71 protein-coding genes (2 of these 71 running past the window's edge) are annotated in these 55,800 nt (G+C 38.8%); 43 read left to right on the top strand and 28 right to left on the bottom strand.

What is annotated here, in order from left to right; genetic code table 11:
- The 5 genes from AC1M89_RS03215 to AC1M89_RS03235 form a co-directional block, all read left to right on the top strand.
- Positions 1–378: the 3' portion of a glutathione S-transferase N-terminal domain-containing protein gene (locus AC1M89_RS03215; protein WP_481613896.1), read on the top strand. Its footprint begins 408 nt before the window's first position; only the last 378 of its 786 coding nucleotides appear in the window; its start codon lies beyond the left edge, outside the window; it ends in the stop codon at positions 376–378.
- 99 nt (positions 379–477) lie between these two features.
- Complete coding sequence (locus AC1M89_RS03220; protein WP_180027816.1) at positions 478–828, top strand: hypothetical protein; 351 nt, start codon at positions 478–480, stop codon at positions 826–828.
- An 87-nt stretch (positions 829–915) separates the two neighbouring features.
- A complete protein-coding gene (mfd, locus tag AC1M89_RS03225) occupies positions 916–4,374 on the top strand; it encodes a transcription-repair coupling factor (RefSeq protein ID WP_481613937.1) in 3,459 nt (1,152 codons plus the stop codon).
- A 224-nt stretch (positions 4,375–4,598) separates the two neighbouring features.
- Positions 4,599–5,036, top strand: a complete 438-nt coding sequence (locus AC1M89_RS03230) for an HIT domain-containing protein (protein ID WP_035263634.1) — start codon at positions 4,599–4,601, stop codon at positions 5,034–5,036.
- 52 nt (positions 5,037–5,088) lie between these two features.
- The gene (locus tag AC1M89_RS03235) at positions 5,089–6,531 is read left to right on the top strand and encodes an adenylate/guanylate cyclase domain-containing protein (RefSeq protein ID WP_035263632.1); all 1,443 of its coding nucleotides are present in this window, start codon (positions 5,089–5,091) and stop codon (positions 6,529–6,531) included.
- Between the two features lie 65 nt (positions 6,532–6,596).
- Here the strand turns inward: AC1M89_RS03235 and fdx are convergent, their stop codons facing one another.
- The 8 genes from fdx to AC1M89_RS03275 all read right to left on the bottom strand — a co-directional run bounded on the left by fdx (position 6,597) and on the right by AC1M89_RS03275 (position 12,789).
- Positions 6,597–6,935: an ISC system 2Fe-2S type ferredoxin gene (fdx, locus tag AC1M89_RS03240; RefSeq protein WP_035263630.1), complete on the bottom strand. Its 339-nt coding sequence runs from the start codon at positions 6,933–6,935 to the stop codon at positions 6,597–6,599.
- A 16-nt stretch (positions 6,936–6,951) separates the two neighbouring features.
- Positions 6,952–8,811 (bottom strand): Fe-S protein assembly chaperone HscA, encoded by a 1,860-nt coding sequence (hscA, locus tag AC1M89_RS03245; protein ID WP_481613897.1) that lies wholly within the window; start codon positions 8,809–8,811, stop codon positions 6,952–6,954.
- Positions 8,812–8,848: 37 nt separating this feature from the next.
- A complete protein-coding gene (gene hscB / locus AC1M89_RS03250; RefSeq protein ID WP_092766335.1) occupies positions 8,849–9,364 on the bottom strand; it encodes a Fe-S protein assembly co-chaperone HscB in 516 nt (171 codons plus the stop codon).
- Between the two features lie 101 nt (positions 9,365–9,465).
- Complete coding sequence (gene iscA / locus AC1M89_RS03255) at positions 9,466–9,786, bottom strand: iron-sulfur cluster assembly protein IscA (protein ID WP_035263624.1); 321 nt, start codon at positions 9,784–9,786, stop codon at positions 9,466–9,468.
- A 30-nt stretch (positions 9,787–9,816) separates the two neighbouring features.
- Positions 9,817–10,203 (bottom strand): Fe-S cluster assembly scaffold IscU, encoded by a 387-nt coding sequence (gene iscU / locus AC1M89_RS03260; protein WP_035263622.1) that lies wholly within the window; start codon positions 10,201–10,203, stop codon positions 9,817–9,819.
- A 103-nt stretch (positions 10,204–10,306) separates the two neighbouring features.
- Positions 10,307–11,524, bottom strand: coding sequence for an IscS subfamily cysteine desulfurase (locus AC1M89_RS03265; protein ID WP_035263620.1), 1,218 nt, complete (start codon positions 11,522–11,524; stop codon positions 10,307–10,309).
- A gap of 1 nt (position 11,525) precedes the next feature.
- Entirely contained in the window at positions 11,526–11,999 is a 474-nt protein-coding gene (locus tag AC1M89_RS03270) for an Rrf2 family transcriptional regulator (protein WP_035263618.1), read from the bottom strand.
- 139 nt (positions 12,000–12,138) lie between these two features.
- Complete coding sequence (locus tag AC1M89_RS03275) at positions 12,139–12,789, bottom strand: hypothetical protein (RefSeq protein ID WP_481613898.1); 651 nt, start codon at positions 12,787–12,789, stop codon at positions 12,139–12,141.
- Positions 12,790–13,022: 233 nt separating this feature from the next.
- Between AC1M89_RS03275 and AC1M89_RS03280 the strand changes: the two genes are divergently transcribed.
- From AC1M89_RS03280 to AC1M89_RS03290, 3 genes are all read left to right on the top strand, one after another.
- On the top strand, positions 13,023–13,451 hold the full coding sequence (locus tag AC1M89_RS03280) for a phasin family protein (RefSeq protein WP_092766445.1): 429 nt from the start codon (positions 13,023–13,025) through the stop codon (positions 13,449–13,451).
- Between the two features lie 168 nt (positions 13,452–13,619).
- Positions 13,620–13,892 carry an HU family DNA-binding protein gene (locus AC1M89_RS03285; protein ID WP_035263613.1) on the top strand — a complete coding sequence of 91 codons (273 nt, stop codon included), beginning with the start codon at positions 13,620–13,622 and terminating at the stop codon, positions 13,890–13,892.
- 128 nt (positions 13,893–14,020) lie between these two features.
- Positions 14,021–15,886, top strand: coding sequence for a SurA N-terminal domain-containing protein (locus tag AC1M89_RS03290; RefSeq protein ID WP_481613899.1), 1,866 nt, complete (start codon positions 14,021–14,023; stop codon positions 15,884–15,886).
- A gap of 75 nt (positions 15,887–15,961) precedes the next feature.
- Here the strand turns inward: AC1M89_RS03290 and AC1M89_RS03295 are convergent, their stop codons facing one another.
- Complete coding sequence (locus tag AC1M89_RS03295) at positions 15,962–16,894, bottom strand: AraC family transcriptional regulator (protein ID WP_179998072.1); 933 nt, start codon at positions 16,892–16,894, stop codon at positions 15,962–15,964.
- A gap of 188 nt (positions 16,895–17,082) precedes the next feature.
- Here AC1M89_RS03295 and AC1M89_RS03300 point away from each other — a divergent pair, with 188 nt between their 5' ends.
- A complete protein-coding gene (locus tag AC1M89_RS03300; protein WP_035263607.1) occupies positions 17,083–18,294 on the top strand; it encodes an alkane 1-monooxygenase in 1,212 nt (403 codons plus the stop codon).
- A gap of 38 nt (positions 18,295–18,332) precedes the next feature.
- On the opposite strand, the gene AC1M89_RS03305 is transcribed toward AC1M89_RS03300, so the two are convergent.
- The 6 genes from AC1M89_RS03305 to AC1M89_RS03330 all read right to left on the bottom strand — a co-directional run bounded on the left by AC1M89_RS03305 (position 18,333) and on the right by AC1M89_RS03330 (position 23,800).
- The gene (locus AC1M89_RS03305) at positions 18,333–18,818 is read right to left on the bottom strand and encodes a GNAT family N-acetyltransferase (protein WP_180027823.1); all 486 of its coding nucleotides are present in this window, start codon (positions 18,816–18,818) and stop codon (positions 18,333–18,335) included.
- A gap of 73 nt (positions 18,819–18,891) precedes the next feature.
- Positions 18,892–20,091, bottom strand: coding sequence for an acyl-CoA dehydrogenase family protein (locus AC1M89_RS03310; RefSeq protein WP_035263603.1), 1,200 nt, complete (start codon positions 20,089–20,091; stop codon positions 18,892–18,894).
- A gap of 30 nt (positions 20,092–20,121) precedes the next feature.
- Positions 20,122–21,417 (bottom strand): acyl-CoA dehydrogenase family protein, encoded by a 1,296-nt coding sequence (locus AC1M89_RS03315; RefSeq protein WP_092766330.1) that lies wholly within the window; start codon positions 21,415–21,417, stop codon positions 20,122–20,124.
- 227 nt (positions 21,418–21,644) lie between these two features.
- The gene (locus AC1M89_RS03320) at positions 21,645–23,018 is read right to left on the bottom strand and encodes an ABC1 kinase family protein (protein ID WP_481608536.1); all 1,374 of its coding nucleotides are present in this window, start codon (positions 23,016–23,018) and stop codon (positions 21,645–21,647) included.
- A 143-nt stretch (positions 23,019–23,161) separates the two neighbouring features.
- Positions 23,162–23,467 carry a hypothetical protein gene (locus AC1M89_RS03325; RefSeq protein ID WP_481594617.1) on the bottom strand — a complete coding sequence of 102 codons (306 nt, stop codon included), beginning with the start codon at positions 23,465–23,467 and terminating at the stop codon, positions 23,162–23,164.
- Between the two features lie 123 nt (positions 23,468–23,590).
- Positions 23,591–23,800 carry a cold-shock protein gene (locus tag AC1M89_RS03330; protein WP_035263597.1) on the bottom strand — a complete coding sequence of 70 codons (210 nt, stop codon included), beginning with the start codon at positions 23,798–23,800 and terminating at the stop codon, positions 23,591–23,593.
- Between the two features lie 371 nt (positions 23,801–24,171).
- Between AC1M89_RS03330 and prmB the strand changes: the two genes are divergently transcribed.
- The 3 genes from prmB to AC1M89_RS03345 all read left to right on the top strand — a co-directional run bounded on the left by prmB (position 24,172) and on the right by AC1M89_RS03345 (position 26,734).
- Positions 24,172–25,182, top strand: a complete 1,011-nt coding sequence (prmB, locus tag AC1M89_RS03335; protein ID WP_481608537.1) for a 50S ribosomal protein L3 N(5)-glutamine methyltransferase — start codon at positions 24,172–24,174, stop codon at positions 25,180–25,182.
- A 14-nt stretch (positions 25,183–25,196) separates the two neighbouring features.
- Positions 25,197–26,282, top strand: a complete 1,086-nt coding sequence (gene aroC / locus AC1M89_RS03340) for a chorismate synthase (protein WP_092766326.1) — start codon at positions 25,197–25,199, stop codon at positions 26,280–26,282.
- A 98-nt stretch (positions 26,283–26,380) separates the two neighbouring features.
- Entirely contained in the window at positions 26,381–26,734 is a 354-nt protein-coding gene (locus AC1M89_RS03345; RefSeq protein WP_481608539.1) for a hypothetical protein, read from the top strand.
- A 44-nt stretch (positions 26,735–26,778) separates the two neighbouring features.
- Here the strand turns inward: AC1M89_RS03345 and AC1M89_RS03350 are convergent, their stop codons facing one another.
- Entirely contained in the window at positions 26,779–27,255 is a 477-nt protein-coding gene (locus AC1M89_RS03350; RefSeq protein ID WP_481608540.1) for a hypothetical protein, read from the bottom strand.
- Between the two features lie 148 nt (positions 27,256–27,403).
- Positions 27,404–27,952: a hypothetical protein gene (locus AC1M89_RS03355; protein ID WP_179998064.1), complete on the bottom strand. Its 549-nt coding sequence runs from the start codon at positions 27,950–27,952 to the stop codon at positions 27,404–27,406.
- 272 nt (positions 27,953–28,224) lie between these two features.
- On the opposite strand from AC1M89_RS03355, the gene AC1M89_RS03360 reads away from it, so the two are divergent.
- A complete protein-coding gene (locus AC1M89_RS03360; protein WP_035270711.1) occupies positions 28,225–28,458 on the top strand; it encodes a hypothetical protein in 234 nt (77 codons plus the stop codon).
- A 309-nt stretch (positions 28,459–28,767) separates the two neighbouring features.
- Positions 28,768–30,030 (top strand): tyrosine-type recombinase/integrase, encoded by a 1,263-nt coding sequence (locus AC1M89_RS03365; RefSeq protein ID WP_481610548.1) that lies wholly within the window; start codon positions 28,768–28,770, stop codon positions 30,028–30,030.
- 15 nt (positions 30,031–30,045) lie between these two features.
- Here the strand turns inward: AC1M89_RS03365 and AC1M89_RS03370 are convergent, their stop codons facing one another.
- From AC1M89_RS03370 to AC1M89_RS03420, 11 genes are all read right to left on the bottom strand, one after another.
- Positions 30,046–30,315, bottom strand: a complete 270-nt coding sequence (locus AC1M89_RS03370; RefSeq protein WP_481587482.1) for a helix-turn-helix domain-containing protein — start codon at positions 30,313–30,315, stop codon at positions 30,046–30,048.
- Positions 30,312–31,757: a DNA cytosine methyltransferase gene (locus tag AC1M89_RS03375; protein WP_481613900.1), complete on the bottom strand. Its 1,446-nt coding sequence runs from the start codon at positions 31,755–31,757 to the stop codon at positions 30,312–30,314. The genes AC1M89_RS03370 and AC1M89_RS03375 overlap by 4 nt, the downstream gene beginning before the upstream one ends.
- Entirely contained in the window at positions 31,757–32,014 is a 258-nt protein-coding gene (locus AC1M89_RS03380) for a response regulator (protein WP_481613901.1), read from the bottom strand. The genes AC1M89_RS03375 and AC1M89_RS03380 overlap by 1 nt, the downstream gene beginning before the upstream one ends.
- Positions 32,011–32,691 carry a putative quorum-sensing-regulated virulence factor gene (locus tag AC1M89_RS03385; protein ID WP_481613902.1) on the bottom strand — a complete coding sequence of 227 codons (681 nt, stop codon included), beginning with the start codon at positions 32,689–32,691 and terminating at the stop codon, positions 32,011–32,013. Before AC1M89_RS03385 ends, AC1M89_RS03380 begins: the two co-directional genes overlap by 4 nt.
- Positions 32,688–33,809, bottom strand: a complete 1,122-nt coding sequence (locus AC1M89_RS03390) for an ATP-binding protein (RefSeq protein WP_481613903.1) — start codon at positions 33,807–33,809, stop codon at positions 32,688–32,690. Before AC1M89_RS03390 ends, AC1M89_RS03385 begins: the two co-directional genes overlap by 4 nt.
- Positions 33,809–34,237, bottom strand: a complete 429-nt coding sequence (locus AC1M89_RS03395; protein ID WP_481613904.1) for a hypothetical protein — start codon at positions 34,235–34,237, stop codon at positions 33,809–33,811. Before AC1M89_RS03395 ends, AC1M89_RS03390 begins: the two co-directional genes overlap by 1 nt.
- A gap of 184 nt (positions 34,238–34,421) precedes the next feature.
- Positions 34,422–35,000, bottom strand: a complete 579-nt coding sequence (locus tag AC1M89_RS03400; RefSeq protein WP_481613905.1) for a hypothetical protein — start codon at positions 34,998–35,000, stop codon at positions 34,422–34,424.
- Between the two features lie 178 nt (positions 35,001–35,178).
- Complete coding sequence (locus AC1M89_RS03405) at positions 35,179–35,523, bottom strand: hypothetical protein (protein ID WP_481613906.1); 345 nt, start codon at positions 35,521–35,523, stop codon at positions 35,179–35,181.
- Positions 35,524–35,691: 168 nt separating this feature from the next.
- Positions 35,692–37,476 carry a hypothetical protein gene (locus tag AC1M89_RS03410; protein ID WP_481613907.1) on the bottom strand — a complete coding sequence of 595 codons (1,785 nt, stop codon included), beginning with the start codon at positions 37,474–37,476 and terminating at the stop codon, positions 35,692–35,694.
- A gap of 41 nt (positions 37,477–37,517) precedes the next feature.
- Positions 37,518–38,588: a dsDNA nuclease domain-containing protein gene (locus AC1M89_RS03415; protein WP_481613908.1), complete on the bottom strand. Its 1,071-nt coding sequence runs from the start codon at positions 38,586–38,588 to the stop codon at positions 37,518–37,520.
- A 17-nt stretch (positions 38,589–38,605) separates the two neighbouring features.
- A complete protein-coding gene (locus AC1M89_RS03420; protein ID WP_481613909.1) occupies positions 38,606–39,385 on the bottom strand; it encodes a LexA family protein in 780 nt (259 codons plus the stop codon).
- 1 nt (position 39,386) lies between these two features.
- Between AC1M89_RS03420 and AC1M89_RS03425 the strand changes: the two genes are divergently transcribed.
- The 29 genes from AC1M89_RS03425 to AC1M89_RS03565 form a co-directional block, all read left to right on the top strand.
- Positions 39,387–39,632 (top strand): transcriptional regulator, encoded by a 246-nt coding sequence (locus tag AC1M89_RS03425; protein ID WP_004973626.1) that lies wholly within the window; start codon positions 39,387–39,389, stop codon positions 39,630–39,632.
- Between the two features lie 23 nt (positions 39,633–39,655).
- Complete coding sequence (locus AC1M89_RS03430) at positions 39,656–40,105, top strand: phage regulatory CII family protein (RefSeq protein ID WP_481613910.1); 450 nt, start codon at positions 39,656–39,658, stop codon at positions 40,103–40,105.
- 11 nt (positions 40,106–40,116) lie between these two features.
- Positions 40,117–41,040, top strand: coding sequence for a helix-turn-helix domain-containing protein (locus AC1M89_RS03435; protein WP_481613911.1), 924 nt, complete (start codon positions 40,117–40,119; stop codon positions 41,038–41,040).
- Positions 41,037–41,297: a helix-turn-helix domain-containing protein gene (locus tag AC1M89_RS03440; RefSeq protein ID WP_179998045.1), complete on the top strand. Its 261-nt coding sequence runs from the start codon at positions 41,037–41,039 to the stop codon at positions 41,295–41,297. Before AC1M89_RS03435 ends, AC1M89_RS03440 begins: the two co-directional genes overlap by 4 nt.
- Positions 41,294–41,698: a DUF559 domain-containing protein gene (locus AC1M89_RS03445; RefSeq protein WP_481613912.1), complete on the top strand. Its 405-nt coding sequence runs from the start codon at positions 41,294–41,296 to the stop codon at positions 41,696–41,698. The genes AC1M89_RS03440 and AC1M89_RS03445 overlap by 4 nt, the downstream gene beginning before the upstream one ends.
- Positions 41,699–41,700: 2 nt before the next feature.
- Positions 41,701–42,204, top strand: a complete 504-nt coding sequence (locus AC1M89_RS03450) for a hypothetical protein (protein WP_481613913.1) — start codon at positions 41,701–41,703, stop codon at positions 42,202–42,204.
- 169 nt (positions 42,205–42,373) lie between these two features.
- Positions 42,374–42,610, top strand: coding sequence for a hypothetical protein (locus AC1M89_RS03455; protein WP_004646432.1), 237 nt, complete (start codon positions 42,374–42,376; stop codon positions 42,608–42,610).
- A 196-nt stretch (positions 42,611–42,806) separates the two neighbouring features.
- On the top strand, positions 42,807–43,037 hold the full coding sequence (locus tag AC1M89_RS03460) for a hypothetical protein (protein ID WP_179998039.1): 231 nt from the start codon (positions 42,807–42,809) through the stop codon (positions 43,035–43,037).
- A 506-nt stretch (positions 43,038–43,543) separates the two neighbouring features.
- Complete coding sequence (locus AC1M89_RS03465) at positions 43,544–43,714, top strand: hypothetical protein (RefSeq protein ID WP_171319224.1); 171 nt, start codon at positions 43,544–43,546, stop codon at positions 43,712–43,714.
- Positions 43,711–44,358, top strand: coding sequence for a putative metallopeptidase (locus AC1M89_RS03470; RefSeq protein WP_481613914.1), 648 nt, complete (start codon positions 43,711–43,713; stop codon positions 44,356–44,358). Before AC1M89_RS03465 ends, AC1M89_RS03470 begins: the two co-directional genes overlap by 4 nt.
- Before the next feature lie 46 nt (positions 44,359–44,404).
- Positions 44,405–44,887, top strand: a complete 483-nt coding sequence (locus tag AC1M89_RS03475; protein ID WP_168396906.1) for a DUF2280 domain-containing protein — start codon at positions 44,405–44,407, stop codon at positions 44,885–44,887.
- Positions 44,865–46,391: a phage terminase large subunit gene (gene terL / locus AC1M89_RS03480; RefSeq protein WP_481595312.1), complete on the top strand. Its 1,527-nt coding sequence runs from the start codon at positions 44,865–44,867 to the stop codon at positions 46,389–46,391. Before AC1M89_RS03475 ends, terL begins: the two co-directional genes overlap by 23 nt.
- Positions 46,392–46,399: 8 nt before the next feature.
- Positions 46,400–47,758, top strand: coding sequence for a DUF1073 domain-containing protein (locus AC1M89_RS03485; protein WP_481613915.1), 1,359 nt, complete (start codon positions 46,400–46,402; stop codon positions 47,756–47,758).
- Positions 47,733–48,542 carry a phage head morphogenesis protein gene (locus AC1M89_RS03490; protein ID WP_481613916.1) on the top strand — a complete coding sequence of 270 codons (810 nt, stop codon included), beginning with the start codon at positions 47,733–47,735 and terminating at the stop codon, positions 48,540–48,542. The genes AC1M89_RS03485 and AC1M89_RS03490 overlap by 26 nt, the downstream gene beginning before the upstream one ends.
- Before the next feature lie 47 nt (positions 48,543–48,589).
- Positions 48,590–48,886, top strand: coding sequence for a hypothetical protein (locus tag AC1M89_RS03495; RefSeq protein ID WP_481595310.1), 297 nt, complete (start codon positions 48,590–48,592; stop codon positions 48,884–48,886).
- 73 nt (positions 48,887–48,959) lie between these two features.
- Positions 48,960–49,376, top strand: a complete 417-nt coding sequence (locus AC1M89_RS03500; protein ID WP_481613917.1) for a hypothetical protein — start codon at positions 48,960–48,962, stop codon at positions 49,374–49,376.
- Positions 49,377–49,379: 3 nt separating this feature from the next.
- Positions 49,380–50,564 carry a DUF2213 domain-containing protein gene (locus tag AC1M89_RS03505; protein WP_481613918.1) on the top strand — a complete coding sequence of 395 codons (1,185 nt, stop codon included), beginning with the start codon at positions 49,380–49,382 and terminating at the stop codon, positions 50,562–50,564.
- A gap of 14 nt (positions 50,565–50,578) precedes the next feature.
- On the top strand, positions 50,579–51,049 hold the full coding sequence (locus tag AC1M89_RS03510; protein ID WP_481589993.1) for a structural cement protein Gp24: 471 nt from the start codon (positions 50,579–50,581) through the stop codon (positions 51,047–51,049).
- A gap of 6 nt (positions 51,050–51,055) precedes the next feature.
- On the top strand, positions 51,056–52,051 hold the full coding sequence (locus tag AC1M89_RS03515; RefSeq protein ID WP_481613919.1) for a DUF2184 domain-containing protein: 996 nt from the start codon (positions 51,056–51,058) through the stop codon (positions 52,049–52,051).
- 13 nt (positions 52,052–52,064) lie between these two features.
- Entirely contained in the window at positions 52,065–52,451 is a 387-nt protein-coding gene (locus tag AC1M89_RS03520) for a hypothetical protein (protein WP_481595307.1), read from the top strand.
- Between the two features lie 8 nt (positions 52,452–52,459).
- A complete protein-coding gene (locus AC1M89_RS03525; protein ID WP_481595306.1) occupies positions 52,460–52,843 on the top strand; it encodes a DUF4054 domain-containing protein in 384 nt (127 codons plus the stop codon).
- Positions 52,844–52,852: 9 nt separating this feature from the next.
- Positions 52,853–53,047 (top strand): hypothetical protein, encoded by a 195-nt coding sequence (locus AC1M89_RS03530; protein ID WP_481595305.1) that lies wholly within the window; start codon positions 52,853–52,855, stop codon positions 53,045–53,047.
- Positions 53,048–53,054: 7 nt separating this feature from the next.
- Entirely contained in the window at positions 53,055–53,537 is a 483-nt protein-coding gene (locus AC1M89_RS03535) for a hypothetical protein (RefSeq protein ID WP_481613920.1), read from the top strand.
- Complete coding sequence (locus AC1M89_RS03540; RefSeq protein ID WP_481595303.1) at positions 53,530–53,970, top strand: hypothetical protein; 441 nt, start codon at positions 53,530–53,532, stop codon at positions 53,968–53,970. Before AC1M89_RS03535 ends, AC1M89_RS03540 begins: the two co-directional genes overlap by 8 nt.
- 60 nt (positions 53,971–54,030) lie before the next feature.
- A complete protein-coding gene (locus AC1M89_RS03545; protein ID WP_481595302.1) occupies positions 54,031–54,792 on the top strand; it encodes a hypothetical protein in 762 nt (253 codons plus the stop codon).
- 6 nt (positions 54,793–54,798) lie between these two features.
- Entirely contained in the window at positions 54,799–55,119 is a 321-nt protein-coding gene (locus AC1M89_RS03550; RefSeq protein WP_481595301.1) for a hypothetical protein, read from the top strand.
- 26 nt (positions 55,120–55,145) lie between these two features.
- On the top strand, positions 55,146–55,379 hold the full coding sequence (locus AC1M89_RS03555; protein WP_481595660.1) for a hypothetical protein: 234 nt from the start codon (positions 55,146–55,148) through the stop codon (positions 55,377–55,379).
- A 4-nt stretch (positions 55,380–55,383) separates the two neighbouring features.
- The gene (locus AC1M89_RS03560) at positions 55,384–55,674 is read left to right on the top strand and encodes a hypothetical protein (protein WP_179998024.1); all 291 of its coding nucleotides are present in this window, start codon (positions 55,384–55,386) and stop codon (positions 55,672–55,674) included.
- A 96-nt stretch (positions 55,675–55,770) separates the two neighbouring features.
- On the top strand, positions 55,771–55,800 hold the start of the coding sequence (locus AC1M89_RS03565; protein ID WP_481613921.1) for a hypothetical protein. 738 nt of this gene lie beyond the right edge of the window; 30 of the gene's 768 nt are visible here — the first part of the coding sequence; it begins with the start codon at positions 55,771–55,773; its stop codon lies off the right edge, out of view.

Consider the following 55,800-nt stretch of genomic DNA (forward strand, 5'->3'; position numbering starts at 1 on the left):
CTGATTAATGGTGCTCGTGGGATTTTTATAAATAAAGCGATTAAGCAGAGACCACAACCCGAGCATTTAATTGAGCTGTGGGGGTTTGAAGCGAGTCCATACACCAGAATCGTGCGCGCTGAACTCACAGAACTTGAATTACCATTTAAGTTTCATAATGTCGCTAAAGAGCGTTGGCAGGATCAAGGACCAGCGATTTTACGATTGAAGCCTGGGAAATATATTCCTTTGGCTGGCGGTAAACGCGAGCAGGTTGTAAAGGTAATGAATCGCAAGGAGCAGGATATACAAGTCCCGTATTTAGTTGATCCTAACACAGGCGTAAAATTGTTCGAATCGAAGAAGATTGTAGAATATTTAAGAAAAAATTACGGTTAATTTTAGTTTGAGTGCTTTTTGGTCATGAATATAGGTGTATTCGTGACCAGATGCTAAGATAGACCATCATTTTGAGTTTTCAGCTTTTCTTCCCAAACTATGTTTAAAAAAATTTCTGATTTGTTTCAAAAAAAACCATCGGCTGAGCAAGTTTATTTACAGACTCATCAAATTCGTCATGATCCTGAATTAGGATATATTATCGATGACGTTGTTTTGAATGAACTAAATGAAAGATTGTCATATTTTTCGAACCGAAAGGTTACTCGTTTTGATGATTTGGAGAATTTATTTTATCGGGGAATGTTGATCAAAGAGAAAATAGATCTCGAGTTGAATACAGGTCGTTTTACAACGAGATTAGGTAATAATCAACAGAATCTAGAACAGTTAAAAAAATTCGTGATATTGCTCAATGATTATTATCGTGAATTCAAACGTGAGCGCTAATGTTTGCGATATCTAAAAATAACTCATTCTCGATTTTGAACATGATAAAATAGTGCAATGTCCTACCAGACTTTTAAAGCGATCTTCATGTTCCAAAAAGAAATTTCTCAACTTAATCTATCACAAATAAAATCTGGCGAAAAAAGATGGTTAGGGGCGCTTAAAGGCTCTGCCATCGCTTTGCTTTTAAAAGAAATAAGTCAAAACTCTGATCGACTCTTTGTTCTGGTAGCTAGAAATAATCAACATTTAGCTCAACTTGAGAGTGAACTTGAATTTTATGGTGTGAAGCCCACCATCTTTCCAGATTGGGAGATCTTACCTTACGATCGGTTGTCTCCGCATCAAGATATTGTCTCAGAAAGATTATCAGTGCTCTCTAATATGCCAACAAAAGGGATACTACTCATTTCAAGCACAACTTTGGCACAACGTGTTGCGCCGACGTCTTGGGTGTTAGGTGAGCATTTTGATATTAGCGTTGGGCAAAAATTTGATTTAGAAAAGCAGAAACAACGCCTGATTCAGGCTGGTTATCATTTGGTCGATACTGTATATGATCATGGAGAATTTGCTGTTCGGGGAAGTTTAGTTGATATTTTTGCTTCAGGGCAAGATGCTCCAATTCGAATAGATTTGTTTGATGATGAAATTGATTCTTTAAAATTTTTTGATCCAGAAACTCAAAGGACCACGACGAAACTTGAACATTTTAAGGTTTTACCAGCTAAAGAGTTTCCTTTAAAAGAAGGTAGAGCTCAATTTCGAGACCGTTATGCTGAAGAGTTTCCAACGGCGAACCCGAAAAAAAATCCAATTTATCAGGATGTAATGGAGGGGATATCTTCACCAGGATTGGACTATTACTTTCCACTGTTCTTTTCAAAAAAAGAAATGCTAGAACAAAGTAGTATTTCATCATACTTACCAAATCATTCCATTGTCATTACAGATCGAAATATTGAAAGTGAATTAACTCAATTTTGGAAAGATATTTATCAGCGTTATGAAGACCGACGTCATAATGTTGATCAACCTTTATTAGCTCCAGAACAAATCTTCTTTCAACAAAATCAAATTTTTGAACAACTCAATCAGTTTCCTCGTATTATCGCATCTGACGAAGTTTTTGAACCTAAAACGGGTGTAATTAATACCTCTGCTGAACAGCCACCTCGTTTAGCGGTAGAGCCTAAACATCAACAGCCATTTCATGCTGTAAAATCATTTATTGATGCTGCGCAACACCCTGTCTTACTCGTTGCTGAAAGTGCGGGACGTCGTGAATCGTTAAAGGACTCCTTGCGAGCAAGTATGGGTGAAATTCCTGTTGTAGAGCATTATCAGGAGTTTATTAATCAACAATATTCAGTAGCAGTAACGCATGCACCACTTGAACGTGGTTTGGAGATTAAAGGACAAATATCTGTCATTTCAGAAAATCAACTCTATGAGCATCGTGTTGTACAACGCCGTAGAAAACGCCAGCATGAAGTTTCTGAAGAGTTCTTAGTTAAAAGTTTAACTGAATTAAGTATAGGTGCTCCTGTAGTTCATATTGATCACGGTGTAGGTCGCTATGCGGGATTAGTGACTTTATGTATTGATGAGCAAGACCACGAATTTTTGCAACTTAATTATGCTGATGATGCCAAAGTCTATGTTCCTGTCACCAATTTGCATCTGATTAGTCGATACAGTGGAGGTGATCCTGATTTAGCACCACTGCATAAACTTGGTACTGATGCTTGGAATAAAGCTAAGCGCAAAGCACTAGAGCAAATACATGATGTTGCAGCCGAACTTCTTCATATTCAAGCAAGACGCCACTCAAAACCAGGTATTCAATTTGAATTAGATCACACTACTTATATGCAGTTTGTTAGTGGTTTTGCTTATGAAGAAACGCTTGATCAAGCGAATGCTATCGAAGCGACTTTATACGACATGCAACAAGCTAAACCAATGGATCGTTTAGTCTGTGGTGATGTTGGATTTGGTAAGACAGAAGTAGCGATGAGAGCTGCTTTTGTTGCTGTACAGAACAATAAGCAAGTTGCTGTTTTAGTTCCAACAACTTTACTTGCGCAACAGCATTATGAATCTTTCAAAGACCGATTTGCTGATTGGCCTATCCGTATTGAAGTGTTATCTCGATTTGGCTCAAATAAAACACACTTAAAAACGATCGAAGATTTGGCAGATGGTAAAGTCGATATCGTTATTGGAACACATAAAATTTTGCAGGAAAATGTCCAGTTTAAACAACTTGGATTGATGATTGTCGATGAAGAACATCGCTTTGGTGTGCGAGACAAAGAGCGTATTAAAGCGATGCGTGCCGATGTAGATATGCTGACGCTAACCGCTACGCCAATCCCGCGTACGTTAAATATGGCGTTTTCAGGTATGCGTGACCTCTCAATTATTGCTACACCACCTGCACGCCGTCTTGCTGTTAAGACCTTTGTCAATGAGCAGACCGATGCCACAATGAAAGAGGCGATTTTGCGTGAGCTATTACGTGGTGGTCAAGTTTATATCTTGCATAATGAAGTGGATACCATTGAACGAGCGGCTGAAAATATTCGGTTGTTAGTTCCTGAAGCTCGGGTTGCAGTTGCGCATGGTCAAATGCGTGAGCGTGAGTTAGAGCAGGTCATGCAGCAGTTTTATCATAAAGAATATAATGTATTGGTGTGTTCGACCATTATTGAAACGGGAATTGATGTACCAAATGCCAATACAATTATCATCGAGCGAGCAGACAAGCTAGGTTTAGCACAACTTCATCAACTGCGTGGTCGTGTGGGGCGCTCTCATCATCAAGCCTATGCGTATCTGATGGTTCCGTCTATTAAAGGCTTAAAAGGTGATGCTGAAAAACGACTTGATGCCATTCAGCGTGCTTCTACTTTAGGCGCTGGTTTTGTATTGGCGACAGAGGATTTAGAAATACGTGGAGCAGGCGAGCTTCTAGGTGAGCAGCAAAGTGGTTCAATGCATGCAATTGGATATAGTCTATATATGGAAATGCTTGAGAAAGCGACTAAAGCCATCCAAAATGGTAAGACTCCTAACTTTGATGCACCTTTGTCACTCACCGCAGAAATTAGTTTACATATGCCTGCATTAATTCCAGATGAATATTTAGGTGATGTGCATCAGCGTTTATTGTTATATAAGCGAATTAGTAATACGGATACACAAGAAAAACTCGATCATATCCGTATGGAGCTTATCGATCGTTTTGGTGTGCTACCTCAACAAGTGAAATATCTTTTTACTGTTCATCAGGTGCGTATAAAAGCAGAAAAATTAGGTATTACCAAGATTGATTTGAGTAAGCAGGGTGGCCAAATTGAATTTTCACCTGATACTCCTGTTCAAGCGATGAGTATTATCCAAATGATGCAAAAACATCCGACATTTTTTAGAATGGACGGTGGTCAACGTCTGAAAGTGATGGTTATGCTTGAGGAAAATGACAAAAGAATTCAGTTTATTAATGATCTTTTAGATGAGTTGATGAGAGGGCTCAACTGATCTAAGTTGGGCTTGAATCGAGACTTGTTCATTGCTCAAAATGCACTGGCTGACAGTCAACCTTATAGGTTGATTTTTTAGCGATGCATTGTAATGAATGAGTGAGATTCAAATCAATGAAATACATATTTTTTTGTATCGAAACACATGACTAATAATACTCAGTCTAAAACTGTTGTGTTAGTATTAGCTATCCATTTAATTTTTGCGTCATTTATAAATATATGTTTAGTTTGCATCCACAACTTGCTCAAGATACTTTTTTTGTTGGCGACTTTCCACTTTCAACTTGTCGTTTAATGAATGACATGCAATTTCCATGGTTGATTTTGGTACCGCGTGTTCCTGGTGTAACTGAATTATATGAATTAAGCCAAGCAGACCAAGAACAATTTTTAAGAGAATCTAGCTGGTTATCTAGTCAATTATCTCGAGTTTTCCGTGCGGATAAAATGAACGTTGCAGCACTAGGAAATATGGTTCCTCAACTTCATTTTCATCATGTTGTTCGTTATCAGAATGATTCTGCATGGCCTAAGCCTGTTTGGGGTGCTTCACCTGCAGTTCCTTACAGTAATGATGTTTTAGCGCATATGCGTCAAACGCTCATGCTCGCGCTACGTGGTCAAGGTGACATGCCTTTCGATTGGCGTATGGAGTAAATACGTCAATTTCAAGGAAGAATAAAAATAATGTGAATTGAGGTAATAGCAATTGCCATTTGAACGAATGCTGGATAAAGAGCCACAGCAATTTGAAGTACTCCTCAGGATGATGGGGTATGTGATGATCGCGATTCTTGTTGTGATCTATTATTTCACTTCACAAAACCAAAATTATCAGATTTTATACCCTCTATTTATTTTCTTGCTGATTCTATTGGCACCCCGAATTTCACACAGTATCCAATATCGTTATGGTAGTAAAACCAGACGTTTTGCGTTCTTTATTATTGATGTTGTTGTTGTAGCTACCGCCTTAGCAGCAGTGCATTTAAGTTTGTTGCCAACATTTGTTTTCCTGTTTGGATTGGTGTTTACTGCCGTTAATAATAAAATTTCGATGATGGTGAGTTCGATTGCAATTTTAGTTGCGATCATTGTTTTTTATATTTGTACAATTTTTATTTTTGGTTTTGAAGATTATTTCCAGCAAACTTCAATCGAATTGTCCGTAGTCTCGTGTATATGTGCGATTCTTTTTGTGAATTTTGCTAATTATTATCAGAATCGACGTGTAAAAAAATTAGATGTTCAACGTCAAACTTATTTTAAAGAAATGAATCGATATATTGAGTTATCGAATCAGTTAAGCCGCTATGCACCAATTCAATTGTGGCAATCAATCATGCGTGGTGAAACTGAAGCGAAACTTGAATATAAACGAAAAAAAATTACGATTTTTTTCTCTGACATTCAGGGATTTACTGAGCTTTCAGAGACTCTTATTCCAGATGACTTAGCTTTTGTTTTGAATGACTATCTGAGCCATATGACTGAAATTGCCAAGCAATATGGTGGAACAATTGACAAGTTTATGGGAGACGCGATTCTCATTTTCTTTGGAGATCCAGATTCGCAAGGGGTTGAGCAGGATGCCAAAAATTGCATCGATATGGCGATGGCAATGCGTCAACAAATGAAATTTTTGCGTGAACGCTGGGTGAAAATGGGATACTCAGCACTGCATATACGTATGGGCATTAGTACAGGTTATTGTCACGTTGGTAACTATGGCGCAGTTCATCGAATGGCATATACTATTGTAGGGCGGGATGCAAATTTAGCTGCAAGACTTCAAAATGCTGCAGAAATTGATGAAATTTTAATCTCGGATGAGACTTATAAGTTAGTTAAAAACTATTATCTTTGTGCACCTCAGGAACCTATAGAGCTGAAAGGGATTCATGGTTCAATTAAAAGTTGGCAGGTCATGGAAAAATATAGCACCAAGCAAACCCATCAACATTGGTTTGATTACGAGTACAAAGGGTTTCAACTGGTGCTGAATATGGAAGAAGTACAAAATTACGAATATGCTGAATTAATCGCAGTTTTAGAAAAAATGATTGAACGTATTAAACTTCAGCAGGATTTAACCAACTCTTCTGGTATTGTGAAGTTAAAACTATCTGATGAAGTAAAATATCTAAATTAGGATTTTATATCTATATAAATAAAAAGGTCACTTAAGTGACCTTTTTTATATGGTTTTACAAATGATTAATGATTTTCAGAAGCATGGTTAATCGTATACTTCGGAATTTCAACTTCTAAATCATCATTTTCAATTTTTACTTGGCAAGAAAGACGTGAATCTGGCTCTAGACCCCAAGCACGATCGAGTAAATCTGCTTCTACATCATTCATTTCTTCAAGACCATCAAAACCTTTACGAACAATGACATGGCAGGTCGTACAAGCTGCAGACATATCACAAGCATGTTCAATTTTGATACCATTTTTTAGAAGGCTTTCGCAAAGATTGGCATTTTGCTCAACTTCAAACTCAGCACCTTCAGGGCAAATTTGCGCATGTGGAAGAACTTTAATACGTGGCATAAATTTTTACCTATGTTTAGTTTGAGTTTGCCCAATCGTCAAGCTTAGTGCCTTTGAGAGCATGATCAATATGTTGATTCATTCGTTTTGCAGCAAATGCATCACTATGAACTTTTAACGCAGCAACAGCAGCTTCAATTGCTTCAATATCAGAAGTTTCAAGTTGTTGAGCCAAATGAGTTTGTGCAGAAGTTAAATCCTGAGCTTCCTGTTCAGTCAAGAGTTTAATATCAGCTTTAAGCGCTTGAGAAAGAGCTTCAAGTTCTCGTTGAGCTTCAACTTTAGTTTCATGTAAATGACGAAGGGCTTTATCTTCTGCTGCAAATTTAAAACCATCAACCAGTAGGCGCTCCATATCAGTATCAGATAAACCGTATGATGGTTTAATATCAATCTGAGCTGAGACGTTAGATGTTGTTTCACGAGCAGATACCGATAAGAGACCGTCAGCATCGACTTGATAAGTCACTTCAATGCGTGCTTGACCAGCAGTCATCGGTGGAATGCCGCGTAAAACAAAACGTCCGAGACTACGGCAATGTTCTACTAAATCGCGCTCACCTTGGACAACATGGATTAACATCGCAGTTTGACCATCTTGATACGTGGTGAACTCTTGACGACGAGCGACAGGAATTGCAGTATTGCGTGAAATTAATCGCTCTACTAATCCACCCATGGTTTCAATACCAAGTGATAACGGTGTTACATCAAGTAGTAAAGAACCATCGGTGCTATTACCAATTAATTGGTTGGCAGTAATTGCAGCACCAATTGCAACGACTTCATCTGGATTAATGGTACACAGAGGTTCTTGACTAAATACTTCTGCTACAGCTTTTTGTACCGCATAAGAGCGAGTAGAGCCACCAACTAAAACGACATTTTTAATATCGTCTAATTCCAATTTAGCATCACGTAATACTCGTTTGCACACTGAAATCGTTTTATCTAGAGCAACTTTAATGATGCTTTCAAACGTTGAACGATCCAAAGTTAATTCGTTTTCTAAAAGCTGAAGATTAACTTGATCTTGATCCGATAAAGCTTCTTTCGCTTTACGTGCTGCAACAAGGAAGTGTGCATACTCGTTATCATCTAAGGTCTCGATATTGAGTGATTTTTTAGCCCACTTGACGATAAGACGATCTAAATCATCGCCTCCAAGTGCAGTGTGTCCACCTGTAGAGAGTACCTCAAATACACCCTGTGAGAAACGTAGGATGGATACGTCGAAAGTACCACCACCTAAGTCGTAAATCACATAATTTTGATCTGTACTTAAATTTGTTGCTTGATCTAAACCATACGCTACAGCTGCTGCTGTAGGTTCGTTTAATAATCTCAGTACGTTTAAACCAGCGAGTTGTGCAGCGTCTCGTGTTGCTTGGCGTTGTGCCTCATCAAAATAGGCAGGTACTGTAATGACAGCACCATTTATGGGATTCTTTAAACTTGCTTCAGCGCGATCTTTTAGATTTTTTAGAATTTCAGCAGAAATTTCAACAGGTGTTTTACGACCTTGCGCTGTTTCAAAAGCAGGCATCTGATTGTCTTCACCCACCAATTGATATGGGTGTTGAAATTTAATATCAGCTTTTGAGCGTCCCATAAAACGTTTTACAGAAACAATAGTATTCTGCGGGTCACGAGTTATAAACGGTTTTGCGTCATTGCCGAGCACAGTAGAGTTTTCAGCATAATGTACGATAGAAGGAAGTAACACTTGACCTTGTTCATCATTTAGAACTTTAGGTTTGCCAGAAAGCACAGTTGCTACAAGAGAGTGGGTCGTACCTAAATCAATACCAATAGCAATGCGATGTTCATGTGGCGCACTTGATTGTCCAGGTTCAGCAATTTGCAAGAGTGCCATGTGTTAAATCCCTTGAAAATAAAACAAAAAAATAAAATTAGAATTCGTCATCTAAGTCAAAATCTTCATCATCGAGAATACGATCTTCAGCTTGATGTATATCATTCATCACTTTTTGGAAGAAACGTAATTTTCGAACAGTATCGCGAGACTCAGCCCAATCTTCAGCTTCATAGTCTATTTTGAATTCGCGAACTAAACCATCAATCCATTGTTGCACTTCAGTTTTTAAAGATGAAAGTTGTTCAGAACTTTGAGCTTCATCTAACTGTTCACGAATTTCTAATGCAGATTGTAAAAATTCGAAATCATTGATGGATTGATCTAAATGATAGTCTTGTTTTTTGAGTGTAAGTAAATATCCAGCACGGCTGTCAACTTGAGATAAAACTTTATAAGCTTGATTGATTTCGCTAGATTTGATCAAGGCTTGGTCTTTATTTTCAGCTTTATCTGGATGATATTGTTGCTGCAATTTTAGAAAGTTAGCTTTCAAAGTTGCTAAATCAATATCGAGTGCTACAGGGAGATTAAACAACTCAAAATGATTCATGGATTGGAAATTCCAAAATAGTGAAAAATAAAAGTGGGCGCTGAATAGAATTAAAACAGTGCAGGGCACTGTTTTAATCAGGTAAAAAGAGAATGATTATCTTAAACAGTGAAAGATTCACCACAACCACATTCACCTTTTTTGTTTGGGTTGTTGAATTCAAAACCTTCGTTTAGACCATTTTTAACATAGTCCATTTCCATACCTTCTAGATAAACAAGGCTCTTCGGATCAACGAAAACTTTAACCCCAAACTGTTCAAAGACTTGATCATGTTCGTCAACTTCATCAACGAATTCGAGAACATAAGCCAATCCAGAACAACCTGAAGTTTTCACACCAACGCGAATACCTTCACCCTTACCGCGATTCAATAAATAATTGCTGATATGAGTTGCAGCATTTTCAGTTAAATTGATCATGAAAACTCCATTCAATCATCAAGCGCTAAATTAAGCTTTCGCTTTTTTGCTACGGTAGTCTTCTACAGCAGCTTTAATTGCATCTTCTGCAAGTACAGAGCAGTGTACTTTTACAGGAGGAAGCGCAAGTTCATTTGCAATATCAATATTCTTGATTTGCTGTGCTTGGTCTAAAGTTTTACCTTTTAGCCATTCAGTTACAAGTGAACTTGAAGCAATTGCAGAACCACATCCGTAAGTTTTGAAGCGAGCTTCTTCGATTACACCATTCTCATCCACTTGGATTTGAAGACGCATAACGTCACCACAAGCTGGTGCACCGACCATACCTGTACCTACGTTTTCTGCGTTTTTATCTAAAACACCAACATTACGAGGATTTTCGTAATGATCAATCACTTTTTCGCTATAAGCCATGATGCGTCTCCAAACCTCAGGGTCGGCTGATAATATTTAATATGGGTGCATCTTATTAAATTTCAATATTTAAGCTTAATAAGATGCATGTGTTTGGTTTAAATTAGTGTTCTGTCCATTCAACTTTCGACAGATCAATCCCTTCTTTGTACATATCCCAAAGTGGAGAAAGGTCACGTAATTTTTCTACAGCAGCTTTAGTCACTTCTAGTACGTGATCAATGTCTTCTTCAGTCGTATATTTACCAAAACTGAAGCGAATTGAACTGTGTGCTAACTCATCAGATAAGCCTAATGCACGAAGAACATAAGAAGGTTCTAATGTTGCAGAAGTACAAGCTGAACCAGATGAAACAGCAGCATCTTTAAGTGACATCATTAAAGATTCACCCTCAACGAAGTTAAAACTTACGTTTAAGTAGTTTGCTACGTTTTGAGTCGGATGACCATTTAAGAAAACTTGTTCAAGATCTTGTAGACCATTCCAAAGTTTGTCACGTAGAGTGCGTAAGCGAGTTTGTTCAGCAACTAGGTTTTTACCTGCAAGTTCAAATGCTTCACCCATACCAACAATTTGGTGAGTTGCAAGCGTACCAGAACGCATACCGCGCTCATGACCACCACCATGCATTTGAGCTTTAAGACGCACACGTGGACTACGACGTACGTAAAGTGCACCGATACCTTTAGGGCCATAAATTTTGTGAGCAGAGAAACTCATTAAATCAATTTTCATGGTTGATAAATCGATTTCAACTTTACCAGCAGCTTGAGCGGCATCTACGTGGAAATATGTCTTATTCGCACGAGTTAATTCACCAATAGCGGCAACATCAGTCACAGTACCAATTTCATTATTGACCATCATTAATGAAACAAGAATTGTATCTGGACGTAAAGCGGCTTGAACCATTTCAGGAGTAATTAGACCTGTTTGAGCTTCTGGTTCAAGATAGGTAATTTCAAAGCCTTCTTGTTCTAATTCACGGCAAGTATCTAAAATTGCTTTATGTTCAATTTTACTCGTAATGATGTGTTTGCCTTTTGAAGCGTAGAACTGTGCAACACCTTTCAATGCAAGGTTGTCAGATTCTGTAGCGCCAGATGTCCAAACGATTTCGCGTGGATCTGCTTTTACAAGATTTGCAACTTGCTCACGAGCGTATTCAACTTTTTCTTCAGCTTGCCAACCATATGCGTGCGAACGTGATGCAGGGTTACCAAAAGTCCCATCGAATGTAAGGCATTCCATCATGCGCTCAGCAACTTGTGGGTCGACTGGAGTCGTTGCAGCATAATCAAGATAAATTGGACGTTTCATGTCAAATACCTGTAACCGATAAAAGGGCTGAATCTAATGGAGCTGTATTCTGGCGGATCGCAACAGTTTGAACGTTATCGCGAGCAACTAAATCAGCAAGAGAGATTTTAGCTAAGTAATCGGCAATGTGGAGGGAGAGTTCTTGCCATAAATCGTGAGTTAGACACATTGCGCCATTTTGGCAGTTACCTTTGTGGTCACAACGTGTTGCATCAACAGTTTCGTTTACAGCTTCAATAATTTCTAAGACCGTAATATCAGAAGCATTACGCGCTAAATGGTATCCACCATTAGCACCACGTACACTCGAAACCAAGCCATGACGCTTTAATTTAGCAAATAGTTGTTCTAAATAAGCCACAGAAATAGTTTGGCGAGTAGCAATTTCTGCCAAAGTAATGGTTTGTTCAGTCGGCTGCAAAGCTAGATCAAGTAATGCAGTCACTGCGTAGCGACCGCGAGTGGTTAAGCGCATGATTCGATACACGTGTAAAAGGCTAGATGATGAAATTTTATGAATTCCGACTAATTTAGTCAAGTATTTTTTCTAAAAACCAACTAAATTAATCGGAATTAAATATGGCGAGGATTCAAACAGATAAAACTTTATTATTTTAATAAATATTCAATAAATTATACACGATTAAAGCCACGAATAGAACCGAAACTATCCCGAATGCAATGTTGATACGTTTTTGGTTGGATTGCATGCGACGAATACGATTTTTATATTGTTTTACCTCTACTTGAAGTGTATTGATTTTAGATCTTTGTAAGTCAATTTTTTCAAGTAATGGTGCAATGCGTTTTCTCGAAGCCTTTGTATCTTGGTCTTCAGAAGCTGTTGTTAACCAATTTTTCCAATCTGAAAGTAATTTCGGTGTTGAGAGATACAATGCTAAATCTCTGAATTCGTCTTTAAGGGTTTGATCACCTTCAATACGCATTTTTTTCAAACTTCTGCGGTTTGCGAACCCGAAAATTTGAATGATATCGACTAAAGTACTACTTACCTTGAGGTCAGGTTCTTTTTCTGGCGCTTGAAGGTCAAATAATATGCCTTTATCCGTAAATTGGATATAAAAGTCAAAATAGGGGATATAGCTATTCATTTTAATTGTAATTTGTTGTTCTACAAATTTTTTTGCTTGAAGGCGAACAACACGGTCATGTTTTAAGACGAAAGAATAGAATGTCTCTAAAACTAACATAACAATGTTAAGCAACAAACGGGTATGACCTTGTTGTTGTTGCGATTCACTCATAAATAAATCCTATTCAAATTTAATAAATCTAAAAAGTTCTATTAACACAAACTTAAATTAAGTCTAAGATTACATCATTTATCATTGCTTTGTAGAACAGTTTTGAACAAGGTTCAATAGCGATATTTGATATTATCAATGTATTTTATGCACGAATAGTCAGTTTAGAGGCTAAAATATACAGGAGTGTAACGGTGGATCAAGATGTAAATAACAATAAAGAACAGGAATTAATGGACAACTCACAACCTGCAAACTCACGTAAAACAAAGCATCAACGCAAGTCCACACTTGATTTTCGTAAATATACTAAACAAATTTGGCTTGCTGGTTTAGGTGCTTTTTCTCGCGCAGAGGAAGAAGGTAATAAAATGTTTGACTCTTTAGTCAAAGTTGGTGAAGAGCTTGAATCTAAAACGGTTGAATTTACTGATCAAACAGTAAACAAAGTTGCGGAAAAAACTAAAGAGTCTGTTACGGATAAAAAAGATAAGGTGGAAAAACTTTTAGATCACGGGGTGAGTACTTCGCTTAATCGTATTGGGCTCGTCTCAACTAAAGATGTACAACATCTTGAGAATATGATTTTAGATATTCACCAGAAATTAGATGTGCTCATTGCTGAAAATCAAGCTTTACGAGCTAAACTCGAAAAAAAATGATGGATTTAGAGATAAAACTGTAATTTTGGTATTTTTTGTCGCTTATTTTGATCAAAACAGGTCGAGCAGTATTGCGTTTCCCCCCAAAGCATTGCTATAAAGTCGTCATGGCCTTTTAAAATACAAGCCTTGGATTTTAAACAAACGATATAAGAGGACGTAATCTTCATGAATAAATCAGAATTGATTGATGCAATTGCAGAGAAAGGGGGATTGTCTAAGACTGATGCTGGTAAGGCATTGGACGCGACTATTGCTTCTATTGGCGAAGCGCTGAAAAAAGGTGACTCTGTTACTTTAGTAGGATTTGGTACTTTCAGCGTTAAAGATCGTGCTGCACGCACTGGTCGTAACCCGAAAACTGGCGAAGAATTACAAATTAAAGCAAGCAAAGTTCCTAGCTTTAAAGCTGGTAAAGGTTTAAAAGATTCTGTAGCTTAATTCTTATTAAGTCCAAAACGCGCCGACTTGGCGCGTTTTTTATTAAAAAGAAAATTTATGGCTTCATCTGATATATTCGGTTTGGATTATCAGTTAGAATCGCTTTGAAATAAAATATTGGAATACCTATGGAATCGTTTCGTAAACTCATTAAAGGGTGGCTCGGCAAAGTCCTTCTAGTATTATTTTTGACACCATTGGCATTGGTCGGTATTGAAGGCTATTTCGGTGGTGGAAACAAAGATGGGATTGCTAAAACCGTTAATGATTTAGAAATTTCTAATAAAGAGCTAGAAGTTCAAACGAAGAATTATAAAGATCAATTCTTACAAATGGTTCAAGGTGATGAATCACTTCTGAATCAATCGTATATTGAACAAATGGCTCTAGATAGTTTAATTGATCGTGCTTTATTGGTTCAGCAGGCTGAAAAGTTAGGCATCAGTTTAAGTGATGCTCAGATTGAACAAATGATTGCTCAACAGCCAAGTCTGCAGGTTGATGGTAAATTTTCACAACAAGCTTATGAAAACTATCTTCGATCAATTAATATGACGAGCCAGGGTCTAATCCAAAATTTAAGACAAGATCATGCGCTTCAAATGTTAGTTTCAAGCATTCGTGATAATTCTTTGGTAAGCCAAAGTGATATTCAGCAAATCGCAAATCTTCAAGGTGAGCAACGTACGTTATTTATGTCATCTGTAAAATTGGATGATTACAAAACGTCTTTAAAAATAACTGATGCTGAAGTCGCTGCTTATTATGAAAAACATAAAGTGCTGTTTAAGCAACCTGCCTCAGTTGATCTTGATTATGTATTGGTAACGCCTGCTATGGTAGCAAATGCCACAACAACTGTTACAGATGCAGAATTAAAACAAGCTTATGATCAATATGTAACTCAACAAAATAAAAATGCTAAAGTTGAAGTCCAACATATTTTGATTACAACAGATAATCGTACTGCGCTTGAGGCTGAAAAAATAGCCAATGATGTCTATGCAAAAATTCAATCAGGATTATCTTTTGCAGAGGCTGCTCAACAGTATTCTGAGGATTCTAGTTCCAAAGATAATGCGGGTCGAGTTGATGGTTATGAAGCCGGTGTATTCGGTGATGCTTTTGATAATGCAGTTCAAGCTTCAAAAGGTACGATTTCTAAGCCAGTAAAAACCGATTTTGGTGTACATATTATTCAAACTAAAGCTGCTCAAGTGAATGTTGCTAGTTTTGAGTCTGAAAAAGCACGTATTGAAGCTGATTTATTAAAATCTAAAAATGCCAATGCTTATTCTGATCTAGTAAATGGTTTGAATGAGCTCGTTGTAAGTAGCGATGCTTTAGATGTAGTCCCTCAGGAATTAAAATCGGCTAAATTGGTTACTGCGAATAATGTAACTCTTGCCACTCAAAATACAGTCCTAGCGGATCCTGCTGTAAAAGCTAAGATCTTTAGTCAAGATGTAAAAAATGGTGATCGTAATGCGACCAGCAATATACAATTGGCGAATGGTGATACAGTTTGGTTGAAAGTTCGTGAATACCGTGAAGCTGGTGTTCAACCTTTATCAGTAGCCAAAGCAAAGGTTAAAGAAAAGCTGTTGAATCAAAAGGCATATGAAGCTGCTCAAGCAAAAGTTGCTGCAATGTTAAAGGATTTTAAAACACTACCTTCACAGCAGGTTTTAACTAAGCATCAGCAATCTTTCGTAAATGCTGGTGTTTTTACTCGTTCTCAAGGTCTTAAACGAGAAATTGAACGTGCTGCATTTAGTGTGCCTGCACCTAAAGCAGGAATGTGGTCTGTGACTACAGCTCAATTACCAAATGAAATGGTAATTATCGGTGTGGCTGAGGTAAAAAAACCATCTATGGATTCGATTTCGGCTGAAGAAAAACAGCAACTTGCACAGCTTTATCAAAACTATCGTGGTACACAATTACTTAAAGATTACACTGAGTATTTAAAGTCAGTTGCAAAACTTAAGTAACTCACCAGTAATTCTATCTTCATAAAAAAAGCACTTCGGTGCTTTTTTTATTTTGCTATGATTTATTCAATTCGATTAATTCAAATAAGTATTCCGATACTGGCTTGGACTGCATAGATAATGTTTTTTGAAGGCTTGACTAAATGCAGTCTCTGATGAATAACCAACTTTGTGTGCGATTTGTTGGATTGAAAGCTGGCTCAAGCGTAAAAGTTGACTGGCTAATCTTAAACGGTGTTTCTGTAAGTATGCTAATGGTGTTTCATTCACCATATTTTGAAATAAATGAGCGAATTTTGAACGCGACATAAAGCAAGTTTCTGCCAATGATTCTACAGTCCAGTTTCGTTCTGGTTGGCTGTGAATCGCTGAAAATGCAGGGCTCAATTCTGGGTGAGTAAGTGCATTTAACCAGTTATTCTGATCTGTAAGCGTGGAAATGTAATCTCTCACGCATTCGATTAACATAATACTCACCACGTGATCCATAATCTTATGGCGACCAGGTCGGTTCATCTTGGTTTCATCAGCCACGAAATAAAGCCCGATCCTTAACCACTCCGGCTCTCTAGCATTCAGTGCATTGTTTAAATGGATATAAGTGGGTAAGGCTTGAATCAATGGTCCACCCATAATACTGTCCATGTTAGATCGTATACTGAAGATGAGAGATTTCTCAGATTTATCATCTTCGTCACCGAGGATAATTTCATCATCTCTTAAACCTTTAAATAAATGTTCTATTTGAGTAATGTTGACTAATCTTTGTTCTTGATGGCTATAGGCTTGATGTGACATTCCAGAAGGAATAATTGCCATATCTCCAGCTTTTAAGTGTAGCTGTTCGCCATTTTGAAATTTAAAAAAGGCTTCACCGTATAATAAAATATAGGTAATCATGGCTGTTTGATGACTTAACTCAAAAGCCCATTTACCTTGTGCTTGAAGGTAGAGATATTCCGTATTTTTGAGGTGAATATCTTCAAAAACTTGACTGAGGGCATCCATGTTTTTCGTATATTCCCTATACGCTTACAATTGCTGAATCTTAACATGTGTAAAGATTTCTATAATGTATTTTAGCTTCAAAATCGTTGTGGAAATACGACTCAATAGCTTTTTTGGACGATTACGACTGTATTTGAAATTTGAAATGAACAAAGATAAAAATAAGAAATAGAAAAGGAAAATGGCAAGTGAATGCAAAGGTAAAAGTTGAAGAGTTATTGAGTCAGAACCCGATAGCGCAAGGCTTACAACTGGATAAGAAGCGTTACTTATGGTTGCTTAGTCCAGCACTACCTGTATTAGGGATGGGCTTTTTGGCTGGATATCAATACGGACCTAAAGCAACTAAAAAATTGTTTGCATTAGGTGGACCTTTATTATTACACGTAATTATTCCCACCATTGATGCTTTGGTCGGTACTGATGAGAATAATCCGAGTGATGAGCAGATCAAAAAATTAGTCAGTGATCCTTACTATGATCGTATAGTAAAAATGTTTGTGCCTTTACAATATGCAGCCAATTTTTTTGCTGGATATGTGGTCTCTCGTAAAGAAACCCCATTGTTGGATCAGTTGTTGATTGGTTGTACTATGGGGTTGATCAATGGTATTGGTGTGAATACTGCCCATGAACTATGCCATCGACCGAAGCGTGCAGATCATTATTGGTCACACGTGACACTAGCACCACTTGGATACAATCATTTCCGTATTGAGCACCCATATGGGCATCATAAGCGCGCAGCTACTCCAGAAGATCCAGCGACCTCTAAGATGGGTGAGACCTTTTATGAGTTTCTTCCAAGAACCATTAGCGGTGGCTTGAAGTCAGCAATACAGATTGAAAAACATCGATTAAATCGTAAGGGTGAGTCGTTCTTTTCACTGAAAAATGAGCTATTTCACGGCGCAGCCATTAGTGCAACTTTTCACGCAACGATGCTAAAACTGTATGGTAAGAAAATTTTACCATTCTTAGCTATTCAGTCACTTTATGGTGTGACTTTATTCGAAATGGTCAACTATCTTGAGCACTATGGCTTATTGCGAGAAAAGAAGGAGGATGGAAGTTACTCGCGCACTATGCCTGAACATAGTTGGAATAATAATAACATCACAACCAATCTATTCTTATACCAGTTGCAGCGCCATTCGGATCATCATGCTTATCCGACACGACCATTCCAAGCATTGAGAAACTTTGAAGAAGCGCCAGTGTTGCCAAGTGGATATGCGACGATGTTGATCCCAGTTTTAATACCTAAGTTATGGTTTAAAATTATGGATAAGCGCGTATTTGACCATTATGGTGGCGATTTAAATAAAGCCAATATTCATCCAAAACGACGAGCAAAAATTTTTAAAAAATTTGGTGTTATTGATAAATTATTGGGCTAACACTCAAAAATAAAAAAACCGACCATGGGTCGGTTTTTTTATAATACTTTTAACATGCGTATTTCGCATGCATCACTATGTCCAGTATTTCCTAATGGGTGTTGTAGATGTTGAAAACCTAATTTTTCATATAATTTTACAGCCTGCCAGAGAGATGCTGTGGTTTCGAGATAAATTTGCGTGTAACCCTGATCTCGTGCAAATTGGATACATTTTTCTAGAATTTGTTTTGCAAAACCCAAACCTCGTATTGAGGGCATAAAATACATTTTTTGTATCTCTAGGGTGTTTTCGTGGCCCAGCAAAGGTGCAATGCCCCCACCACCAAAGACCTCGTGTTGGTCATTGCTAATAACCCAATATATGGAGTGAGGTTTTGTATAAACGTCATAGAGTTGATCTAGAATTGGATCTGCTACTGCGAAGCCTGATTCAGCAGCGAGAGCAAACTCCACAGAGACTTCACGAATGATTTTTGCAATATGGGGATTATCTTGGGGTTGAATAGTTCGAATAAAGTACATAATCGATGAAACTTAGTAAATCTTCACAGAGTATATCTAAGTTTCATCGGAGTTGAGTTTAATTCAACGTGATTTATTTCAATTCGCTTGATGATTTTCCAAGTTCACGGCGCGCAACAATAAGCTGTTGAATTTGTTGTGTACCCTCGAAGATATCTAGTATTTTGGAATCACGCGCCCATTTTTCCAACAACTCATCTTCGGTATAGCCTACACTTGCAGCAAGTTCGACACACTTCAATGTAATTTCATTACAAATTCGTCCAGCTTTCGCTTTTGCAATTGAAGCTTCACGCGAGTTAGGCTTTTTATTGTCAGCCATCCATGCAGCTTTTAGGGTTAATAAACGAGCAGCTTCCCATTCTGCTTCCATACGATAAATCTGAGCTGCAATATTTGAGGATTGAAGGTAGGGGGTGGCATATTCAGCATCTAGTTGGTCTTTAAAAATTTCCTTGATACGCTCTAAAGACGCTTTAGAGCACCCAACTGCCATTGCGGCCACAAGAGGGCGTGTATTATCAAAAGTTTCCATGACGCCAGCGAAACCTTTTGCAACATCGATTTCAGCATTGCCTAATAAATTTGCAGCAGGGACACGACAATCGATAAAGCGAATGACAGCAGTATCTGAAGCTTTAATTCCGAGTTTATGTTCAAGACGTTCAACGGTCATGCCAGGCGTGCCTTTAGGAACAACAAATGATTTGATTGCTGCACGCCCAAGTTTTTTATCGAGTGTTGCCCAAACCACGACTGAATCAGCTCGTTCACCAGAAGTGACGAAAATTTTCTCGCCATTTAAAATATAATCATCACCATCTTTAGTCGCTGTGGTGCGTATTGCTGCAGAATCAGATCCACAGCCTGGCTCGGTAATTGCCATCGCAGCCCAAGTTCCTTTGAAGCGTTCAAGTTGCTCTTCATTGGCTACAGCAGCAATTGCAGAGTTACCTAATCCTTGGCGAGGCATGGTAAGTAATAAACCAGTATCGCCATAACACATCTCAATTACACCCAAAGCAGTAGACATGTTCACGCCATTTTTGTTGCCTTGAGTCGTATCTCCACGTTTATTGACGGCAGCGCCAGCATTCATACCATCGCCACCTTCATTCATACCATCCAATAGGGATGCTAACATGTCGAGTTCTTTGGGATAAGCATGTTCAGCTTTATCATATTTGCGTGAAATAGGGCGAAGCACGTTTAACGCTGTCTGATGAGCTTGATCAACAAGCATTTTAAATTTTTTCGGATTTTCTAAATTCATCATCTTTGTCCTTAAATTTTTATTATTTGATTAAGCATGTAAACCAGAATGCATAATGGCAGTAGCACGCAAATCCCGATACCAACGTTCAACTGGATGTTCTTTGGTAAAGCCATGTCCACCTAAGAGTTGTACGCCATCAGTGCCAATTTTCATTGATTTTTCTGCACACAAAATTCGTGCTAAGTATGCTTCACGATGGAAACTTAAACCTGATTCTGCGCGGCTTGCAGCATTCAAAACCAACATTTTCATAGCATCAATTTCAATAGCCATATCCGCGATCATAAATGCAACACTTTGACGGTGGGATATTGGTTCACCAAATGCAGTGCGTTCATTGGCATACTGAATGCAATATTGTTTAACCGCTTGGCATGTACCCACTGCCATTGCACACCACATTAAATTGCCCAGATCAATGAACGCTGAATAATCAAAATCTTGCTCATTTAGTTTAAATGCTGGTGTGTTGTTAAATTTTAGGCTTACAGATTGGGTTGCTTTCAGCCCCATTGCTGGATTTGCTTTATATGAAATCGTTTCATTTCGCTCAACAATGAAAACCTGAGCTGTTCCATCTAAATCTGCGGAAACCAATAAAAGATCTGCCTGCTCACCTAGAATAACGATAGTTTTTTCACCATTAATGACAAAATGATCGCCTTGGCGTGTCGCTTTTGTTTTTAATTGGAAAGGGTTGAAAGCAGGTGTATTTTCCTGAACAGCAAAAGTTGCAAATAGATCATCTTGTTCGCTAAATGCCGACAAATACTTATTTTGAATCTCTGCTGAACCCCACTGTGTAATTGCATTAATGACTGAGAACGTGGAGAGTAATGTAGCTGTTAATGAGAAGTCACCTTGTGCAAGTTGCTCTGCGATCAGCACATTTGTAACCACATTCTTTTCTGAAGCAACGCCGCCGTATTGTTCAGGCAATGCATAATAATTGACACCTAAATCTTTAAATTGAGCCCATAAGTTTTCTGGAAAAGTAGCTTGGTGGTCGGCTGTATGTGCTAGGGGGTAGAGAACTTCATGAGCAAATTGTTGCATCGCATCAACAGTCATCTGTTGTTCTTCAGAAAGGCTGAGATCAAATAACCCTTTTTGCTGATTGGATAGACGTTGAGTCGGAGTATTGGATTTTTGTTTAAAAATTTTCTGTGTAGAGCCCAAGGTTTTAAATCCAGCCTTAGAACCTTGATAAAGTGAGCGTTCGATAATTTTTCTTAGTTTTAATTGATCGATTAAATCACTGCCTGCGAGCTTAGTGATCAAGGCTAAGCCTAAACCTTGCGCTTTGTTTGCGATATCATTCATTGTTGTAAATTCCCTGATGGTTTTTTTATACAACAAGATCGTGACATGTGTTTAGTGAAATGACTATGTCGAAAATGACTAGCTTAAAAGACTTTTTTGACCAAACAGATAAATGGTAATTGAATAGGTATTCTAATGAAATTTAAGATATATTCTTTTTAGTAATTCAATTTTTTATTTAATAAATTGACCATAGTGACACGATAGATCACTATGGTCTTTGTTCCTTAAACATATGATTGGATCATTTTGCGCACATTTGTTTTTGCTTCGATCACAGTCATGAATGTATATGCACCTATGAACTTACGACTGATGAACATAAATTCTTTCGGTGGAACTGAAAAATAGCGCGATGCCATCGACTTGGATGCTCGTTGCATCACACGGCTATGCAGTTGGCTTTGTTTCCAATCATAGCGCTGCTGTTCATCCATAATGCCTGTTGGTAGGTCTGGATTATTGCTATAAGTACTAAAAGCTTCAGTAGCTAGAAGGAACACTTTTGCCATGTCAGGTTTAATGCTTAATGGCATTGCATCGAAAAACTCATAACCTGTCATAGCATTGACCATGGCTTGAGCATCATGATGATAGCCCGCGGTAATTAAATTACGAGCTACCTTGAGGAGTTGATCATCAAATTGACGGATCGCACCGAAGTCTAAAAGAATGATTTTATCTTCAATTTGCGCGCCGTCACCTAAGCGTACTAGGTAGTTACCAAAGTTAGGATCAGTCTGCATCTCGCCCCATTCAAACACTTCACGAACGGCAATTTCAAGCGATGCTTCACCTAATTTGTTGCGACGTTCCTGAGGGAGTGAAAGCATGACTGGGCTATTAATCGGAACACCACGCTCAAAAGTCATACAAAGCACTTGATCTGTACAATATTGATCAATAATTTGTGGAACAACATAACGCGGATCATCTTTTAAACGCGCTCTAAAACGACGTGTTGTTTCAGCTTCAATTATGTAATTTACTTCACGGTGCATCATTTCGCGAACCTCATCAAACCATTGATCAAATTCACGAGTTTGAGGAACCATGCGTGTAAGTTTGAGCATGTTCTTAAACAAGCTCATATCTGAGTCAATTGCGCTTGCTACACCGGGATATTGAACTTTGAGCACCAATTCAAGACCATCAGACTTACGTGTTGCACGGTGAACCTGTGCTAATGATGCGGTGCCTAAAGGCTCATGATCAATAGTGAGATCATCGAGTTTAGAGCCAAGTTGGTTGCGCAGTTGCTCATGGATCGCAGGCCACGCGAGGGCAACGGTCTGATTATTTAAAGTGTTTAAAGCTTGCGTGATCTCTTCAGGTAGAAAATGCTCACCATATAACGCCATCATTTGACCAATTTTGACGATAGAGCCTTTTAATTTACCGATTTCAGCAACGAGATAGTCAGCTTGTTCTTTCATCGCTTGTTTACGTTTTTTTTCTTTTTCTTCTTCGCTTGAAAAAATAGAACTCGCACTTGAAGCAGCCCAGCGTGTGCCAGCCAGTAGAGAAGCTTTCGCAATCGAAAGACGGCGATCCATTGAAGAAGTTTTTAATTGTTTAAGCTTTTCATTCTGATCTGACATGAAGTTTAGGTCCTTTAAGCGAATCGCGCAGAGAAATCATTGTATTGAATATTACATGTTATGAACGTATTAAAATAGTTCAAGTATTTCAATATCAGGTGTATAAATGGTCAATTTATTCAAACTTAAATAGCCTAAGCTTTTTAAAGTCGATATTTAACTGGGAGTTGAGCTCGAGTAGACAGAGACACGCGATACTCAGAGATGAATAACTTCATTAAGTTGACAACAGTTTCATGAATAAATCCAAGGGCATATGCTTTGATAATAATGACGCTAGGTAAGCTGAAGAAAAAATATTTAACATCATCCAAACTTGGATTTTCAAAAATTTGATGATCCATCAAAAATTGCTTAAGAAATTGTTTTTCTGTTGTGACACGAGGGGAAGAATCATCACTCCAGTAATTTTGACGCATTGCCATTAAATTATTGTGTTTATAACTCATACTTTAACTTTTGAAATTCACTTTAACTTTTATTAGTTTGAGTCTAAATTTTCTTTTTCAAGTCTGGTGAGCTTTTCGAGAGACAAAAAAAGCGGGCAAAGCCCGCTTCTTTTTAACAGTTAATTAAACTGCTACGATGTCAACAGCGTTAGGACCTTTAGGACCTTGAGTTACGCTGAATTCAACTTGTTGGCCTTCAGCCAAAGTTTTAAAGCCTGAACCTTTGATTTCGCTAAAGTGAGCAAAAACGTCAGGACCGTTTTCTTGTTGGATGAAACCGAAACCTTTAGTTTCGTTGAACCATTTAACTGTACCTTTAACAGTATTAGACATAATAGGAATCCTAATAAAACTTTAATGTTATGAGTTTGAACTCAATGATGTAACTTGGAAAAAAAATGAAACTTAAAATCTGAAACCAAACGTAGGATTATGACTAACACTGCGAAATAAAAGATTTAATGAAACAACATAAATTTTCTAGTTGGCTTCGAGTATACACGATTATTTTCAATATCGTTAGTTTTAATCAACTTTCTCGCTATTTTAAAACCTGAATGAGTAGACCTTATTCAATGGATAATTCTAACTATTCAAATTTTCAATACAAATTTGCCGAATAACACCGATAGAACTTTTTATTAATAGGATAAAACAAGGTATCATAGAGCGTTTTTAAAAAATTGACCTTGGAGACGCCTTAAGTGGATCGACCGACTATTAGCCCTGAACATCTACAGGAAGCCGCTGAAAACTTAACAACTATTCGAGATTTTATTCGTTTTGGAGTTACAGCATTACGTCAATACGATGCACACTTAGGTCAAGGTACTGAAGATTATTTTGCTGAAAGTTCTGCTTTAGTTTTACAAACTTTGTCACTAGACTGGAATGCCGATGCTGAGATTTTAGACTCAAAATTGCTGCCAAGCGAAGTTGCGGAATTCTTGAGTTTACTCGAACGTCGTATCAATGACCGTGTTCCTACTTCATATTTATTAAATCTTGCTTATTTCTTTGGTAAACCATTTTATGTAGATGAGCGTGTACTGATTCCACGCTCACCAATCGTTGAGCTAATTGAAAATCGTTTTGCACCTTATTGTTTGACTGAAAATGGTGAAATGGGAGAAGCGGTCAATAATTTGCCAGTGAATCCAAATCCTAAAACTCCACAGCGTATTTTGGATATGTGTACTGGCTCTGGTTGTATCGCAATTGCTTTGGCATATGCATTCCCTGATTCTGAAGTCGATGCTACTGATATTTCAAAAGAAGCCCTTGAGGTTGCTCAAATCAACTGTGAGCATCACAATAAACAGTATCAAGTCGCTTTATTGGAATCTGATCTTTTTGCTAAAATACCTGCTGAAAATCAATACGATTTAATTATTTCTAATCCGCCGTATGTCGATGCTGAAGATATGGCAGATTTACCAGATGAGTTTCATCACGAGCCAGAATTGGCATTGGCAGCGGGTCAAGATGGTTTGGATCTTGTGCGTAAAATGCTGGCTCAAGCCGCAGACTATTTAACTGAAGATGGTTTAATCGTCATTGAAGTGGGCAACTCAGAATGGGCGATGAAGCAAAACTTTAATACTGTTGATTTCTACTGGTTGCAATTCCAACGTGGTGGATCAGGTATTTTTGCACTGACTGCAGCACAATGCCGTCAATATCGTGATTTATTCATTCAATCTATTCAAGTTTAAAGGAGTTGTTGAACATGGCTGGCAATAGTATTGGACAATTGTTCCGTGTAACAACTTGTGGTGAATCTCACGGTGTTGGTTTGATGGCGATTGTAGATGGAGTTCCACCAGGTCTGAAGTTATCAGCTGAGGACTTACAAATAGACTTAGATCGTCGTAAACCAGGTACCTCTAAATTTGCAACACAACGCAAAGAACCAGATGAAGTTGAAATTATTTCAGGTGTGTTCGAAGGTAAAACCACTGGGACATCCATTGGTCTTTTAATTCGTAATACAGACCAAAAATCTAAAGATTACGGTAATATCGCACAAACTTTCCGTCCAGGTCATGCAGACTATACTTATACACAAAAGTATGGTTTCCGTGATTACCGTGGTGGTGGTCGCTCAAGCGCACGTGAAACAGCGATGCGTGTTGCAGCGGGTGCAATTGCTAAAAAATTCTTATTTGAAAAATTTGGTATTGAAATCCGTGGGCATGTAACTCAAATCGGAACTGAAAAAACAGCAAAATTAGATTGGAATGAAGTGCCGAATAATCCATTCTTTTGTGGTGATGTTGATGCCGTACCACGCTTTGAAGCACTTGTGACATCATTGCGTGAAAAAGGAACAAGCTGTGGAGCACGACTTGAAATTATTGCTTCTAAAGTACCCGTAGGCTGGGGAGAACCTGTTTTCGACCGTTTAGATGCTGATATCGCTCATGCGATGATGTCAATTAATGCGGTTAAAGGTGTAGAGATTGGTGATGGTTTTGGCGTGGCTGAACAATTTGGTCATGAAACACGTGATGAACTGACAACTGATGGCTTCTTAGCGAATCACGCTGGTGGTATATTAGGTGGTATCTCAAGTGGTCAAGATATTCGTGTATCAATTGCACTAAAACCTACTGCTTCTATTACCACACCAGGCAAAACGATTACCATTAATCGTGAAGATACGGATGTTCTTACTAAAGGTCGTCACGATCCTTGTGTGGGTGTTCGTGCGACACCAATCGCTGAAGCGATGCTTGCAATCGTGTTAATGGATCACTTTATGCGTCATCGTGCCCAAAATGCCGACGTTGTTGCGCCATTTGAGCCAATTTAACCAAAGTAAAAAAGCGTATGATGTAAAAAGCCAGATGATTGATCTGGCTTTTTAATATAATTTTAAAATTGCAATTGAACGTTTTATGGGGAATTCAATTGAAAATAAGGATATTGGTTGGGGCGATGGTCTTATTCGGATTATCGTATAGTTATGCGAATGGCTTAACACAATCTCAGTTTGATATTGAAGTGAAGTCAATTTATAACGAAATTGAAGCGAGTCAAATTCGACTACATCAATCGGTCGATAGTAAGCAGAATATTTCGTTGATCATTCAAAGAGCTTGTGAATATGCAGATGCATTAAATGCTTTAGAGCGAATAGCACAAAAGAATATTCATATGGCTAAAGCAAAAGAAGAAGCATTATTTGCAAAAAAAATGAGAAATTCTTTTGAGTTATCATTCCAAGATTTAGGAACAAGTTATCAAAAAAGTTGTAAGCCTTAAAAAAAAGCCAGTTCAACGAACTGGCTTTTTAGTGAATAATTCATTTATTCGATAGTTTGACCTGTATAACCTTTGATAAATGTTAAGTAAGCAGAAGACTTCTGACCGTCAGCTTGCAGGATGGGACGAGTCACTTCGCCGTTAGCTGTCACGATTTTTAGATCAATTTGTTTTGCATCTCTAAATGAGTTTAAAAAACTTACAGGAACGACAATAAAATTAGATGAATTCGTTACACCAGCTGCAGTTGCATATTGGGTTGGTTGAATTGTTGAATAGACATAAGGCTGACCATCAACAATAAAGTTCAATTGTTTTATATCGTGCTGTATAGTGTCATTTACATCTGCAGTTATTTTAAAACCATTACGCTTTTCATCATTCCAACGGAGTGCAAGCTCAGGGCAAATTTCATCAGTAGCACAGATGAGAGGTCCTTTGGTTTCAACACGTTCTGGATAACTTCCTGCACAACCTGTTAATACAACCAATGCTGAAATAAGCGCTAGTTTGATTTTCATGATTTTACCTATTGTCTTGTTTATTATAACTGTGTACACAATTTGTTAAATCTAACGAAAAATTCTAAAAAATGAAATGCCTAGCAGTCTAATTACACGTTGCAGTTTTGTATCGATGATTAAAAAAAGACCCATAGTGGGTCTTTTTTTACTTTTGCTTAAATTGTTGGTAGCCACTTTTAAATGTTTGATAGGCAAACGATGCATGCCCATCTTTTAAAATGCTATGCGTAATAGCACCTTGATCTGTCACTACAGCAATATCGATAGATTTAGACTGATCAAACATAACGACAAAATTCATTGGTACATCAATGTAATTTGTAGAGTTAATGAGATCGGAATTGTTGACTGATCGTGTATTGGTTTGAGTTAAAGTTGTGTAAGGATAAGTTTGACCATCTAGCGTGAAAATCACTTGCTTGATATCAAAAGATTTTCGATCAAATAGATTGGTATGTACTCTAAATAAATTATTGCTCTGCTGTTTCCAATCAAATGTTAACTCAGTACATGGTTTTGATGGTTCACAAATCACCTGACCACGTGTTTCAATTCGCTTGGCATTTTCTGAAGGTTTAAAATCAATAACATTAGATGCATAAGCTTTTGCAGAACTTGCATTTGGTTTATTGGATACAACGATACACCCACTCAGTGAAAGAGCAGTAAGAATAGATATAAATTGAACTTTCATTATTATCAACCAGTTAAATAGATGTTGTTTTTGTATATGCTAAATTTAGCATACAATCCATATAAATGTTAACCAGTTATCAAAAAATATATATTTATTGTGGTGTTTTGCTATTTTTCTTTTTGTGATGCTTGTCAGGTTGCTTGAATTAAGTTTAAAGGTGGTAAAAAATAATTGATTGAGTCCATTATGGTCAAACGTTTCTATTTTTGATTGAACACTTTTCAAAAGGTGATATAACTAAAAATAAAGCGTTAATAAAAGAGTATGAAATGAAAACGACTGTGAAATATGTGGTGCTGAAGAGCAAAGACTATCAATTGGGCACTCCATTGTTTGAAGAAACCATCGAGGCAGACTATGCGTATTTCGATTCAATTCCATCAGTCATTCAGTACCAGAATCATGAGTTTAAAGTGAAGTCAAAAGAACTTAATCGAAAGCAAATATTTGATGACTTTGAAGAATCACAAACAATCTTAGTTAAAGTCATCGCACTGAATTAATTTAAAGGCAGCCTTGAGCTGCCTTTCTTATTCTCATCACTATTCATTATCTATTTTATAATATAGTTCTATTCGAAATTAAGCACGGTTCAATATGCACCAAACATTCCCAATCCAAAGTAGGTTAGGTGGATTCTACTTTTTCTATAGAATCATTGTGGAAAGTTTATTTTTATAAATCCAATAAAAACAAGTTGTTATGTTGGTATTTTGCAGGTTTTATTGTGTCACTTTTTTACTTGTAGATTATTTGTAGACTGTTGAGAAACATGCTTAAATCAGTACTGTCTAAGGTATCTGGTATTAAATATGAAACTCAACAAGTCCAATGTTGATGCTATTCCATTGACGACGTCAGGTCAAAAAATTTATCGGGATAGTGAGTTAATTGGCTTTGCTGTCCGTGCTACCACCAAATCAAAATCCTATATTATTGAAAGACGAAATGCTGGGGAGTTGTACAGGGTAGTTCTAGGTAAAACTAATGAAATTTCTGCCTTATCTGCTCGTGCTAAAGCACAAACCATTTTGGCTAAAATTGCCAATGGTGAGTATGTAAAGCCATCTAAAAAACAAGTTGTTAATAATCCACTTGATATTACAGTACAAGAAGCATTGGATATTTATCTAAGCAAAAATGACTTCAAGCCAAAAACAGTCAAACAATATAATAAGTACTTCAATTTGTATTTGCGTTGGTCTAATAGAAAATTATTTGAAATCACCAAAAGTGAAGTCCTGGATAAATTTATTGAAGTGACTAAGTTAAGCCCTTCATCTGCAAATGGTGCTGTATCGCTACTGGGTACGTTGTGGAAATACATGCATGTGCTGTACTCAAGTGATGAGGATCCAATCCTGCGCACTAATCCTGTTGATGTTATTGCTGTAACCAAGGGGTGGAATAAAATTGAGCGTCGTGAAAGGCACTTGGATAAAGATGTTATTCACAAATATTACAATGCCGTTCTGAATTATCAGGATGAACTGAATTTAGAAAATACTGCTCGATCTAACACACATCGAGATATACTTTTATTCACAATGTATACGGGTTGCCGTCGTCAGGAAGTTTGTAAGCTGAAATGGACTGACATCAATTTTAAAGATGGAACTGTTGTGTTTAGGGATACAAAAAATGGCGCTGACCATTGGTTTCCAATAGGTGAACATCTATTATCAATCCTGAAAGACCGTTATTTATTGCGTGAGAACGATTGGGTTTTCCCTGCGACAAAAATACCAACGTCAGCAAACATCCATGCCACCTGTGTTGATCGGATTCTAAGAGTCATAGGCGATCAGGTAGATTTTTATGTTTCCATGCACGATTTTCGGCGTACTTTTGCCACGATTTGCAATTTACTTCGATTCAATATTTACGTGACCAAGCGATTACTGAATCATACTGCGAGGCCACGTGTTGATGTGACTGGTGGATATGTGCAAATTCCTATGGAAGAGCTCAGGGCTTCAATGAACATGGTAGAAGCAGTTTATCAGGGCAAAATTGACTGTTTTAATTATGAAAGTGTCTGGGATGAAAGACTTAAGCAATTAAAGGCAGGGTAAACCTGCCTTTTTAACTTATGCGTATTGAGCTGTGCAGGTGACGGTTCTGCTTTTTTCGAATGCTAATACATCAGCTTTTCTATAAGCAACTCGTCGACCTATTTTGGTGTAGGGAAGTTCAGACCCATCACAGCGCATTCTAGCCAATGTCCACGGGGAACAATCTAAATACAACGCTACCAAATCTTGTCCAAACTTTTGATCGTCTGGTGCATCTAAAAATGGTTTTAATAATTTAGAACGTTCATCTTCACTGATATTCTTAAAACTTTTTAAAGCCATCATGCCACCATTCCAATTTTCAATTCATGTTTAAAGTTCACTTCAACTAAAGCGCGTGACAGTTGCGGACATACAGAGTTTCCAACCATGCGGGTCTGCTCTGTTTTGGTTAATTTAATTTCATTTCCGTGTTCATCGATTCCTTTTTCAAAAATATAAGTTTCCGGAAATCCTTGAGCTTTGAAAAGCTCAACCGGTTGGAGCATACGAAAGCCAATATCAGTTATTCGATAGTCCTGTCCCTTAACCTTCACAAGACCAAATCGATCACGCGTGGGAATTGTTCTTAAAGGGCTATTTACACTATTTCCATCTTTTTCATTCCCATAGAAAGCGGTTAAAAAAGCACGAACTTCTGCAAATGCATTAACGGTAGTTAAGGTATTGAGGGGTGTATCAATATTTTGACCAACACTATTTTTTTTCATTACCTGCAAATGACTCACAACTAAAGAATTGTGATCTTTTGCTGTAATGGTATGAATAGGATTTGTGATATCACTACCAACAACTCCTGTGAAATTCTTAGCTATATGTGCTGAAATTAATGCATGATGACCACCCTTAGTCTGAGCACAAATTGTTCTTAATGGCTCATCTGCAGGCATCGAGCGCTTATTGGATGCATTAGCACATTCGGTTAAAACAGGTGCCATACTGTTAACAATGAATGGTGATTCATTATTAATGACAAATTTATGAATACCTGCAGCGATACGATCCATAGTTGCTTTAGCTAACGGACGACTGCGAGAAAAAATACTAGGGCATTCAATAGACCAATCAATACATTCAGCAGCAGTACGCCAAGGTTTTAAAATACCTTTTTTCACCTGGATTGAATCGGGATGACCGTGGGTAGGTTCTGGCCAATGAATTTTTAACCCGTCACGACGTGCGATTAAGAAAAAGCGTTTACGGATTGTTGGCGATCCATAATCACATGCTCTTAGTTCACGCCAGTCAACAACATAACCTTGTCTTTTGAGTGCATTAACGAAGGTATTAAAAGTGCGACCTTTATTTTTAGGACATGGCTTACCATCAGCACCTAGATCACCCCAGGTTTTAAATTCCTCTACATTTTCGAGCATTATTACTCGAGGGCGAGTTTTTGCAGCCCATCGCAAAGCTACCCAAGCTAAACCTCGTATTTTCTTCTCAACTGGTTTGCCACCTTTCGCTTTTGAAAAATGCTTACAATCAGGCGAGAGCCACACCAAACCAACTGGTTGATTGCTTGTCGCTTCAATTGGGTCAATATCCCAAACACTTTCACAATAATGTTTTGTATTAGGGTGGTTAATACGATGCATTGCTAAAGCTTTTGGGTCATGATTAATAGCAACATCAACTGGACGGCCAAATGCTTGCTCAAGCCCCGTACTTGTGCCACCGCCACCAGCAAAATTATCTATGATGAGTTCGTGAGGTAGTAAATCCATCACGCCACCTTCGCTAAATTCACGTCCAATGGACCAACTAAATGATTTTCAAACTCTTCACCCAGTACGAAGGCAGCAGGGTTGCCACCTAAGTTTTCATCAACGCGAACATAGCGTTGATTATTCTTGAATATGTTGCTATTAGATGAAGCAATGAAACCTTTATTTCCAAATGGTTTGACTTCATAACCGAGATGACCAAACCAAAGTTTAAATGCCTCAAGATTTTTCTGTTTAACGACGGTTTTATTGCTCATACCGACTCCAATGCTTTGCGAAGATATGGATCAATTTCACCTGAACCTAATAGCCAGCGAATGTAGTCCTTAGGCACCTGCTTTAATGGAATGCCTTTATGTTTACCAAATGGCATTTCAGTCGGCATGCGTGCTTGCTCAGATAGCAAATACAAAGAATTCATGTCTTTGATGCCAAGTTTTAAGCAGATGTTTTTCAATATGATGTATGTGAACCAAATGTCGTACTTTGCATTGTGAGCACTACGTAAGCGGTCACGTGCATCAGCTTTATCTTTTGCAAGGAAATAGAACAAGGCACTTAGCGTATGTGTTTCAAGTTCTGACCATGCGAAACGAGCCAACGCCAATGTGCAGATCGACTTACTAGGTACAGGTGAATTGCATTTGCTGATTGCTTCGATGTCGTAATTGATATTGTGGCCAATAATGTAATCAAAGCCCTCTGGCAAACGGAACGTGTCATAACTTGGCTTGCTAGCAATATCTGATTCAAGAATGTGATGCACAGCCATAGCGCCGTATGAAATTGGTTCTGGACAAGAAAAAAACTCGTCAAATACTTGCCCCTGGTCAAACCACAGCTCACCTTGCTCGAATGAGCAAGGGCCGTAAGCGATTTCAATTGGATACCCATTAATAGTGTGAGTTTCAGTATCTAAAATTATTGCTTTCATGCGGTTATTGTTTCCTTTGCTAATTTATCAATGTCTTTCTTAACTGCAACTAATTGGCTTAGTTCAATCTGTGCCAAGGCATCTAAGCCTAAGTATTCGCAAACCGTTTTCGTGTCTAAGCCTCGTTCTGCAATAAAGTCTTGAAGTTGAGATAATTGTTCATTTGAAATGCCATTGAATTCAGGTGAATTGAGCCATTTCTTTTCATCTTTGTTGTATGGACAGCCTAGTTCTTTAGCCCGACGCTGAACGGCGTACCACATATCCATTACATACCGATGGCCCTGAGGTAATGATTCAGTGAGTTGGTTTAAATCCCCAGCATGTTGAGCTTCAGTGCAACTTTGTTTCCAATTTTCAATGTCTTCATCCGCTTTGATGGTTTCCAACTGCTCAGGTGTCATTCTGTTGATATGGTCTTTCGCTTGTTTAATGATATCAGCCAAGAATGTAGGATTCTGTTTTAAGTCAGGTACCCACACCTCACCAGTTTCACCACCTAAGCCACCAGCATTTTTTGCATGATGAGTAGGGCAAGGCTTAAAGCTAATGACACGTGCATTTTTACCTTCACCAGTGGTCACAGTCGTTAAATAGCCCATAATGTCGGCTATTCGATAAAGCTCGTTACGGTTCTTACCGCCTAGATCAGGACGATATACAATTTGGTCGCCGTTTTGATCTTCAGAAGCATGTGCTATGAAAACTACGTCCTTGCCTGATGCAATCAATGTATTTACATATTGTTTGAAGATATTGTTCGCTATACCTTGAGCTTTTAATTTAAGTGAACCATCTTTTTGTTTGTTGGTATTGTTTAAGGCCAAGTGCGTCTTGATGCTTTCAAGCATGGCGCCAACAGTATCAATAACCACTGTGTTATATGGTGCTAAATCTTGAGGTGTGAGATTTGCTACATCCGACCATTGTTGAACTTGAACTACTGCACCACGACGAAGCTCACCTGTACGATGTGCACCTTTATCAAAGTCAAAGGAAATTGCTTTATCACCTGTAAATCCAATTGAAGTTTTGCCAAGTCCTGGATCCGCATAGAGATAAACAATGATGGCTTGAACCAATAGTGTTTGGTTCGCTTCAATGATTGGAAGGGCCATTACACACCCCCTAACATGCGATTCTTATGCATGTGAGTGATCAACATTTGATTAATGTTGTAATGGTCATTGTGATCTGTGAAATCTGATACTGAATTACCTAATACATCGTGAATTTTGTCGATCGTCAGAGATGTAATCATTGCGTCGTCAAATTCACTACCAGGAACGCCGTAATCATTCGTGAATTTTTCGTAGTCGAATGACACGTCGAGTGTGTATTCATCAAAACGTATTACAGCGTAACCAGTCGATTCAGAGGTCAGTTTTAGAGCTGCGACAGATGTTTGATTAGGTACATAGCTTGAATAGCTAAGCTTCAAATCTGTCGCTTGAGGTTGTTTAGTGAAGACTAATGCACCAATCGTTACAGTAGAAACCAATAAACTTACGGCGACGGTATTGAATGGTGTGAAATTTAAATTCATAATTGATCTCGCAGTGATGCAAAGCACCCATGAGTTCGAAGGCAGGGGTGCTTTTTTGTGCCTAGTGAAATAAATACTACTTTAAGTAGAATTAAAGTCAATACTTTGTAGAAAATAATTCTACTTTTAGTTGTTTTGTTTTATAGGAGGCAAAAGAAAACCCACCGTGGGGGTGGGCTTGTTGTTAAGGGCGATAGTTATTAAAAAATTTAAATTCCTCAAGGAGAGGATGGCTTTTAGGATCAGCGCTTGCCCTGTGCTTCTTTTGATATTCCATGTAGTCATCATAGCTGTTGATTTTGCTCCAAGCTTTAGGCTTCTTTTCCTGAAACCAGCCTTTCTGAACATAACTATCTATAGGAATATGAAAAAAACGTGCATTTTTTTCAATATTTTTAATTCTGTGTTCACCTAATACTAGCCAATATTTCAGTGTCATATTTATCCATTTTTGCGCCTGGCCATAAGTTAAGACGCTCCAAGTACCAATTAAGGAATCACATAATTTTTGGTGTAGTGAATCGAAATCTTTCTGTGATTCAAGCTCTTTTGAAATAAGTACAAGCAGTTGGCTTTTTAAAAAATCTTCACATTTAATCTTATTACTTGGATGCGAATCTCTGTCATTAATTTTTAATGTACGATTAAAGTCCAAATAAGCCTTACGAATCCCCGCATACTCAAATCCATCTGCTGTATTGAAAAGTAATCTAATAAGAAAGTCGTCACGTAAATTTTGAGGCAAGAAAGCGTCTGTTTGCATATAAGTTTTGGTTACTATATTTTTAGAGCGGGTTATGATTATAAATCAATAAATTAGATAAGAAAAACCCACCATGATAGGCAATGGTGGGGTAGTTTGCGCTGCTTCGTTATTACAGGTCTGGAGTGTGATTGACCTTGGTTAGATAGTAGTCACTAGATATGACAGTAGTTTTACTTTACTGATTACAACTAATCCCATATTTTTCTTTGTAATAGTCCACGGCTCTATCTAAATCCCGAGTTAATTCTTCATCGGTATATTGGGGTGAAAGTTGCTTTAGGGCAGGAGCGTACTGTTTGTAATAGACATTTGGCCAGTCTTTGCAAAGGATTTGTTTGCGTACATCTTGTGAAGTGCCTGGATTTTCCAATAAATCAAAATAACCGTTAATTTTTTCATCCGATTCTTCAAACTGCTTTGTTATAGCTGCACGTTCTTGTTCAGGTAGGGCAGCTGGCTGTTTCTGACAGCCAGTATTGATCAGGGCAAGGAGTAGGGCGGTTAGGGTTGTTTTTTTCATGGTTTTGTCTTGTTGTTATTCGTACGTGGATCATAGGATAAAAGAAAGCTTGCAAGTGAAATTTTATTGGATTTCAGCAAAACTTAAATCTATCTAGTATCAATAAAGCCGATTAAGGAATACCACTAATAAAAGTGAATATACCAAAGTGTGTGTGATTTAATTTCATTATGCAAAAGTTGAGATATATGAATTAAACTCTGTAAGTAAATTATCATAGTTTTTTGTATTTAAAAGCTTTTGATAGTCCTGCAATACATAAATTTTAGAGCAAGACTCTTTAAATTCATCTATTAATGGGTGCTCCATTGCTCCTAAAAAAAGCTGGGTATCATTTGGTAGATCATTTTTGAATGAATTTAAAATCCGTAAATAGTTTTCAACAGATTGTTCCTGTTGATTTGGTGTATCTATAAACAAAGGTGATATTACTTCATCAGAATATTTAGATATTACTGAATAAAGTGATAGATAGTACATTAATAATGACCTAGCACTATCGGCGGCCCCACCATTTTTTTCATATTTTGAATATTGTTTAAAACTCGGAATACTCTGATCAGGTATAGAGATAGATAGCTTATTAGAATAATATTGAACCGCCTCTTTGAAAGAGTTGTTAATTGATTTTTTATCAATTGACTCTTCTAATTTTTTTAAATCATCTTCAAGACTAGCTATGGAAATAGTATTTTCTCCAATAATTTCAATTTGTTTACTGATAAATCTTTGTGACTTATCCTCAATTATTTGATTTGAATAAAAATTAATTGTATCCTCAAAGCTATTAAAAGAATTAATGCTATTATCATATTCTAAAAGCTGGTTATCTAATAACTGTATAGATTTTTTAATTTCGCTAGCATTTTTTTCTTTAGTTTCAATTTCTAAATTAACTTCAGACAATAGATTATTAAGCTTGTCTGCATCCAACAATATGTCAGTTCTATTTTCAAGGGTATTATTATGACTAACGCCACATAATGGGCACTCAACTACATCATCTAGACTTTCAACAGAAAAATAATAATCATTCTGTAATTCAATGATATTGCTATTTATAAACTTAGACTGATTTTTAAGTTCAATTAAATTTTCTTTAACCAAAGCAAGTTGATCATATTTTTCTTTTCTAATATTAAGAGTTTCCTCGTATAGCTTTTTCACTTCATTTAATTCATCAATATTTGACAGTTTTGAATTATCTGATGGTTGAATTATAGCTGAGTTGTTTAATGATTTTGTAGTAGTACTAATTGATTTATCATTTAATATTTCATTTTCAAAACTGCTTACTCTGTCAGCAAGTAACTCTCTTACTAGGGTAATAGAGTCTAATACTTTTTCTTTTTTTCTTTCAGCTGAATGATTTAATTTTTTGTATTCTGATATTTTTAGTTTAAAATTCATTATATTAGAATTTGTAAGCCCTACATGGTAGTCAAGAATAGGGTTATGCCAACTCTCATATTGACCTAATTTATCTAAACTGGAAAAAGCTTTTGCCCAACCTTTAATTTGATCAATATAAAAGGAAATAAAGTAGTATGCTGGTGGAGCTATATCATAAATATAATCATCACCTCTTGTCTTAAGGATTGGATTAAAATTTAATAACTCTGATATTTTTTTTGAAAAATCCTTAAAATTATCATAATAGAATTTATTACTATCATTAGATAAATAAAATTCATTTTTTAATCTGGCAATCTTATAGTGCTTATCTGCAATGCAAAATTCTATGAGATAATTACATTGCAGATCTCTCCATCTTTTATCATAAAATGGTTCAGCTCCAAAAGAGCTAAGAATACTTTTGATTAAAGAGCTTTTCCCAACACTATTTTCAGAGCTTGTTATTAGATTTATACCGTTCCCAAAAGTGAATTGATTCCCTGATTTTTCTGTAGTCGCCAAGATTGTAAGCTTCTTTAATACTAATTTTTTCGCCATTCTTAATTTCCCGTAAATTTCTAACCAATAGACGAAAGTTCTTATCTTTCATTTTTTAATCTCTCAATTATGTAAAAGATTACAGTACAATGAAAGTCAATTTCATCTATGAACTGATCAAGTAAGCCATCTGAAGAGTTAATTTTCATATAATTAATTAACTCATTCGTATCTTCAAATAAATTGTAAGCTTTATCGAAAATTGGCTTAAAATTTTTCTCCAAAAAAATGTTTTTTTGACTTGTTGTACTATTACTAATTAGGATATCTCTGTATCTATTATGATATTTTATTCTTATTCTTGCTTTTAAGTTAAGCTCATCTAAAAAATCATTAATTTGTGTAGTGTCAAGAGTTGGGGATATAACAACATCTCTGATTAAGTTGTTTATTTTTTCAGAAGAAATGGCTTTTTTATCGATAGCTTCATCCCAATCTTTATAGTCACAAACTTTTTCTCCTTTTTTACATATTTCATCAAATACAGATTGGTATATTGTTGTTGCATTGAAATTTGATTTTGGATGCTTTTCGGTCAGTACATCGGATATTCTTCCGATAACAGCATATCTCTGTGTTGCGGGTGGTAATTCTGGATCAATAAAATTTAGATTATTTGGAAGTTCTTCTAAAGACATTTCACTCATTAATTTATCTTTATACCCATCTGGATCGTTAATATCACTTATATTAATTTTAGAAATTTTTGTTCCATCTTTTATTTTAAAATTATATCCACAACTTGCTACTAGATTTAAATTTTTAATTCTAGAACTATATGTATGTGAGTTATTACTCTCTAGCAACTTACCCAAGATAGAAGGCGTACTTTTGTTCGGGCTTTTATACACCAAATCAGCTAAAGTGTACTTACTACTTGTTTCAATGCATTTAACTTGATTAAAATCAAAAAAAACTTCATCAAATTTTATTGAATTTCCAATTACAATATCTTCGTGTAATTCTGGGAAAACAACATATTGAGAGCTATTTTTATATAAATCAAAAATTGTAAAAATCGCCCAATTATATTGATATAAATACTTATGAAATGTTTGAGCACCTGAGTACTCTCTTTGTTGAGCGTATAAAGGATTTGTTTCAGTACTCATATATTTGTGTCCTTTTATTATACGTCCCTATACAACCCAACAACCTTACCAACCAATTTACATCCATCTATCAATGGAATCGTTTTTTCAGGCCAGTCTGGGTTAAGCGGTTGCAAATACATATTGCCGCTTTCAACAATCAGCTTTTTAAAAGTTGCCTCTAGATCGCCTTCACAAGAGACGATGACTAAATCACCTGTTTTTAAATCATTTGTTTGAAAGTCAGGATTTACATAAATTTTGTCTGCAGGGCGGAAGTCTGGAAGCATTGATTCGCCAACAACAGTTAAGCCATAACCGTTCTTTCCGCATTTCGGGTTAGGCGGAAGCCATTCATCAAATTGCGTACCTGCAGGTACGGATTCAACTGTGGTCCACGATCCAGCTTGTACCCAAGAGATGACGGGTACCAATCGACCAGTAAGAGGAAAGGGGGTAGAAATATTTGGTTCTATACCTGAGCCATGATCCAAATAACTAATATCTACATTAAATTTTTCAGCAAGTATTTGCATTTTCTCTTCACGAGGTTTTGCAATCCCAAGCGTATAGCGTCGTGCCATTTCATAAGTGACATGAATAGCATCTTTTAATTGGTTTACATTTTTTATTGGTGAGCCTTCTTTCTGCATAAGGCCATTAAGCCGTGAAGCAAATTCTTGGTATTTGGCTGTTTGCACCTTACAAACCTTCTCATTTTCTACGCTAGGTAGAATATTAACCCGTATTTTAGGTTGCACCAATTCTATTTTTGGTAGTATATTATCTTCTACTTTAAGTAGTTTTATTGGTAGCATTATGTCATCTCCAAAAGACGCTTTTGAAAAAGCAATCAAAATCGCAGGCAGTAAATCTGCTTTAGCTCGAAATTTGGATATAACGCCTTGGGCTTTAAGTAAATGGAATTTCGACAAAATCCCAGAAGACCGCTGTCTTCCAATTGAGAAATTTACGAAAGGAAAAGTTCGAGCTGAGCAACTACGTCCTGACATTAATTGGGCGTATGTACGTTCTACTCAAAATAGTAAAGAAGCCGTTATCTAATAACACGTTCAAAAGGACCTTCAATGAACATCATCGATGCGGCTTATCACACTGTCCACGATTATCCGGGTGGTGCAACGGCGTTAGCACCTAGACTCGGCATTAAAAGCCCAGCCGTGCTCAACAGCAAAGTGAATCCGAACACGGATACACACCACATTACGCTGGTAGAAGCCATAAAAATAATGGCCATCACCAATGATTACCGCATTTTGCAAAGTATGAATGCGCACCTAGGCAAGGTTGCGATTGATCTGCCACAAATCCCTGAGTGTCGAGATACGGCGCTCACTGATCTTGTGCTGAGCTTTGGAATGCAGGGCGGAGATGTTTACACGCTATTTAAAACAATGATGGCTGACGGACGTATCACACGCGGAGAAGCCATAGACATGTCTAAGGTCATTCACCGACTACACGAAATACTGGCCGAACTGGATGCACAAATACACCAGTGCGTAGAAGACAAATAGAGGTAACCCATATGAGTTTAGATGCAACGATTTGGGCTTGGAGAGCGGATGTAGACAGTTCTACACAACGCCTCATATTGCTATCACTGGCAGACCGCGCAGGGGAAGACCACAAATGCTACCCAAGCATTATGCGAATGGTCAAAGACACCAAGATGAACCGCAAAACCATCATCAAAGTTTTAGACGACCTAGAGAAAAAAGCCTTTATTAAATATACAGGGAAGATCGTCGGCAACGGCGTAAAAGTCTACCAACTGCTGGGTGTGGTCGGTCGGGAAGATCATCCAACCAGTACCAAAAAGGGGACTAGTGGTAAAAACGGGACTAGTTCCAATTTAGGTACAGGTTCCTATATTGGTACTAGTACCGAAAACGGAACAAGTACCAGTCCCAAAAACGGTACCGAGACCAGTACCGAAATTGGGACACAGAATCTCCCAATGAATCTCCCATTTGAATCTAAAAATAAAAAAGGGTGGCTTTGCTTCAAAAAACTTCGTGAAGAAATTTTTTTGGCTGATCCTGATTTAGATTTTGAAATGCTCATGAACGCAACTTGGGGTGATCGTGAAAAACGTGCATTTGAAATATACAACACTGGAAAGAATCTCTGTGATGAACTGATGAATTTCCATTTTGCAGATTGGTTGATCAACGCATACCGCACCAAGTATTCAAATTCCAATGGCCATCAGAAATTAAATTCTACTGCAGAACCAAAATACCTCACTGACAAACAGATTCAGGTGTTTGCTCAGAAATTAGCTAAGCATCCAGAGTTTGCTGGTAAGTACGCTGAGCCAGGCGAGTCCTATGAAAAACTTGCAGCTCGTATCTCAATGAAACTTGAAAAACCTGAACAGGCGAAAAAGTGGGAATCCTATTTGAAACAAGTAGGTTTCAACGGCGTGCTAATGGGAGGTGCAGCGTGACTGAAGCTGATCGCACGATTACAAACCTGATGATCTTGAGAATTATGTCTTCAACGAATGGAAGAATCTCTGTGAAACAAATTTTCGATGAGATTCAACCGAACATGGGAATTTCAATCCGTAGCCTGCAACGTTATTTGAATGGACTAGCGAATTGGGGGCTCGTGGAAAAGGATGGCCAAACTCCGCAGGGATTCAGATTGAGCAAATCAGCAAGGGAATTATTTGCTGATATCGCTTTTGGAAAATCAGTATGACAAGTATTTCCCTTGCTGAATATAAAAGCTTGTACGGCTCAAAGAGTAAAAATGTACTTAAGTCAAAATCTCCGCGCCGTGATAAGCAAATTGAAAGTATGGGAGAGTCGATATTAGCTTTACAACTTAAGGCGCACAGAATCGAATTTGAGAGAGAGTTTAGGTTTCATCCCAAACGTAAATGGAGAGCTGATTTCCATCTAAACTGCAAAAAAATATTGATCGAGGTTGAAGGTGGAATATGGAGTGGAGGTAGACACACTAGAGGCAAAGGTTATATCGACGATATGGAAAAATACAACGCAGCAACAATGATGGGTTACCAGATATTACGGTTTAGTACAGAACAAGTGAAATCAGGTTTAGCAATACAACAAATTGAGAAGATGGTAGGGGAATAGTCATGGTTGTAGCAGAGGCAACGAAACAACATATTTTACAAACAATAGATTGGTCACGTTTTGATTTAGAAGGATGGTTACACCAATTCGGCGCATGGATGAATTCAGTTAGTGGTACATGTAGCCAAAGTATTAATCCGATTGCAGTGGCCATGGATAATGCCACTAAGAAAAGAAAACAGAAAAAACTGACCAATCTACAGGAATCAAAAATCATTGTTGACTTCCTGACTGGTGATTATCAATTACCAAAATTAAAGCAGACAAAAATTGTGTGTCAGATTGATGATAATGAAGCACGCGCCGTACAGCGTTTAATATTAGATATGCAGGGTCAAAGTGAAATTATGGATGAATGGATGGATGCGATTATCTGCCGTTATTTTTATGGGAACTCGTGGTCGCAGATGGTTACCGAAGAGCGATCTAAGTATGCGGCTGAACAAGATGTAAAGTGTGGGTTGGCTGCACTGCATTGCCGATATAAATTTATTGAATATAAGTGATTAGAACTTGACCTTCCGGAAAGCACCTGTTAAATTTGTGTTATAGTGGCGCGAAGTGTAAGTAAGTCGCACTACTGATAGAAGGCTCATCGAAAGGTGGGCTTTTTTTGACATTGTTTGTTCATGAAAATAAGCGATAATGCCTTTTTGTTTTTGAGCTCTAATTGAAATGGCGATTTTAACTGTTAAAAAACTAGAAGATACTCTCGGTAAATTAGTGGCTGAAGGCGAAAAGCCTGAAAAGATTTTATTAGGCTATAAAGCGTATGGCGAGCTAATGAATGATCGTAGCTTTTTTGAGGAAGTGGCTGGCTCGGCAATGGATCCAAACAAGCGAAAATATAAAAATATTAAAATTAAGGTTACTCAAGACGAATACCAGTTTAACGTGAAATGTCAAAAATAGGTTTAAGCATCAAGGAAAGCTCGCCAAATGGTGGGCTTTTTTGTTATCAATATTTCTTTTTTTGGTGATAAAGTTACGAAGTATAGTGTTTTAAACGTTTGTTTGTTCTGAAAGCTTTAATAACAGGCAGTTGTCATTGTTTGTACTTTTAAATAAGGCATAATGGGCTTCTTAAATTTAGAGCTAATTTTTATTTATGGTAGATGTAAACCAGTTAAACAATATTTTTAAAGAAACATTAGCGAATAATAAAAAACCTGAAAGAATATTGATAGGCTACAAGCTATATGCAGAGTTAATGAAAGATAGAAGGTTTTTTGAAGAGGTGGTGGGATCCGCTATGAATCCTAGTAAGCGTACTTATCAAAATATTAAAATTAAGGTTACTCAAGATGATAGACAGCTTGAATTAAAATCTTCAGGTTAATGAATTCTTCTAATATAATATTGTAACTTATTGCTAATGCTACGCTTTTAGAAATTGAATATTATTTATGCACAGGACCTAACCTGTTCTTCAATTTTACCTCCTCACTCAGGAGGTATTTTTTTGCCATTTAAATTATTAACATAATTAATCGTTCATTGAATTAGCAAGTTAAAGCGATAAATAAATTCCCTTACATTAACTTTATTTTTCAAGTTTAAAGGGGTGTTAATGTGATCTTGGGTTGTAACCGTAAGCAATACGGAAGTGTTCAAGTTGAAATACGGAATTGCGTTTTCCTTTCAATAATCCTGGATGTTTAACATCTAACTTGAATTTCTAACGCATGCATGTATTTGCACCATGCCAACCTAAAGGGCTCGCAGGTAAGAGCAAGCCCTTTTTGAAGTACTGGCCGAACTTATTACGGCACTAAACCTCACTAACGTAATTGTTAGTGGGGTTTCTTTTGTTTGAAATATTGTATTAACGCGGTAGGGACTTATATGACAGATCGTGTGCAAGCTAAACAAGATTTACAGTTCTGTTGTGCGGAGCTGGCGAAATATCAAAACCTCAGCCGTTCAGGTCTTAAGCGTCATCAAATGATTGCGATTGATGAAATCATGATTGAGCTTAAGGAGCGCATCCGAAACTTACGGAACGTACTGCAATGAGCAATGAAGTCGGACAAGCCATACCAGTTCGACCATACCCACCAAAAGAAATATTCGATTTGGATACACCTAACTTTATGCCAGCACCAGAACTATGGGCATGGATTAAAGCTGTATTCCTAAATGAACATTCTGAAGTATTTAACCCTGATCATATTCACCTGGACTCATTTTACTGGCCACAGATCGCCGTGATGTGGGCAAACGGCGGATTTATCAAACAGGGGCGTTTTGTCGTTGGTCAAGCTGAAAAAGTCATGATCAATATGGGTGGATGGAAGAAAGCACGCCAAGAGGAACAATTTGAACAATGGTTTGGTCAAGTTCCTGAATATCTCATTACGGTTGATTCCAAATTTGCCCAAGTGGCGAATGATATTGCCTTTTGTGCACTGGTTGAGCATGAGCTTTACCACATTGCACATAAGCGTGATGAATGGGGTATCCCACAATTTAACCGTGAAACAGGTTTACCAAAGCTTGAGATCAAAGGGCATGACGTGGAGGAATTCACTGGTGTGGTACGCCGTTATGGTGCAAGCGAAGAAGTTCAAAACATGATTGATGCAGCGAAACAGCGACCTGAAATTTCAAGAGCCGATATTTACCATGCGTGCGGTACTTGCTTTCTGAAGGTCGTTTAAATTTTTTTGTCCATTGAGTTGGACGAAGTTGGACGGATAAAGAGCAATGGCAACGCTAAATCAAAAGCACAAACTCTTTATCGTACGTAGCTTAGCGCAGTGGAATACACCTACTGAAACCGTTGAGCTTGTCCAACAAGAGTTTGGCATCACTATTTCACGTCAGCAGTGTGAGGCATACGACCCGACCAAACGGACAGGACAAAACCTCAGTAAAGCATTAGCTGACGAGTTTTATAAAACCCGGGAGCAGTTCCGTAAAAATACAGATGAAATGCCCTTGGCGAATCTCGCCGTGCGCTTACGTCATTATGAGAACTTGCTGAATAACCCACAGAACAAACGCAATCCGATTTTACAGCTGACCATTCTTAAACAGGTGGCTGAAGACGTCGGTGGCAAATACACCAATAAAACAGAATTGACTGGCGCAGGTGGTGGACCATTACAAAGCGAAAATGTTACCTACGTGGATGCTAGCCCTGAATTAGTGAAGCAGGTGTTAGATGAACTCGAAAGTAAATACTAGACCGCTTGAGATAAAGATCGAACGTGAGAAATGCGAACGTGAACATTTGTTTTTCACACGCCGTTTTTTCATGCCTCGTATGGGGTTTAAGTTCTCAGTCAATTGGCACCATGAATACATAGCTTGGGCCATTGATGAAGTCATTGCCGGACGAATCGAAAATTTAGTTATTAACGTTCCACCTGGTTCAGGTAAGACTGAACTACTGACCAATTTGATCGCACGTGGTATCGCACGGAATCAGCGTTCACGATTCTTATATTTGTCATTCTCGCAGTCACTTGTAGAGGATGTGTCGTCTACGGCGCGAAACATCGTGAAATCGGCTGATTTTCAGGGCTTATGGCCTGTGAAGATCTCGACCAGTACCGATGCTAAGGCAAGCTGGAAAACGACTGTAGATGGATATGAAGCGGGACATGTTTATTCAGCTTCGATGGGTGGTCAAGTTACGGGCCGCCGTGCAGGTACTTTGGCAGATGCTGGATTTACCGGTGCGATTATCCTGGACGATCCGCTCAAGCCTGAAGATGCATTTAGTAAGACGGCACGTAACAAGGCAAATCGTAAGATTCTGAACACGGTCAACTCACGTAAAGCCAAATCATCTACACCGATTATTCTGATTATGCAGCGTTTACACGTTGAGGATCCGACTAACTTTGTGATGACTGGCAACGTGCCAGGGAAATGGCATCAGATCTCGATACCGGCACTGATTGATGATGCTTACATCAATACCTTGCCTGAGCATATACGCCGTAAAGTGCCACGTGATGTCGAGCGTGATGAGAAAGGACGTCAGAGTTATTGGCCACTGAAAGAGTCGTTACAGTCATTACTGCAGTTAGAGAAGGGCGGTCAGGATAAAGACGGCGCTACAGTGTCACGTTATACGTTCAGCAGTCAGTACCAGCAAGAGCCTAAAAAGCTCGGTGGTGACCTTGTTAAGGCTGAATGGTTCGATCGGTACCATGAGTTACCAGTACTCAAGTGGCGTGCGATATGGGCAGATACGGCGCAAAAAACCAAAGAGCATAACGACTATTCAGTGTTCTTATGTGCAGGGCTTGGTTATGACAATCGCTTGTACATCATCGATGTGCGCCGTGGCAAATGGGAAGCACCTGAGCTGATTAAGGAAGCTAAGGCTTTCATCAATAAGCATAAGGAAAGCAATACCAAGATCGGCAAGCTTCGATACATGGCCATCGAGGATAAAGCATCTGGAACGATGCTGATTCAAAACATTTCGCGTGAAACCACATTACCGATCAAAGCGATTCAGCGTGATACAGACAAGCTGACTCGTACTATGGATGTAGTGTTCTATGTCGAGGATCGTCGTGTTGTTCTACCTGTGAGTGCGCCGTGGTTATTGAATTATGTTGAAGAAATCGAGGGTCTTAAAGCCGACTTCACACATGAGCATGATGACCAATGGGATCCTACCATCGATGCGATTAATGACTCACTTGCGAAAAAGCCGACTGTATTTGATTAGAGGTATTTATGGCTAAAGATAAAAAGTCTGATACAGGCGGTAAAATTAAAACGCTTGTAGCAGATGCAGTAAAACAGGCAATCAACGCCATTGGCGATGCTGGTGCATATACCAACTTGGTATCCAATATTGGTACCGAGCGTGACAAAGCCACAGGTGGCAAGTTCGTCCGTAAAGACATTGACGATGATCAACTTGAAGCGGTGTATCAGAATTGGCTTGCACGCCGTATTGTCAATCGCCCTGCATCTGACATGCTGCGTGCTGGATGGTTCTATGAAGGCATTCAAGGTGATGATTTAAAACGCCTTGAGGAAGCGTGTAAGGCGTTTCACTTAGAGCATGTGCTTTTATCGGGCCTAATTCTTTCTCGCCTCTACGGCGTTGTGTACATTCTGCTTGGAACGGCTGACGGCGCTGCCTTAGACCAACCTTTAGATATTTCCAATCTCGGCCAAGGCCGTTTGGAATTCTTCACGGTCGTTAAAAAGAAATATATCACGGCGGATAAAAACAGTTATTTACCGCCGTCGGCATGTTGTGGACTACTGAAACAGCCTGAATTTTACGAAATGAAAATGGGGAATGAAGCGAAAAAGCGCATTCACCATACTCGTCTAATTCGCATTGCTCATGCCGATGTGGTGAATGAAGAGCCTCAAAGCATTCTGCAAGAAGTCTATGAGGATCTGCTGGATCATGCCAGTGTGAAGCGTGGATCTGCTAGCCTTATTCATGAATCAAAGATTGATGTCATTCAAACGCCGAACTTGGTTGATAAGATTAGAGAGGATATGAAAGGCGTCATGGAACGTTTCATGTCTGTGGGGCTGATGAAAAGCCTAAACGGTATGTTAGTCCTTGATGCTGAAGAAAAGTACGAATCAAAAACGTATAGTTTCGGCGGCTTGCCTGACATGATGCGTGAATTCTCAGTCCAGACGGCGGGTGCCGCAGATATCCCATATACGATTCTGTTTGGCCAGGCACCCGCAGGTATGAATGCCACTGGTGAGCATGACACTCGTAATTATTACGACTCGATTGCTACTAAGCAGGAATGGGACCTTAAGCCGATCTTGATGAAATTTCTTGCTGTGATCTGTCAGTCTACATTTGGACGTCAAATACCTGAGCTGGATGTCGTATTTAATCCGCTTTGGCAATTGGATGCTAAAGTCCGTGCGGAAGTGGAAAAAGCCAATGCTGAGCGCGATGAGAAGTATCTCAATATGGGCATCATCACTGAACCGCAGATCGCTCGTCAGCTTAATATCGACGGCGTTTATTCAGTCATTGATGAAAAACACATCAAATTGCTGGAAACCATGGTGAAGCCAAATGACGACGATCATACAGATCCTTAAGCCTCAGCTTCAGCAGATTAAGAAAAGCAAGAAAGGGCGCAAGGCTAAGCCTAAGGCAGTTAAGGTCAATCGCCGTGTAGAACTTTTCTATACACGTCAGCTTTTGGAAATATCCAAATATTGCCAAGACCAAACCAAGGATTTTGTTTTACCAGCCGTTGGTCAAAACATTGGTGATAGCTGGGTGACAGACCTATTCACGGCGTTACGTGAAAAGATGGTCAAGTACACCATGGAAGTGTCGGTATCTTTGGCCACTAAAGTGGTTATGGATACCAGCAAAGATGTTGATAAGCAGATTGCTAGTCATACCAAGACCATTCTTGGTGTGGACCTTACGCCGTTTTTCCGTGGCGCTGATATTCAGGATGAAATCGATAATCAGATTGCTGCAAACGTTTCGCTGATTAAGTCTATTCCAAGTCAGTACACTGATAAGCTTGAAGCGTTGGTGATGAATGCCTTGCAGACAGGGCAAACTAATCAAGAACTGGCTCAGGAAATAAAAAAACTCGGTCATAGCACAGACAATCGTGCACGACTGATTGCAGCCGATCAGATGGGTAAGATCAACGGCGCTATCAATAAGAAACGTCAGACGTCTTTAGGTGTAACGACTTACGATTATTTAACATCAAAGGATGAAAAGGTTCGTCCGTTATGTGCCAGCCATCATGGCAAAACCTTTCGATGGGATACGCCGCCTAAGGGTGGTCATCCTGGTCAAAAGATTGGATGTCGATGCACCGCCTTGCCGAATTATGAGGATATTTTGATCGACTGATTTAATAGTTTGATTTAAAGTATCTTTCGATATGCAGGGGATTACAGATGCATCAAGACCAAAAACTAGATATTTTGTTGGATGTAAAAACTAGAGCAAATAAATGGATTGGAAAGTATCTTTCTATGGATGTGGTTGATCCCCACTTTCAGCCTTTATTTGATGTTTTTAAAGAATCGAACTTCGATATCGAGTTGCTGTTGAATATGGATTCAATTGAAATTCTACAAGTGACTAAAAATTGTTGCGAAGGGATTGGTTTAAGTAAATTTGATAAAGATTGTGCTTTAGAGTGTTGGGCAGCAGATGCTTCGGTAATGATGAATTCGCTTAAAGATCAATAGTAAAGTCACTTGTTGTTTTATCTAATTTAACCCACTTCGGTGGGTTTTTTATTGCCAACAGAAAGGTGATGTCATGCGTAAAAAGATATTTTCCAAGGAGCGTTTTTATCGCCGTCTGGAAGCTCAAAACAAAAAAGCAGTATCCAAGTCAGAAACGGATTGGGATGTAATGCAGGGTGGTTATTCGGACTGCCAAATTTATCCAGATTTTAGTAATTGTATGGATCGAATAGATTTAGAAATCATTGCTAATAACATACAAAAGAAAGCGGAAGAAATAAGGGCTAAAAAGCCCTTTTTTAATGCCCAAAATTCAGCAAAACAGCCTGAGCCCAAGCCTGAATTTGTGCCACATCCACCATTAGAAAAGATTGGAGCATCTGAGCCAAATAATGACTCAGGATTGTTTGGTCAATGCTTATTACACATGGCAGCAATCGTAGCTTGTGCACTTCTATTATGCGGAATCTTACAAAAGCTGAGTCATTAACTCATGAAACTCATTTACCAACTGAAAATCGGTGACTTTGCTCCAAGCGAAAGTACACGCTCATTTACTCAAGAAGGGTATCTGAAATGCGTCAATGTGCGTTTGGCCAAAGCACCTCAAGTTCGTCAGTACTACGCTTATGAATTTCCAAATTTGGAAGGCTATTCAGCGGATCAGGTTATCAATGTCTATGTGGCAGCTGAGGACCTATTCAAACCTGAAGTCATTAAAGGATTCGACGGCGTAGACACAACGGACTATCACCCGCCTAAAAATGAAATCAATGCTTCCAATTGGAAGGAATACCACATTGGCGAATGCTTCAACGTGCGCCAAGAGGGTGATTTCTTGGTCGGTGATCTGATCATCAAAGATCAGAACAGTATCAATGCTATTCAAAACAATGAGCGCGTTGAGATCTCATTGGGCTACGCGGCTGATCTTGTCCTTGAACAAGGCACGGCGCCAGATGGTACGCCGTATCAAGCCAAATTTATCAATTTTAAAGGCAATCACGTGGCGCTGGTGAAATACGGTCGCTGTGGCGGTGATTGTCGCGTCGGTGACCATAAACCAAACCCAAAGGGGAAAAAGATGGAAATTAAAGTAAACGGTATTCGCTTTGAGATTGGTGATAACCAAGCGCTAGCAGATGCTGTAAAGCAACAAGAAGACCAGCTTGAAAACTTGAAAGCAGCAAAACTCAAAGTCGGTGATAAACAATTTGCCATCGGTGACGAATTGCCAACTGTACAAGCAGTGGTTGATACCTTGCAGACTGAAAATGCAGAACTGAAGCAAAAAGTAGGTGATCTCGAGAAAAACCAAATCACTCCTGAAAAGCTTGATCAGGTCGTAGCTGAACGTGCGTCAGTGGTTGCGGACGCCGTTGCATTGGTACCAGGTATCAAAACTGAAGGTTGTTCATGTGAACAAATTAAACGTGATGTGATTGCAGCCAAAGCAGGCGATGCATTGGTGACTGCCGTACTAGGTGGTGTCGCCGTAGGTGATGCGAATCCTGAAAAGATCGACACGGTATTCCGTGCACTGTCAGCAGTGAAGTCGACCACACCAGGCAATGCAGTCGGTGATGCATTACATCAACAGCAACAACAGCAAAACCAAGGTCAAGACCCTAAAGAAAATAAGGGTTATGACAAGTCTGCTGCATACAAAACAATTTAAGGGGAACTTGAATCATGGTTCAGCAATTAAATGCGGTGGTAGGTCAGCGTGGCCGTTTAACTACCAAAGAAGTTGTACTGTCATTACCGCTTTCAGGTCTGACTTTAGTCAATGACGGTGATGTGGTTGTCCGCACGACTGATGGCAAATCTGTAACGGCTGTGGCAGGCGCTACACCGACACGTTTTGGAGTAGTGGTACGCCACGGTGTTGGTAAGACAGGCAAAACGGCGGCTGGTAAAGAAGCCTATAAAGCGGCTGATATGTTGCCTGTGATGTTTGAAGGTGCAATTTGGGTCAAGCCTATAGCGCCGATCACCGACATTACTGCTGCGGTTTATGTAAAAACTGCAAACGGTACCACAGCAGCGCCGTTGGGTTCTTTGTCGAGCTCAGCAACTGACGGAACAGTATTTCCAGGTGCAGCATGGGAAACCGTGACAGGTGCCGATGGTTTAGCCCTTCTTAATCTTCGTGGAGCTTAATAACACATGAGCAAATTAGCAAAAATGAAAGCGCGTTTAACGCCGATTTCACATGCCATTCAGGCACAAGTTGGCGATGCGTTCAACATGGATGCATTGGCACAGCTCTTCATAAAGATCGAAGAACAAAACGAAATTACACCACAGCTTGCACAGGTCCTTGACTACGCCAAGTTCATCCCAGTGACCAATGTAAATGCGGTTTATGGTGGTGGTGAAATTCTGTCTCGTAAAAAAGGCGTGGGTATCGGCGAAGACTATGCTGGTACAGGTGATGATATTCCGCTTGCAGAAGTTGAATACGATACTGTAAGCCTACCAGTGAAAGTCGGTGTGATTGGCTACCAATATTCAGTGGTTGAATTGGCGACCGCACAGCAAATGAACCTCACGCTTGAAGCGGATAAAGTTCAGGCTGCAAACTTAGCTGCTGAAAAGCACATGTCAAATGTCGCTTGGTACGGTTACACCAAAGCGAATGCCAGTGGACAGCTTGAACAAGTGAATGGCTTCTTGAACCAAACAGGCGTTACCATCGTGACAGGTCAGCACGATTGGGCTACAGCGACCATTGAAGAGGTTTTATCTGACTTCAATAACTCGTTGGCAAGCTCGACAGACTTGTTTGACGGTGATGCGTCTATTGAGCCTGATACCTACTTGATGGCATCAGCGCAGTACACACACCTTTCAACACGTGTGGTACCAAACTCAGGCGGTAAAACATTCCTGAAGTACATTGAAGAAAACAACATCTTCACCACTCAGGGTAAGCCATTAACGATTCGTGGTTCTGGTCGTGGTAATGGTAAAGGTACTGCAAATGCTGACCGTTCGATCATTTATCGCCGTGATCCATCATGTATTCAATTCAAAGGTAACAGCGTTGTATTCCTGACGGCGCAACCAAAAGGCTTAGATGTGCTTGTACCTGGTCATTACAAATATCAGGGCGTTTGGTTGAAACGTGTTGATTCACTTCGTTACCTTGATCATGCATAAGGATTAAAATCTCATGGCTAAATATTCATACACTTACAGCGGCTCTAATGCCGCTTTTGTTTTTGCAGGCCTGGTGACTTTACCTAAAGGGATCGCCGTAGTAGTTGAAGCCAATCACCATAAAGCACTCCAAAAGAACAAGTTTGCCAAGCATATTATTGATGCAGGTGAGCTGGCTGTTGAAGAAATTGCAGAAGCCGGTGATTCAAAACCTGCTTCAGGTCGTGGCAAAGGCGCACAATCTGGCAAAGCTGACGATGGTAAAGGCAAGGATGAATCCAAAACTCCTGAGCTCACGATTGATGACGTGCGTAAAGCGCTGACTGATCTTGAAATCACCTTCGCTGAAGATGAAACACTTGAACAGCTGCAAGAAAAACTTGCTCAAGCTACTGAATAAGGTGAACTATGGACCCACAAGCTTTTAAATTAAAGTTTAAGTACGACACAACATTATTAAATACTTCTGATGCTGAAATTGCCGATGCATTAGAAGAAGCTGGTCTTGTTGTAACGGCGCTTGAATTTGGTGATCTGAAAGAACGTGCTGTGGGTCTATATGCAGCACATATTCTCAGAGTTGCATACAAATCAAAGTCTGGTAGCAGCTTTTCAGATGCATCAAGTATGACTATTGCAGGTCAGAGTGTGAGCTTTTCACGTTCTGGTACTGATGCATTTTATAACCAAAGCATTTATGGCCAGCGTTACCTGGCATTAAAAAATTCAATTCCAATTGGCAATGATGGTACCAATCCTAATCGTTTGGGTGTTGGTGCTTTCGTTGTTTAGGAGCAAGGCATGTCATTTAAGTATCAAGCGCCTGAAAATTTCAAAGCGACTTCGCTTGAAATTGCAGGCACCACGTACAAGGTTGAAAAAGGTGTGATCGAGTCGGATACCGACATTGCACACATCTTGGCACCACATGGTTTTAAACGTGCGGTACCTGAAATCAAAGCAGAACCTAAAAAAGAAACTGCTGCTGCAAAGTAGGTGATGTATGAGTGATTACCGTGTTGATGCTGATGTTGATTTTAACGAGGTCAATGAACGTGTACGTGCTGAAATACGGCGCACGGTAAATGCACTCACACTTAAACTTCAGCGCACTATTCAGGAAGACATGCTGACAGGTCAGCGCTTGAATGTGCAGTCTGGGCGTTTAAGGGGATCTGTTGCATCTAAGGTGGAAGAGGATAAGGATTGGATCGAGGGTACAGTCGGTGCGGGTGGTGCTTTGGTACCTTATGCCTTTGCTCATGAATTTGGGCTTAAAGGTGCATTGGCCATTAAGGCGCATCTTCGGATGATCAAGAAAGTCTTTGGTCAGCCGATCACAGCACGTCAAATCATGATCAAAGCCCATTCTCGTAAAGTCGATATGAAAGAGCGCCGTTTTATGCGTGATTCATTGGATGAAGTGGCGAAGAGTGTGCCGAAGAATATTGATGCTGCAATTGAAAGGGGATTGAGCAGTGAATAGTGAAGCCATTTACCAGGCATTGTTTGATCGTCTATCGGGTATCGATGGGATTAAAACCACGAGTCGCAGGCTAAGGCATTTTAACCATGTTACACCCGAACAGCGCCCAGCGTTATTTGTGACGCAAGGCAACCAGACTGAAGCACCGATCAAAGGCTTGGATGCCAAGGTTGAACTTGAAGCGGAAGTGTACGTTTACATTCATGAATCAAATCCATCTATACCGCCGAGCGTGCAGTTAAATCAGATGATTGATCAAGTACGTGCCAAGCTTGCGCCTGATCATCCTGACATCTGCGAATACCAAACCTTAGGAGGATTGGTCGAGCATTGTTGGATCGAGGGCACGATCGAAGTTTTTGAAGCAGTGGAAAATATGCTTGATGACCAAGGGATTGCCATTATTCCGATACGGATCCTCACCACTACCTAAAGCAATTCATAAATTCCATGACCGCCAATACGGCGGTTTTCTCATTTTTAAGAGGTCGATATGGCTCAATATTTATTTGGTGCCGGTAAAATCTTTGCCACACCATTACAGGATGTGCACGGTAATCCAATCTCCAACGGCACACCCGTTGAAGTGGGCGTACTGCAGTCAACGTCAGTTGATATCAGCTATGACTTAAAAGAACTCTATGGCCGTGGTCAGTTCGCCGTAGATGCCGCACGCGGTAAAGGTTCGATTAAGTGTAAAGCGACAATGGGTCGTATCAATGGCGCATTGCTAAATTCCATTTTCTTTGGTGGCGTGGTCACTGAAGGTGGTATTACTGCAGTCGCGCAGACCATCAATGGTGAAGTCGTTGCAGTGTCAGTAACACCAGTCGTTCCGAACAGCGGTACATTCGTGAAAGATTTAGGCGTGACTGACAGTAAGGCAATTCCATTAAAGCGTGTGGCGAGTGCACCAGTTGCAGGTCAATACAGTGTGGATGAAGCGACAGGTGTTTATACCTTTGCAGCAGCTGATGTGGGTAAAACGGTATTTATCAGCTTTAAATACACAGCGACGGTGGCAGGTGCTAAGTCAGGTGTCGTAAGTAACTTGGATATGGGCTATACGCCTGAATTCAGTGTTGATCTGTTCCGGGAATACAAGGGCAAGGGTCTTGGTATTGAATTCTACCGTTGTACAAGCAATAAGCTTGCGTTCAGTTCAAAACAAGATGATTACGATCTACCTGAGTTTGAATTCCAGCCAATGGCCGATGATTTAGGCCGTGTCTTCAAATGGACTACTTCGGAGTAATACCATATGCAATTTAATCAGGTCGAAAACCCACGTGGTAACCCACTTAAAATTAATGGCCAGATTTGGATTTTTGCGCCGTTGTCCTTAGGTACTGCTGAAAAGCTGATGCCGAAGCTTAAAACCTTTGATCCAAGTGACTTTGCTTTAGTGGCAGATGTAGCACATAGCTCTTTAAAGCGTAACTATCCTGACATTACCCGCGAATTTATTGCTGATGAACTACTTGATATTGGTCACGTGAACGCCGTATTTGATACGGTCATGGGGGCTTCTGGTCTAGTTTATACAGGTGAAGACGAGCAGGCCACTGATTCGGGGGAATAGACTGGGAGGAGCTGTACACGCATTTGGTGCTTACATTGGGCAAGGATTACGACTATGTGCGTAATGAATTGGATTTTCCAAGAGTCAAAGCATTGAATGCGTATCATAAGCAGTGTCCTCCCAACCATGTTGGCATTCAGCGTCTGTGTCGGATCCTTGAGGCATTTATGGGGATTGAAGACAGTACTGGTTCAGAAGATGCTCAAAGCGATGATGAAGATGATTTAATGGATGCTTTGATTAACTTTCCACAAGGATAATTTTATGACTGTAGATTATGAGGCATTAGGTCGTTACCATACTGTATTGGAGCAGTACCAGCGATTAATAACCCAGCGACATAATTTAGCAAGCAGTATTGATCGAGTAACTTTGAATGCTCGTATTTCTGGAAGTGTATCTGATTCCATACAAACACTAGATCATGCAAAGTTGGGTAGTTTGGTGAATGAAATCACTTCGATTAACCAAGAATTGATGCATGTTGTTGAGCAGGTAAATCATTATGCTGGCATTGTGGATAAGCCTAAAATCAAAATTATGCGTAATGCGTAGTCAGTTTTATTCAGGGTGGCTAAGGCTGCCCTGATTGATTAAAGTTTTTGAGTTGGTTAAAGTTCGCGGGAACTTTATAACAACTTGGATATAACCATGAAAAAAGTAATTGGATTGGGTCTATTA

The sequence above is a fragment of the Acinetobacter sp. ANC_7635 genome (genome assembly GCF_056779945.1).

Bases quoted from the DNA above. Each gene is read 5' to 3' on its own strand.
- AC1M89_RS03220 (WP_180027816.1), top strand. From the start codon at position 478: ATGTTTAAAAAAATTTCTGATTTGTTTCAAAAAAAACCATCGGCTGAG.
- AC1M89_RS03380 (WP_481613901.1), bottom strand. From the start codon at position 32,014: ATGAGCAATAAAACCGTCGTTAAACAGAAAAATCTTGAGGCATTTAAA.
- AC1M89_RS03560 (WP_179998024.1), top strand. From the start codon at position 55,384: ATGACTGTAGATTATGAGGCATTAGGTCGTTACCATACTGTATTGGAG.
- AC1M89_RS03355 (WP_179998064.1), bottom strand. From the start codon at position 27,952: ATGAAAGTTCAATTTATATCTATTCTTACTGCTCTTTCACTGAGTGGG.
- hscA (WP_481613897.1), bottom strand. From the start codon at position 8,811: ATGGCACTCTTGCAAATTGCTGAACCTGGACAATCAAGTGCGCCACAT.
- AC1M89_RS03500 (WP_481613917.1), top strand. From the start codon at position 48,960: ATGCGTAAAAAGATATTTTCCAAGGAGCGTTTTTATCGCCGTCTGGAA.
- AC1M89_RS03305 (WP_180027823.1), bottom strand. From the start codon at position 18,818: ATGTACTTTATTCGAACTATTCAACCCCAAGATAATCCCCATATTGCA.
- AC1M89_RS03385 (WP_481613902.1), bottom strand. From the start codon at position 32,691: ATGAAAGCAATAATTTTAGATACTGAAACTCACACTATTAATGGGTAT.
- AC1M89_RS03285 (WP_035263613.1), top strand. From the start codon at position 13,620: ATGAATAAATCAGAATTGATTGATGCAATTGCAGAGAAAGGGGGATTG.
- hscB (WP_092766335.1), bottom strand. From the start codon at position 9,364: ATGAATCATTTTGAGTTGTTTAATCTCCCTGTAGCACTCGATATTGAT.
- AC1M89_RS03265 (WP_035263620.1), bottom strand. From the start codon at position 11,524: ATGAAACGTCCAATTTATCTTGATTATGCTGCAACGACTCCAGTCGAC.
- AC1M89_RS03365 (WP_481610548.1), top strand. From the start codon at position 28,768: ATGAAACTCAACAAGTCCAATGTTGATGCTATTCCATTGACGACGTCA.
- aroC (WP_092766326.1), top strand. From the start codon at position 25,197: ATGGCTGGCAATAGTATTGGACAATTGTTCCGTGTAACAACTTGTGGT.
- AC1M89_RS03510 (WP_481589993.1), top strand. From the start codon at position 50,579: ATGGTTCAGCAATTAAATGCGGTGGTAGGTCAGCGTGGCCGTTTAACT.
- AC1M89_RS03370 (WP_481587482.1), bottom strand. From the start codon at position 30,315: ATGATGGCTTTAAAAAGTTTTAAGAATATCAGTGAAGATGAACGTTCT.
- AC1M89_RS03390 (WP_481613903.1), bottom strand. From the start codon at position 33,809: ATGGCCCTTCCAATCATTGAAGCGAACCAAACACTATTGGTTCAAGCC.
- AC1M89_RS03455 (WP_004646432.1), top strand. From the start codon at position 42,374: ATGGCGATTTTAACTGTTAAAAAACTAGAAGATACTCTCGGTAAATTA.
- AC1M89_RS03310 (WP_035263603.1), bottom strand. From the start codon at position 20,091: ATGAATTTAGAAAATCCGAAAAAATTTAAAATGCTTGTTGATCAAGCT.
- AC1M89_RS03430 (WP_481613910.1), top strand. From the start codon at position 39,656: ATGAACATCATCGATGCGGCTTATCACACTGTCCACGATTATCCGGGT.
- AC1M89_RS03295 (WP_179998072.1), bottom strand. From the start codon at position 16,894: ATGGATGCCCTCAGTCAAGTTTTTGAAGATATTCACCTCAAAAATACG.
- terL (WP_481595312.1), top strand. From the start codon at position 44,865: ATGAACTCGAAAGTAAATACTAGACCGCTTGAGATAAAGATCGAACGT.
- fdx (WP_035263630.1), bottom strand. From the start codon at position 6,935: ATGCCACGTATTAAAGTTCTTCCACATGCGCAAATTTGCCCTGAAGGT.
- AC1M89_RS03360 (WP_035270711.1), top strand. From the start codon at position 28,225: ATGAAAACGACTGTGAAATATGTGGTGCTGAAGAGCAAAGACTATCAA.
- AC1M89_RS03350 (WP_481608540.1), bottom strand. From the start codon at position 27,255: ATGAAAATCAAACTAGCGCTTATTTCAGCATTGGTTGTATTAACAGGT.
- AC1M89_RS03530 (WP_481595305.1), top strand. From the start codon at position 52,853: ATGTCATTTAAGTATCAAGCGCCTGAAAATTTCAAAGCGACTTCGCTT.
- AC1M89_RS03550 (WP_481595301.1), top strand. From the start codon at position 54,799: ATGCAATTTAATCAGGTCGAAAACCCACGTGGTAACCCACTTAAAATT.
- AC1M89_RS03445 (WP_481613912.1), top strand. From the start codon at position 41,294: ATGACAAGTATTTCCCTTGCTGAATATAAAAGCTTGTACGGCTCAAAG.
- AC1M89_RS03270 (WP_035263618.1), bottom strand. From the start codon at position 11,999: ATGCGCTTAACCACTCGCGGTCGCTACGCAGTGACTGCATTACTTGAT.
- AC1M89_RS03535 (WP_481613920.1), top strand. From the start codon at position 53,055: ATGAGTGATTACCGTGTTGATGCTGATGTTGATTTTAACGAGGTCAAT.
- AC1M89_RS03400 (WP_481613905.1), bottom strand. From the start codon at position 35,000: ATGCAAACAGACGCTTTCTTGCCTCAAAATTTACGTGACGACTTTCTT.
- AC1M89_RS03505 (WP_481613918.1), top strand. From the start codon at position 49,380: ATGAAACTCATTTACCAACTGAAAATCGGTGACTTTGCTCCAAGCGAA.
- AC1M89_RS03290 (WP_481613899.1), top strand. From the start codon at position 14,021: ATGGAATCGTTTCGTAAACTCATTAAAGGGTGGCTCGGCAAAGTCCTT.
- iscA (WP_035263624.1), bottom strand. From the start codon at position 9,786: ATGATCAATTTAACTGAAAATGCTGCAACTCATATCAGCAATTATTTA.
- AC1M89_RS03465 (WP_171319224.1), top strand. From the start codon at position 43,544: ATGACAGATCGTGTGCAAGCTAAACAAGATTTACAGTTCTGTTGTGCG.
- AC1M89_RS03405 (WP_481613906.1), bottom strand. From the start codon at position 35,523: ATGAAAAAAACAACCCTAACCGCCCTACTCCTTGCCCTGATCAATACT.
- AC1M89_RS03495 (WP_481595310.1), top strand. From the start codon at position 48,590: ATGCATCAAGACCAAAAACTAGATATTTTGTTGGATGTAAAAACTAGA.
- AC1M89_RS03415 (WP_481613908.1), bottom strand. From the start codon at position 38,588: ATGAGTACTGAAACAAATCCTTTATACGCTCAACAAAGAGAGTACTCA.
- AC1M89_RS03545 (WP_481595302.1), top strand. From the start codon at position 54,031: ATGGCTCAATATTTATTTGGTGCCGGTAAAATCTTTGCCACACCATTA.
- AC1M89_RS03395 (WP_481613904.1), bottom strand. From the start codon at position 34,237: ATGAATTTAAATTTCACACCATTCAATACCGTCGCCGTAAGTTTATTG.
- AC1M89_RS03330 (WP_035263597.1), bottom strand. From the start codon at position 23,800: ATGTCTAATACTGTTAAAGGTACAGTTAAATGGTTCAACGAAACTAAA.
- AC1M89_RS03420 (WP_481613909.1), bottom strand. From the start codon at position 39,385: ATGCTACCAATAAAACTACTTAAAGTAGAAGATAATATACTACCAAAA.
- mfd (WP_481613937.1), top strand. From the start codon at position 916: ATGTTCCAAAAAGAAATTTCTCAACTTAATCTATCACAAATAAAATCT.
- AC1M89_RS03520 (WP_481595307.1), top strand. From the start codon at position 52,065: ATGGCTAAATATTCATACACTTACAGCGGCTCTAATGCCGCTTTTGTT.
- AC1M89_RS03280 (WP_092766445.1), top strand. From the start codon at position 13,023: ATGGACAACTCACAACCTGCAAACTCACGTAAAACAAAGCATCAACGC.
- AC1M89_RS03375 (WP_481613900.1), bottom strand. From the start codon at position 31,757: ATGGATTTACTACCTCACGAACTCATCATAGATAATTTTGCTGGTGGC.
- AC1M89_RS03470 (WP_481613914.1), top strand. From the start codon at position 43,711: ATGAGCAATGAAGTCGGACAAGCCATACCAGTTCGACCATACCCACCA.
- AC1M89_RS03525 (WP_481595306.1), top strand. From the start codon at position 52,460: ATGGACCCACAAGCTTTTAAATTAAAGTTTAAGTACGACACAACATTA.
- AC1M89_RS03450 (WP_481613913.1), top strand. From the start codon at position 41,701: ATGGTTGTAGCAGAGGCAACGAAACAACATATTTTACAAACAATAGAT.
- AC1M89_RS03435 (WP_481613911.1), top strand. From the start codon at position 40,117: ATGAGTTTAGATGCAACGATTTGGGCTTGGAGAGCGGATGTAGACAGT.
- AC1M89_RS03425 (WP_004973626.1), top strand. From the start codon at position 39,387: ATGTCATCTCCAAAAGACGCTTTTGAAAAAGCAATCAAAATCGCAGGC.
- AC1M89_RS03490 (WP_481613916.1), top strand. From the start codon at position 47,733: ATGACGACGATCATACAGATCCTTAAGCCTCAGCTTCAGCAGATTAAG.
- AC1M89_RS03460 (WP_179998039.1), top strand. From the start codon at position 42,807: ATGGTAGATGTAAACCAGTTAAACAATATTTTTAAAGAAACATTAGCG.
- AC1M89_RS03325 (WP_481594617.1), bottom strand. From the start codon at position 23,467: ATGAGTTATAAACACAATAATTTAATGGCAATGCGTCAAAATTACTGG.
- AC1M89_RS03320 (WP_481608536.1), bottom strand. From the start codon at position 23,018: ATGTCAGATCAGAATGAAAAGCTTAAACAATTAAAAACTTCTTCAATG.
- AC1M89_RS03485 (WP_481613915.1), top strand. From the start codon at position 46,400: ATGGCTAAAGATAAAAAGTCTGATACAGGCGGTAAAATTAAAACGCTT.
- AC1M89_RS03475 (WP_168396906.1), top strand. From the start codon at position 44,405: ATGGCAACGCTAAATCAAAAGCACAAACTCTTTATCGTACGTAGCTTA.
- iscU (WP_035263622.1), bottom strand. From the start codon at position 10,203: ATGGCTTATAGCGAAAAAGTGATTGATCATTACGAAAATCCTCGTAAT.
- AC1M89_RS03275 (WP_481613898.1), bottom strand. From the start codon at position 12,789: ATGAGTGAATCGCAACAACAACAAGGTCATACCCGTTTGTTGCTTAAC.
- AC1M89_RS03515 (WP_481613919.1), top strand. From the start codon at position 51,056: ATGAGCAAATTAGCAAAAATGAAAGCGCGTTTAACGCCGATTTCACAT.
- AC1M89_RS03230 (WP_035263634.1), top strand. From the start codon at position 4,599: ATGTTTAGTTTGCATCCACAACTTGCTCAAGATACTTTTTTTGTTGGC.
- AC1M89_RS03410 (WP_481613907.1), bottom strand. From the start codon at position 37,476: ATGGCGAAAAAATTAGTATTAAAGAAGCTTACAATCTTGGCGACTACA.
- AC1M89_RS03315 (WP_092766330.1), bottom strand. From the start codon at position 21,417: ATGAATGATATCGCAAACAAAGCGCAAGGTTTAGGCTTAGCCTTGATC.